The 57671-nt window shown below is 35.0% G+C and carries 46 protein-coding genes and 1 tRNA gene (2 of these 47 running past the window's edge); 20 read left to right on the top strand and 27 right to left on the bottom strand.

What is annotated here, in order from left to right; translation table 11 throughout:
- The 11 genes in view from ACKX2A_RS15425 to ACKX2A_RS15375 are tightly spaced (at most 25 nt apart) and all read right to left on the bottom strand, a layout consistent with a single transcriptional unit that may run on beyond the window.
- Positions 1-405, bottom strand: the 5' portion of a protein-coding gene (locus tag ACKX2A_RS15425) for a hypothetical protein (protein ID WP_415325652.1). The gene continues 1875 nt to the left of window position 1, outside the view; 405 of the gene's 2280 nt are visible here — the first part of the coding sequence; the start codon lies at positions 403-405; the stop codon falls past the left edge of the window.
- A 10-nt stretch (positions 406-415) separates the two neighbouring features.
- A complete protein-coding gene (locus tag ACKX2A_RS15420; RefSeq protein ID WP_415325650.1) occupies positions 416-892 on the bottom strand; it encodes a DUF4280 domain-containing protein in 477 nt (158 codons plus the stop codon).
- A 1-nt stretch (position 893) separates the two neighbouring features.
- Positions 894-1868 carry a LysM peptidoglycan-binding domain-containing protein gene (locus ACKX2A_RS15415; protein WP_415325648.1) on the bottom strand — a complete coding sequence of 325 codons (975 nt, stop codon included), beginning with the start codon at positions 1866-1868 and terminating at the stop codon, positions 894-896.
- Positions 1869-1877: 9 nt separating this feature from the next.
- Positions 1878-2306, bottom strand: coding sequence for a GPW/gp25 family protein (locus tag ACKX2A_RS15410; protein WP_415325647.1), 429 nt, complete (start codon positions 2304-2306; stop codon positions 1878-1880).
- Between the two features lie 25 nt (positions 2307-2331).
- Complete coding sequence (locus ACKX2A_RS15405; RefSeq protein WP_415325645.1) at positions 2332-3030, bottom strand: hypothetical protein; 699 nt, start codon at positions 3028-3030, stop codon at positions 2332-2334.
- A 5-nt stretch (positions 3031-3035) separates the two neighbouring features.
- Positions 3036-3593, bottom strand: a complete 558-nt coding sequence (locus ACKX2A_RS15400; RefSeq protein WP_415325644.1) for a hypothetical protein — start codon at positions 3591-3593, stop codon at positions 3036-3038.
- A 9-nt stretch (positions 3594-3602) separates the two neighbouring features.
- Positions 3603-4115 (bottom strand): type VI secretion system TssO, encoded by a 513-nt coding sequence (gene tssO, locus ACKX2A_RS15395; protein WP_415325642.1) that lies wholly within the window; start codon positions 4113-4115, stop codon positions 3603-3605.
- 19 nt (positions 4116-4134) lie between these two features.
- The gene (locus tag ACKX2A_RS15390) at positions 4135-5295 is read right to left on the bottom strand and encodes a hypothetical protein (protein WP_415325640.1); all 1161 of its coding nucleotides are present in this window, start codon (positions 5293-5295) and stop codon (positions 4135-4137) included.
- A gap of 14 nt (positions 5296-5309) precedes the next feature.
- Entirely contained in the window at positions 5310-6266 is a 957-nt protein-coding gene (locus ACKX2A_RS15385) for a TssN family type VI secretion system protein (protein WP_415325638.1), read from the bottom strand.
- Positions 6267-6287: 21 nt separating this feature from the next.
- Complete coding sequence (locus ACKX2A_RS15380; protein ID WP_415325636.1) at positions 6288-7223, bottom strand: hypothetical protein; 936 nt, start codon at positions 7221-7223, stop codon at positions 6288-6290.
- Between the two features lie 2 nt (positions 7224-7225).
- Positions 7226-7861 carry an NlpC/P60 family protein gene (locus ACKX2A_RS15375; RefSeq protein WP_415325635.1) on the bottom strand — a complete coding sequence of 212 codons (636 nt, stop codon included), beginning with the start codon at positions 7859-7861 and terminating at the stop codon, positions 7226-7228.
- Positions 7862-7981: 120 nt separating this feature from the next.
- Between ACKX2A_RS15375 and ACKX2A_RS15370 the strand changes: the two genes are divergently transcribed.
- A complete protein-coding gene (locus tag ACKX2A_RS15370) occupies positions 7982-9046 on the top strand; it encodes a PKD domain-containing protein (RefSeq protein WP_415325633.1) in 1065 nt (354 codons plus the stop codon).
- Between the two features lie 503 nt (positions 9047-9549).
- Positions 9550-10578, top strand: coding sequence for a LacI family DNA-binding transcriptional regulator (locus tag ACKX2A_RS15365; protein ID WP_415325632.1), 1029 nt, complete (start codon positions 9550-9552; stop codon positions 10576-10578).
- Positions 10579-10918: 340 nt separating this feature from the next.
- Here ACKX2A_RS15365 and ACKX2A_RS15360 read toward each other — a convergent pair whose 3' ends face one another.
- The 9 genes from ACKX2A_RS15360 to kduI all read right to left on the bottom strand — a co-directional run bounded on the left by ACKX2A_RS15360 (position 10919) and on the right by kduI (position 21955).
- A complete protein-coding gene (locus ACKX2A_RS15360) occupies positions 10919-11509 on the bottom strand; it encodes a dual specificity protein phosphatase family protein (RefSeq protein WP_415325630.1) in 591 nt (196 codons plus the stop codon).
- A 171-nt stretch (positions 11510-11680) separates the two neighbouring features.
- A complete protein-coding gene (locus tag ACKX2A_RS15355; RefSeq protein WP_415325629.1) occupies positions 11681-13297 on the bottom strand; it encodes a UxaA family hydrolase in 1617 nt (538 codons plus the stop codon).
- 5 nt (positions 13298-13302) lie between these two features.
- Positions 13303-14766: a tagaturonate reductase gene (locus ACKX2A_RS15350; protein ID WP_415325627.1), complete on the bottom strand. Its 1464-nt coding sequence runs from the start codon at positions 14764-14766 to the stop codon at positions 13303-13305.
- A gap of 283 nt (positions 14767-15049) precedes the next feature.
- Positions 15050-16582 carry an MFS transporter gene (locus ACKX2A_RS15345; protein WP_415325626.1) on the bottom strand — a complete coding sequence of 511 codons (1533 nt, stop codon included), beginning with the start codon at positions 16580-16582 and terminating at the stop codon, positions 15050-15052.
- A 161-nt stretch (positions 16583-16743) separates the two neighbouring features.
- The gene (locus ACKX2A_RS15340) at positions 16744-17403 is read right to left on the bottom strand and encodes a bifunctional 4-hydroxy-2-oxoglutarate aldolase/2-dehydro-3-deoxy-phosphogluconate aldolase (protein WP_415325624.1); all 660 of its coding nucleotides are present in this window, start codon (positions 17401-17403) and stop codon (positions 16744-16746) included.
- A gap of 251 nt (positions 17404-17654) precedes the next feature.
- Positions 17655-18662 carry a sugar kinase gene (locus ACKX2A_RS15335; RefSeq protein WP_415325623.1) on the bottom strand — a complete coding sequence of 336 codons (1008 nt, stop codon included), beginning with the start codon at positions 18660-18662 and terminating at the stop codon, positions 17655-17657.
- A gap of 249 nt (positions 18663-18911) precedes the next feature.
- Positions 18912-20309: a glucuronate isomerase gene (gene uxaC, locus ACKX2A_RS15330; RefSeq protein ID WP_415325621.1), complete on the bottom strand. Its 1398-nt coding sequence runs from the start codon at positions 20307-20309 to the stop codon at positions 18912-18914.
- An 18-nt stretch (positions 20310-20327) separates the two neighbouring features.
- Entirely contained in the window at positions 20328-21110 is a 783-nt protein-coding gene (locus ACKX2A_RS15325; RefSeq protein WP_039370758.1) for a gluconate 5-dehydrogenase, read from the bottom strand.
- 8 nt (positions 21111-21118) lie between these two features.
- A complete protein-coding gene (gene kduI / locus ACKX2A_RS15320) occupies positions 21119-21955 on the bottom strand; it encodes a 5-dehydro-4-deoxy-D-glucuronate isomerase (protein ID WP_415325619.1) in 837 nt (278 codons plus the stop codon).
- 879 nt (positions 21956-22834) lie between these two features.
- On the opposite strand from kduI, the gene ACKX2A_RS15315 reads away from it, so the two are divergent.
- The 14 genes from ACKX2A_RS15315 (at position 22835) to ACKX2A_RS15250 (ending at position 44006) form a co-directional block, all read left to right on the top strand.
- The gene (locus ACKX2A_RS15315) at positions 22835-25849 is read left to right on the top strand and encodes a SusC/RagA family TonB-linked outer membrane protein (RefSeq protein ID WP_415325618.1); all 3015 of its coding nucleotides are present in this window, start codon (positions 22835-22837) and stop codon (positions 25847-25849) included.
- A gap of 11 nt (positions 25850-25860) precedes the next feature.
- On the top strand, positions 25861-27684 hold the full coding sequence (locus ACKX2A_RS15310) for a RagB/SusD family nutrient uptake outer membrane protein (protein WP_415325616.1): 1824 nt from the start codon (positions 25861-25863) through the stop codon (positions 27682-27684).
- Between the two features lie 83 nt (positions 27685-27767).
- The gene (locus ACKX2A_RS15305; RefSeq protein ID WP_415325614.1) at positions 27768-28790 is read left to right on the top strand and encodes a pectinesterase family protein; all 1023 of its coding nucleotides are present in this window, start codon (positions 27768-27770) and stop codon (positions 28788-28790) included.
- Between the two features lie 40 nt (positions 28791-28830).
- A complete protein-coding gene (locus ACKX2A_RS15300) occupies positions 28831-30243 on the top strand; it encodes a pectate lyase family protein (protein WP_415325612.1) in 1413 nt (470 codons plus the stop codon).
- Between the two features lie 30 nt (positions 30244-30273).
- Positions 30274-31533 carry a glycoside hydrolase family 88/105 protein gene (locus ACKX2A_RS15295; protein ID WP_415325611.1) on the top strand — a complete coding sequence of 420 codons (1260 nt, stop codon included), beginning with the start codon at positions 30274-30276 and terminating at the stop codon, positions 31531-31533.
- 271 nt (positions 31534-31804) lie between these two features.
- Positions 31805-33445 carry a glycoside hydrolase 43 family protein gene (locus tag ACKX2A_RS15290; protein WP_415325610.1) on the top strand — a complete coding sequence of 547 codons (1641 nt, stop codon included), beginning with the start codon at positions 31805-31807 and terminating at the stop codon, positions 33443-33445.
- A gap of 157 nt (positions 33446-33602) precedes the next feature.
- Positions 33603-35270, top strand: a complete 1668-nt coding sequence (locus ACKX2A_RS15285; RefSeq protein WP_415325608.1) for a glycoside hydrolase family 28 protein — start codon at positions 33603-33605, stop codon at positions 35268-35270.
- Between the two features lie 282 nt (positions 35271-35552).
- Entirely contained in the window at positions 35553-36461 is a 909-nt protein-coding gene (locus tag ACKX2A_RS15280; RefSeq protein ID WP_415325606.1) for an alpha/beta hydrolase, read from the top strand.
- Between the two features lie 38 nt (positions 36462-36499).
- Complete coding sequence (locus ACKX2A_RS15275; protein ID WP_415325605.1) at positions 36500-37468, top strand: pectinesterase family protein; 969 nt, start codon at positions 36500-36502, stop codon at positions 37466-37468.
- A gap of 140 nt (positions 37469-37608) precedes the next feature.
- Entirely contained in the window at positions 37609-38346 is a 738-nt protein-coding gene (locus ACKX2A_RS15270; RefSeq protein WP_415325603.1) for a rhamnogalacturonan acetylesterase, read from the top strand.
- 218 nt (positions 38347-38564) lie between these two features.
- Positions 38565-38906: a cupin domain-containing protein gene (locus ACKX2A_RS15265; protein ID WP_415325602.1), complete on the top strand. Its 342-nt coding sequence runs from the start codon at positions 38565-38567 to the stop codon at positions 38904-38906.
- A gap of 64 nt (positions 38907-38970) precedes the next feature.
- On the top strand, positions 38971-39873 hold the full coding sequence (locus tag ACKX2A_RS15260) for an alpha/beta hydrolase (protein ID WP_415325601.1): 903 nt from the start codon (positions 38971-38973) through the stop codon (positions 39871-39873).
- A 257-nt stretch (positions 39874-40130) separates the two neighbouring features.
- Positions 40131-42623 carry a glycosyl hydrolase family 95 catalytic domain-containing protein gene (locus ACKX2A_RS15255; protein WP_415325600.1) on the top strand — a complete coding sequence of 831 codons (2493 nt, stop codon included), beginning with the start codon at positions 40131-40133 and terminating at the stop codon, positions 42621-42623.
- Between the two features lie 264 nt (positions 42624-42887).
- Entirely contained in the window at positions 42888-44006 is a 1119-nt protein-coding gene (locus tag ACKX2A_RS15250; RefSeq protein WP_415325599.1) for a pectate lyase family protein, read from the top strand.
- Positions 44007-44408: 402 nt separating this feature from the next.
- Here the strand turns inward: ACKX2A_RS15250 and pelA are convergent, their stop codons facing one another.
- The 4 genes from pelA to ACKX2A_RS15230 form a co-directional block, all read right to left on the bottom strand.
- Positions 44409-45431 (bottom strand): pectate lyase, encoded by a 1023-nt coding sequence (pelA, locus tag ACKX2A_RS15245; RefSeq protein ID WP_415325597.1) that lies wholly within the window; start codon positions 45429-45431, stop codon positions 44409-44411.
- Positions 45428-46624, bottom strand: coding sequence for a DUF4861 family protein (locus tag ACKX2A_RS15240; protein ID WP_415325596.1), 1197 nt, complete (start codon positions 46622-46624; stop codon positions 45428-45430). The genes pelA and ACKX2A_RS15240 overlap by 4 nt, the downstream gene beginning before the upstream one ends.
- 454 nt (positions 46625-47078) lie before the next feature.
- On the bottom strand, positions 47079-48494 hold the full coding sequence (locus ACKX2A_RS15235; protein ID WP_415325595.1) for a tetratricopeptide repeat protein: 1416 nt from the start codon (positions 48492-48494) through the stop codon (positions 47079-47081).
- 238 nt (positions 48495-48732) lie between these two features.
- Entirely contained in the window at positions 48733-49434 is a 702-nt protein-coding gene (locus ACKX2A_RS15230; protein ID WP_415325594.1) for a hypothetical protein, read from the bottom strand.
- A 317-nt stretch (positions 49435-49751) separates the two neighbouring features.
- Between ACKX2A_RS15230 and ACKX2A_RS15225 the strand changes: the two genes are divergently transcribed.
- Complete coding sequence (locus ACKX2A_RS15225; protein WP_415325592.1) at positions 49752-50378, top strand: response regulator; 627 nt, start codon at positions 49752-49754, stop codon at positions 50376-50378.
- 476 nt (positions 50379-50854) lie between these two features.
- Here the strand turns inward: ACKX2A_RS15225 and ACKX2A_RS15220 are convergent, their stop codons facing one another.
- The 3 genes from ACKX2A_RS15220 to mce form a co-directional block, all read right to left on the bottom strand.
- Positions 50855-53956, bottom strand: coding sequence for a VIT domain-containing protein (locus ACKX2A_RS15220; protein WP_415325590.1), 3102 nt, complete (start codon positions 53954-53956; stop codon positions 50855-50857).
- Positions 53957-54532: 576 nt separating this feature from the next.
- Positions 54533-54606, bottom strand: a tRNA-Ile gene (locus tag ACKX2A_RS15215).
- A gap of 62 nt (positions 54607-54668) precedes the next feature.
- On the bottom strand, positions 54669-55067 hold the full coding sequence (gene mce, locus ACKX2A_RS15210; RefSeq protein ID WP_415325588.1) for a methylmalonyl-CoA epimerase: 399 nt from the start codon (positions 55065-55067) through the stop codon (positions 54669-54671).
- Positions 55068-55157: 90 nt separating this feature from the next.
- Here mce and rbfA point away from each other — a divergent pair, with 90 nt between their 5' ends.
- The 3 genes from rbfA to ACKX2A_RS15195 all read left to right on the top strand — a co-directional run.
- Positions 55158-55517, top strand: a complete 360-nt coding sequence (gene rbfA, locus ACKX2A_RS15205; RefSeq protein WP_415325586.1) for a 30S ribosome-binding factor RbfA — start codon at positions 55158-55160, stop codon at positions 55515-55517.
- Positions 55518-55523: 6 nt separating this feature from the next.
- Positions 55524-56729: an ABC transporter permease gene (locus ACKX2A_RS15200; protein WP_415325585.1), complete on the top strand. Its 1206-nt coding sequence runs from the start codon at positions 55524-55526 to the stop codon at positions 56727-56729.
- 75 nt (positions 56730-56804) lie between these two features.
- Positions 56805-57671, top strand: the beginning of a protein-coding gene (locus ACKX2A_RS15195; RefSeq protein WP_415325583.1) for an endonuclease. Its footprint extends 885 nt past the window's final position; only the first 867 of its 1752 coding nucleotides appear in the window; the start codon lies at positions 56805-56807; its stop codon lies off the right edge, out of view.

Raw genomic sequence — 57671 nt, 5'->3', positions numbered from 1 at the left:
ATGTGCCTTTGCAACAAGCTTTTCAAAGAAACTAAATGTATTTCCCTTTGCATCATCCACATAATAAAGTTCAACTTTATTGATCTTCGGAACTTTACTTTGCTGAGGATTAATAATCAACGCCATCGGTTCCTTGCCTTCCGGCGTATGGAGGTAAGCCTCTAATTTATAAGTATATCTCCAAGCTTTTTCACCAAATGTAAAACTGCTGATTCCTACCTTTTTAATACCTGTAGAAGTAAATTTCCCATCATTCCTTTTTCGGAACAATTCCCATGTCACTTTTGCAGGATTTCTCTCCAAAATTGGCGTATCCGGATACCATTCTGCAATCGCGTACAACGTTTCTGCACCCACTTTGGGTGATGTATTTCCTGCTATTCTGTAGACTCCTTTTTTCAACATATTTTATATTTTAAAAAGCATCTATTTCATGTTCTTGCAAATCATCCAAAACCTCATCAACATTCATTAAAGGACTCATTAAATGAATTTTCAACGAACTTACATTTTTGAGATTCTGCTTTCCCAACTCCACAGTTTGTCCGTGTTTTATAATGGTAATACAGTCTTTGCTTCCAACCGGACAAGTCGCTTTGCTATCTTCCAGCAATACTTTTCCGCCGTTGTCTTCGATCAGTATTTTTTCATAAAAACCACTCCATTCGGTTACTGTGACCTGACAAAGATTGTTATTCATTTTAGAACAAGTCCCGAAAGTATTGTTCTGAAAAGTCTTTCCAATGTCTTTGTGAGTAGCCGTAAGCTTATAGCTCCCGTCTTTGTCATTAATATATCTTTTCGTTTGGGTCTTTACCTTCAATTTATCCGGTACAGTCCCAAATTTGCAAGAGCAGGTCGCTCCCTGACAGACTAAATATTTTTCACCCATATTATTGTGTTTGTGTAATGATGATATTTAAATTTTCAAACCAGTCTTTCAATTTTATTTTTGCACATTGTAGAATATTTGTTTTCAAATTAAATCGATATTCTGCTTCAGCCACCATTTCATTTTCTTCATTTTGTCTCGATATTTCCTGTGAAATTGTATATATCTGATCTTGCAATTCGCTTTGTAAAACTTTATGAATTACATTAAAATCACAATTCAACAATTTGATTTTCTTTTCGCTAATTCCATTTTCATAAAATCCTAAGTAAGAATTTAGCACCAAGATCCAAAGTAGATTTTCATTCAAAAATTGCCTTAGTTTCTCTTTATCCGAAAGCCTACACTGAATTTCATCTAAAAACATTTTTCCAATCTCACCTTCATAAAACTCATACAAATCTGAGGCATTATTTTTCCAGTTTTTCTGAAGATTTGGTAACTCATTAATTTTTTCAATTTCCCCTTTTTTATTCATCATCAATTCTACAGGAAAGAAATTTTTATTAATATCAGAAGCCATTTCTTCGACAGAATTATCAAGATCTTCATCATTAAATTTTAATCCTTTTTGATTGATTTTAATGAAAAACATTTCGTCTACTTCCTTCAAATGTTCAATTTCAAAAATGAAAATATGAACACCTTTTTCATCTATAATTTCAATTTTATAAACGTGTCTTCCTTTCCAAAAAGGGAAAATAAAATTTCGGTTTAAAAGTATTTTTTGTTGATTTTCAAAATGTTCATGAACTCTGTTTTTTCTTGCATTCAAAACTTTTAAAATATCCTCTTTTTGCGGCACAAACAACTCAAACCCAGAATCGATTTCCCATCCAATACAGTTTCTATGATCAGGAACCATTTTATTATGAAAATCACGAAGAATCGTCACTTCGGGAATCTCGTACATCGTCGCGATTTCCTCAAGCGTTTCTCCTTTTTTCACGATATGTGTTTTTATAAAAATGTCCATCACAATATTTTAATATGACAACGGTCCTACAAAAAATGAATTCTGAAATAAAAACGGACGGTTCGTTTCCAAAACCATGCCTTTTACAGCAATATTTACCCGTTTTTTCATTCGCTTTTTTCCTAATCTACCAATATTTTCATCATGGATATAAACATCAACATCAGATAATTGAAGACGTTTTTCATGCGCTACAATTGCTTTTTTTAAAGAATTTGTAATAAATTCTCTCAACTGATTATCGCTTTTCAAAAGATCAAAATCCATCTCCCAAATCTCTGATCCGAAAGATTCATCGAACTTGCACTCGTCCAAAGAAGTTGTTGCAATCAAGAAAATTTGTTGTGCAATAGAATTATCAATGGAAATTTTTTCTGCGTCTTTTCTTTCTGTAATTGCTCCGAAATCAATCGGTATTTTATAATAAATTCCTTTCATGATTATACTTTTTGATGTTGTGTTTTTATAAATAAATTACTCTACGTGCTTTTCCTTTTTCATCAAATTCAAAATTCTTTGGAATATTTTTCCTTTTAATGATTTGCAGTTCAATTTTTGGAGTCAGTTTCAACAATTTTTCTCGGTACAAAATGTCTCCGATGAAGCTCATTCCGTTATTCTGATCGACAATCATGAAATATTTTGAGATATCTTCAGGCTTTTTAAAATCATTAATTTCACCTGCAAACAACATTACATTTTCTCCGTTTCCGGATAATTTATAACTTAAACTCTTCTCGGATAAACTTCTGTATTTTGATAAATTAAAATTTTCAACCGTTTCCAGTTCAGGTTCAAAAGAAATATTTTCATAGAGATATGAAGTTTTATCAAATTTTTTAAACCCTAAAAAAGACAGCCAACTTTTCTTTGTTTTAGATTTTACAAATTGTAAAGTATCTCGAGTTACCTGATAAACCGTTGTTTCTTCTGTTTTATCATCTGTTACCACCATTTTATAGGTTGGAATTTCCACTTTGTGATCTCCGAATTTCAATTGAATTTTCCCAACTTCCTGATCAGAAATAATCATAGAAATGGTATATTTCCTCAAACCGGAATCTGACCTAACAATAATCTCTCCGTCTTCCTTCGCATGGAAAACAGAGTGTTTATCTTTTGATATTCCAAGATTTAAATTCAATTCAGGAAGCGGACTCATGGTTATTATTTTTCTTTTTTAATTTTAACCTCATCCGATTTTTTCACTTGATAAGCGGAAAGACAATCAATCTGATTATCAATATTATAATTATCAAAATCAGTCACATACAATTCGTAATTCTTCTTGTATGTATAAATCTTGACCATTGTAATTTCGTTTCCTTTCAAATTCTCTAATTCCTTCTTTTTCAATTGTCTGGCAAAAAAACCTTCACAGTTTAAAGGATAGTCATTTTGAAGCGTAATAATCTCCCCTGATTTAAAATAGACATCTACATTTTTATCTTTTTTAATACAAACATTATCCGCTAAAATCTGTAAATAGATGAATATTTTATTCTTTCTTTTTCCCAACTGCAATGTCCCGTAAGTATGCTTTTCATTATTAATTTTTAAATGTAAAGGCATCGTGCTGGCGAAAAACTTTTTATCTAGCTTTTGTTTCGTTTGCTCAATTCCGCAATCGAAACGCACAAATGTAGAATCCGAGGAAACTTTCTGCGCTTTCAGAAAAAACACAAAAAAAATCAGGAAAAAGAAAATGATTTTAAACCTTTTCATACCAATATTTTATTGTGCCTGATAAAGCTGTCTGCAAACTTCGAGATCGGTCTTCATTTTATCATATTCTGCTTTCAAAGTTTTATTGATTGAGCTTAAACTATCCATCGTCATCTGATTTCCGGAAAGTTGTTTAATTTGTTTTTTAGCATCAATAAGATCTTTATATCCAATGATAGCGTTGTTGTACAAAACTTTATTTTTCAGAGTATCTTTGGGCAATTGTTTATACATATCCGCAAGAATTGACAACGCCAATTTTTCATTAAAAAAATCATTCTGATTCGGTGTTCCGATAGAGTCTGTCGCTGCCTTTACTTTTTCCAACTGAAAGGAAAATTTGTCCTGAGTTTCCATTTCTTTTTTCATTTTAGCGTTTTCAGATTTTAATAAACTATTTTCTTTAAAGGGAAAATATGCATTAAATAAAATCGCTGTTATCAAAATAATAATGGTTATCATGAAGAATAATATGAACATAGAAAATGCTTTCGATCGTTCTCTTTTATTAAGTACTTCCATAATATTTGTGTTTTAATTTTTAATCTGCTAAGAAAGTTCGGCTGCGTTTTGAATGGATCACAGCATCTCGGTCATCCGTATTTTCGGAAACAAAAATACTTCCGTCTTTTTTCTTCCCGATGTAATCTAATCTGCTGAGAACAGAAAATAATTCCTCCAAAGTTTTCATGAATTTTACAATTTTTGCAATCACAAGATCCATCTGATTATGATTGTATTCTGCATTGATAACTTCTGAAAAAATTACCTCAAAATTTCCTTGACTGACGTTGCACCATTCTGCAAAATAATTCAGTAGTTCTTCTTTGCCTGCACCCGATCTTGCATCGATAAAATTCTTGATTGTTCTTGCCATCGCAACCACCGACAAAAGCATATGGGCAGGTTCTATATGGGGTGACATCCACCGGAATTTATTGATCTCTTTTCCTAAATAATTCAATGTTTTGTCTGTCAAAAGCTCCATCATTTGCGCCAAAGCATTGGTTTGTTTTTTACCGTAAATTTTTTGTGCAATCTGTACAGAATACAATTCAATCTGCCCGTAAAAACGATCAATTTCGACAAATAATTCCTGTAATCTTTTATGACTTGATACAGAAACCGATGGTGGAATATAGTTATCATCAATTCGTGATTCATTAGCATTAACGAAAATTTTTCCGATCGTTAAATAATTCGAACCAAAACCTAATACATTTTTTAGTTCAGTTTCAGGAATTAAATTCAGTGAATATTCTGGCTGAGTAAAAGGATATCTTGGAGGGTTTTCCTCCGGATCCGGCTCTCCAAAGGGAGTTCTTTTAAAATGATTGACCGAAAGACAGGCAAAAAGCACAAAGCTTTCGTTCTCTTTTATCTCATAAACAGCTTCGGGATAAGGTAGCGACAAAGACATCGCATCTGCAGTTCCTTCTCCGATATCTATTCTAGATCCGTTTGGCGTAATCGCATAACATTGATCGACTTTTACTCTTAATAATTTATGATTATCAATAATCAGATTCATTTTTATTGAATCATTTACAGGCAACAATCCGTAGTTAATCATAGAAGTATGAATCCCTACAGAATCGCGAATAAAATCATTCATAAAATCCTGAACTGCATTAAAGTGCGTTTTATTGATTTTCATTCCATCAATCCAGTTTACCGGAAAATGGTTTAGTTTTTCTATCATTTGGGTGTATTTTTTTAATTGGCGTTTTCTTCTGTTTGTTTTTTCTGTGTGTACTCAAAATCCGTTTTCAATTCTTTTTTTTCATTCATCACGTCTTTTGTTCTCATGCAAAAAATAACACTGTTTTCTTCAATTCCATTCATGTAAAGAGTGAGTTCCGGATCGATATATTTTGTGCTTTCATACCATTTTGGCTGAAGGAAAAACACCCAATTGTACAATCCATTTTCATCTTCCGTTTCAATTGGATTTTCAGAATGCTTTTCATTATAATCGACCACAAAAGTGTAGAATAGTTTTCCAAAGTCGATTCTTGTAGGACCTTTTGCTCGGTAAGTGCTGTATTTTGTTGCTTCTTTATCTTTATCCATCAAAAAACTGAAAACTACAAGATCTCTCATTTCTTCATCTTCAAGATTGGCTAATTCAATATAGTTTTCTGGAAATTGCCATGTTTTATAAATTTTTGGAGGAATTAGCATTGCTCGATTGAAAGTATCATTCAAAAATGTCGGAATAAAGAAAATAATAAAATGTCCCAACATCAGATAAACGAAATCTGAACCATTTAAAAATGTATAAATCAGCGAAAAAGGGATCAAGGCAAAACAAACTGCTACTAAAGCAAAAAGATATTCCGTTCCTGTTTTTTTTGAATTAAATTTCTGAAGAACGCTTCTGTAAAGGCAACAGTGAATAATCCCCAGAACCAGCGAACTTATTTGATAAAAAATAAATTCATACATATTCTCATCAGAGAAAAGTTTATTATAGCCAAGTAAGGCAATTACTGCATAAACAAAGGCAAAAGAAAATACATAAGTGTAATATTTTCCTTTAAATTTTTGCTTAAAATCAGGAACTTTTTGGCTAAAAAGCATCGTAAGAATCACACAAAGCGCCAAAACGATGAAAATCATCACCAAAAGTTTGGGGTCTAAAAGATTAATAAAATATTTTTTAATGTTCATTAGTGCTTGTATTTGTGTTTTTTAAATTCGTGTATTATAGCCTAAAATTGGTATTTCTGTCGTTTTAAATTCAAAATCCTGTTTTTCTTTGGGAAGAAGAATTATTGTATTGATTTCAACTTCAAGTGGAAAAAAATGATCATAAAATATTTCAATGAATTTTTTCATTTTTCCATCATGGATATAATCTATAAAAGATTGATTTCTCAATGGACCAATACTGATATCCAGATGATTAGAATAATCATCATAAGTTGTTCCCGCAATTAAATCCAATCCTAAACGACTCATCCCCAATTCTATATTTTGGTCTTCATCCGAATATTTATGATGTCCTTTGTATGAAATATTTACATCTTCTTCTATCAAAACCGAAAGAATATGACAGGTATAATCGATGTCACCTACAATTTTATAAGCAAAAGGAAGCAATCTGATAAATTTAGAAACCAAAAGCGGTGGAAGATTCTTATCAATTCCCCAGAAATCATAAAACATCTCAGGAGCGAGATAGCTATTTAATTCAAATAAAAAATTGTTTTCAAAATTTTTCACTTCCACTCCATACCTGAACATTTCATTTTCAAAAGGTTGAAAAAAATTTCGGGTAGTTCTCTGTTGTTTTTTCTGTGTCTGATATTCTCTAATCATCACATCAACATCTTTTTCAGGAGCATCATTTTTTGCATCGTGGGAAATATTTTCCGGAAGCATGTCATAAATACTGTCGCGGGAAAGATTCAACTGCAAAATCTGTTTGCTATCGTAGTCAAAATCCACAAGTTCAGATCCCAAAATATCAAAACGATAGGTACGGGAAAACTGTCCTTCATTTTGAACGATATATTGATTTTCTCCGATTTCATTATTTTTGAGTAAATCATTTACCACAACCTCTGCTCTTATATCATATTTTAAAGCATTGATTTCGGAAATGAGAGTCTGCAAGTTTTCCATGGTTATTTTTGCTTTAAACGTCCTGCCGCTACATATCTCAGTTGAAAATAAGGATCATTAAAATTGTAAATATTAAGACCACTTTCAGTACACGCTACAATTCGGTCATTGTGCAGATAAATTCCAACATCCGAAATAGGATGCGCCTTGTCATATCTGAAAAATATAATATCACCCTCCTGTAAAAAAGCTCTTCCCGTAAAAAGTTGAATATCTTTTGAGCGGAAAATTCCGTCTGGAGTTTTAGAAAAGGTTTGATCATAAATATCACTGTACAAGGATTGTACAAAATAAGAAGCATCTACACCCACATTTTTCTCAAGCATTTGCTTTTTGTAGGGAGTTTCAAGCCATTGATCGATATAAGTATACAATTTATAATCCTGAATATCTTTAGGCATTACGCCCATGATAATAGAATATTTTTCTTTAATTTTTAAAATATCATCGCTTAAACCTTCGGAATTATCGTTTACAACAGAATATATGGAATCTATTTTATTCTCTTGCTCTTGTTTAGATTTAAAATATTCATCAGAAGAATATTTATAAGGAATTTCTTTAATGTATTTCTTAGTTCCGCATGAATAAAATATTACATACACAACAAATACATATAAATACGTGTTATTTTTCATTTTTTCATTTGTGTTTGTGCAAATATATAAATTTTTCTATATGATAATTAAAAATTTAATAAATTATTTTTGTCAATAAAAAAATCCTGAATATCTTTGCGAAAACACAAATTAATTACGATGAAAAAAAACAGTCGCACATTTTTTTTGAATGTAGATTATAAGATCTATATCTGTTTTGGCATAATGCTCATTGCAAGTCTTTTACTCCTTATCTATCAATTTACACGTCATGTCGATTGTGAGAATGCTAAGTTTTTGGTACATGCAGATGAGTATGTTATCAACCGTGTTGTTGAATTTCAGGATAATACAGAAGGTGCGAAAAGTTGGGAGTGGGATTTCGGTGATAGTACCGCTGTTGATAAAAGACAAATTACTTTTCATAAATATAAAAAGCCTGGAGATTATATCATTAAATTAAAAATTAATGGAAATTGTGTACACGAAAAACCAATTACCATTACAAGTATTAGTCAGGAAACAGGCTATTTGCCAATGATTATTTCACCAACGGTTGTTACTGTAGGAGAAAATGTGCAGTTTGATGCAGTAAAAGAAGGTGGTGAATCTTGGGAATGGAGTTTTGGAGAGACTTCCAATACCGATGCTTTAGGAAAAACACCGAATTATAAATTTAAATCCGTTGGAGATAAAAAAATCACCTTGATTGTAAACGGAGATATTGAACATACTGCTGTAAAAACCATTTATGTCGCTCCGAAAACCATCACTGCCAAGCAAAAAATAGACATCAAATCGTATGAATTTGAGAAGCCTCATGTCGCATTTTCTTTACCAAGAGGCGAAGCGCAGAAAGATCCGATGGTAGATATGTTGCAATACATTCCTGTTTCTCCGCGAACAAAGTCGAAAAAAGATTCTGTGATTGCGGAGAAAAAAGCACCTGAGATTTCTAATGAACAATTTCAGCTATTGCTTAACCAAGTGGCTGCACAAGCCAAAACTAAGGATGATTTTAAGGATTATCTATGTGGAAATTTTGAAATTCCGGTTGTCATTAATGATCAGAAACTGATGCCTTTCGATCAGTTTTGTCAAAACTTAATGGGTAAAAAGATTAAAATTTCTGCTTTACGATTAAATAAAAACTCAAAAAACTGCATTCAAAACATCAGCATTCAATATAAAGTGAAGAAAATGATGATTTGGATGAAAGAGTAAATCGCACACTCAATTTATTTCTTGTATTTAAATTGATTATTTTTTATTGTTAGGCTTTCCTTTTTGGAAGGCCTTTTTCATTTTTCAAATAAATCTTTAAGCATCAGTTTTGGTTTAATTATATATTGTTAAAATCTTGGAGGAGATCGAAAAACTTTGGAAAAAGTAAATATTTTTTACATCAATACTTATAATTAATGGGCATCGATTTTCGGTGTCTTTTTTTGGTTAGATTAAGCTTCCGTTTTGTATGACAAGCTTTCATTTTTAAGACAAAAATCCATTTGATATTCGATAAATATCATGTTTTTAATTTAAGTATTATCTAATATAAATAAAAGATAATTAAGCATTTATCTACAATTTTGGTTTAATATAATTTTAATCTTCTACAATGTTGTATAAAATACATAAAATTTCCTTTTTTGTAGATATAATTTGATTAAATTTACGTCAACAATCAGCCAAAATTTTTGGTAAAAAACAGCTTCAAAAAAACTTGTATGAATAAAAAAAGTGCCACGATATACGATATTTCGAAAAAACTAAATGTAAGTGTGGCTACTGTTTCGAGAGCACTTAACGATCACCCAAGAATAAGCCAGGCAACGAAAGATCTGGTAAAGAAAACTGCGAAAGAAATGAACTATAAGCAGAACAATCTTGCCAAAGCCCTCAAAAGTGGTGAAACCAAAAACGTAGGAATCATCGTTCCTTTCGTAAATACCAACTTTTTCTCGTCCGTCATTCGTGGAATTGAAGAAGAGCTTTCTCCGTTTGGTTATCATGTGATTATCTGCCAAAGTCATGAAGATGTAAATATTGAAAAAAGACACTTAAACACCTTGCTTAACGCGCAGGTTGACGGGATTTTTATGTCGGTATCCAAGACGACTGTGGATACGGAACATATTCAAAGTATTTTGGATACTACCAACACTCCGATTATATTTTTTGACAGAAAAAAAGATATTGCGGGAATCAGCACAGTTGTAATTGATGACTACAAAGGCGGTTACATTGCGACTGAACATTTGATTAACGAAGGTTATAAAAATATTTGTCATTTTTCAGGAGATTTAAATCTTGAAATCTACCAAAACCGTCTTAACGGCTATAAACAGGCTTTAATTGATCATAATTTAAGTGTAAAAGAAGAAAACATCATTACCACCGGAAGTTCGATCGATGCAGGAATTGAAGCCATCAAAAAACTTTGGGTAAAGAAATCCACTCCGGATGCGATTTTCTCTTCGAGTGATTTTGCTGCATTGGGCGCTTGTCAGGAACTGAAAAAACGGAAGATTAAAATTCCTGAAGAAGTCGCTGTTATCGGCTTTTCCAACGAACCTTTCACCCAATTTATGGAGCTTCCGATGAGTTCGGTAGATCAAACTCCCGTGACGATGGGTAAAATGGCGGGACAGGTCTTTCTTGAAAGCGTAAAAGAAAATGGGTCGGGAGTTTCTACGGAGAAAAAGGTGGTTTTAGCACCACAAATTTTTATTAGGAAGTCTTCGAAAAGAAAGTAATTTCTTTTGTCTTACAATAAAAGTTCAAGACTTAGAATCTGAATGATAAAAATTATTTCTGTCTACTAAAAATTTTAAAATTTGTACGATAACTAAATTTGTTCTTCGATTTAACATCTGTGTTATGCTTCGAGCAGTAAAATTTTCTTAATGTTTTCAGAATTAATTTTCTTAACGCTTCAGTTTACTATGTCGTTATCTATCATTTCAGATGAATTTGTTACTCTAATAAAGAATATTAATCAATTTCATAGAATTTTTGGCTAAAGCCAATCATTGTTCGTTTTAGTTAAAACGGGCTAAAAACCATTCCTATTGATGAAAATTACTAATAAAATAGTTACTTTTTTTCTCTTTTCTTATAATTTGTAAGATAAATTCCTTTCTGTGAATCTTTTGAAAAATTAGTACCAAATTCCCAAAACTCACGGGCATTGGCTCTGGCTTTTTCGTTGCTGAAATTTTCATACTCAATCCTATAAATTGAACTGAACAGGCGCGAACGACCAACACCGTGATGACAATGGATAAGGACTGGATAGTTTTTGGGATCATCCATTATTTTCAAAAATTTCTGAACTGTACTGTCTTGAGGAATCTGATCGGTAGGCAGATTAAAATAATGAAGACCTGCAATTTTATCTGCTGCGAATTCTTCATCGTTCACCTGCTCTTTTGTCTCTGGATTTAGTTTGGTCTGCACCAAGCCATCACGAAGATCTACAATGGTTTTTATTTTGTGATCACTAACAAAACCCGCCAATTTTTCAGGAGGAACAGCTCCAGAGTTGTAGACTTTATTTTCCGAAATCGTTACCAGATTATAACGAACTTTTTTCTGATAAAAAACAAATGCCAGAATCAGGGCGGCAATAATGACAAGTGAAATCAACATTCTTTTTACTATATTATTTTTGAAACTTAAATTCATAATTTTTGAAATAGAATTTTCAATACTACGAATCTACAATCTAATTTTTTATAATTGCCTAATATCATTAAAAATTTTAAGTTATATCCCAAAGAAAATGCTCCTTACAAAAGTAAGAAGCATTTTCAACCCTAATATTTATATAATTAAAACAATAATTATTAAATTAATTTACAAACTCACACCCCTTCTCCAAGGAATGAAGTCGTTTTGATTAAGAAGGTCGGCTTTGGTTTTTACTTCGCCGCTTGCGACCTTAATAATGTATTCCAAAAGTTCATCTGCTGCTTCTGGTATTGTTTTATCTCCGCTGATGACCGTACCTGCATTAAAATCAATAATATCCGGCATTTTTTCTGCTAAAACTGTATTGGATGAAATCTTTACGACCGGAGAAATTGGATTTCCCATTGGCGTTCCAAGACCCGTTGTGAAAAGAACCACTGTCGCCCCTGAACCCACTAAAGCGGTGGTACATTCGGCATCATTTCCGGGTGTGCACAAAAGATTGAGTCCTGGTTTTGTGGCATATTCTGTAAAATCAAGAACTTCTACAATTGGAGCTGCACCGCCTTTTTTGGCTGCTCCAGCGGATTTCATCGCATCGGTAATTAAACCGTCTTTGATGTTTCCGGGAGACGGATTCATATCAAAACCTGAACCTGCAGCAACGACTGATTTTTCAAAATCCTGCATCAGTTTAAGGAATTTTACACCGTCTTCATCATTGATGCAACGATTGACCAACTCCTGCTCTACTCCACACAATTCAGGGAATTCGGCAAGCATGGTTGTTCCGCCAACTGCCGCCATAATATCAGAAACTTCACCCAAAACAGGGTTTGCAGAAATTCCGGAGAAACCATCTGATCCGCCACATTCCAAACCAATATTCAGTTTGGTGATGGGTGCAGGTTTTCTTTCTATATTGTTAGCTTGTTTAATGCCTTCATAAGAATCTTTGATCACGCCGGTCAACATTTCATCGATCGTTCCTGATTTTTGCTGTTCGTAAACAACAATCGGTTTTTTGTTATTCGGAGCCAAAGCATGAAGTGCGTCCATAAAAATCTGCACCTGAAGATTCTGACAGCCCAGACTAAGAACCGTTGCTCCCGCAACATTAGGATTGTTCACATATCCTGCAAATAGCCTTCCCAATGCTTCGGCATCCTGACGAATTCCACCACAACCACCCTGGTGTGTGATGAATCTTACGTCGATATTTTTAAATACTCTAGTATCTTCTTCTTTTTCTTCCTCAACAACATCAGTTGCCCCGCCATTTAATAATGATCGTAATAAAAGCTGATGTTTGCTGGCTTTATCGTGAAGTAATTCTTTTTCAAAAATATCTTTTAATGTTTCGATATTCTTGTTTTCGCAGAATACCAGAGGAAAGAACAGCCAAACGTTTTCAGTTCCCACTTGTCCGTCTTCACGGTGATAGCCCATGAAAGTGCGGTCTTTCCATTTATCAACATTCGGTTGAGTCCAGCCTAAAGTAGCGGTTTTGCCTTCTACTTTTGCACTTTGGTGTTTTACATTTTCAGTCGTAATGACTTCACCTTTTTTGATGGACTGATTCGCTTTTCCAACGATTACGCCATACATAATAACATGGTCGCCATCTTCAAAATCTACAGCAGCAAACTTATGTTTAGCCTTAATATCTTTTACAACCGTATAATCTGTACCGTCAAGATGTACCGATTCTCCGGCGGGCAAATCCAACAGCGCTACAATAACGTTGTCTTTAGGATTTACTTTCAGTACTTTCTTTTGCATTTTTTCTAAGAATAAAATTGTATAAAGTTGTGATATGCAGTTTCCACGCCGTTGTGATCTATTTCCCACAAAGCTTTTGCCACTGCATCTTTCAAGCCTTCCACCTGAGTAAGGTCTGTGTCCCAGAAAGTTGTTTCACTTAATGACAGTTCTGCAACTTTTCCGTAATCTTCGTTTGTCCAGATTTCTTTGAATTTAGCAACGATAGCTTCTTCATCATTAATTGGCAACGATTTTTCACCGAAATTTCCCTGATAGAATCTGATTAAACTTGCTAAAGAAAAGACCAAATTCAACGGTAACTTTTTGTTGATCTCAACGTATCCTAACAAGCTTGGAAGAATTCTTACTTTAAATTTAGAAACAAAATACAAAGCGATACTTGCCTGATAATGTTTAATAAAAGGATTTCTGAATCTGTCGAAAACTTCTTCCGCAAAATCTTTTAATTCCGTTTTATCTAAACCTAAGGTAGTATTGACCTCATTAAAGATCGTTTCACTTAAAAATTTACCGACAAATGCATCATCGATAGATTCTTTTACCGTTTCCTTTCCTGATAAAATTGCAGGAGCCAGCATCAAAGTATGACCGCCATTTAGGATTCTTACTTTTCTCAAGCGATACGGCTGAATATCATCAACTACCAAAATCTGTTCGTTGATTTGATCGAAAGGAATTCTTTCCTTCAAATTTCCGGCTTCCTGGATGACAAAGAGTAAGAAACATTCCGAAACAACCATCATTTGGTCTTCATATTCCAGCTGATCTTCGTAAGATTCTACATCGTCTTTCGGATAACCCGGAATGATCCTGTCTACTAAGGTGTTATGAAAATAATTATTTTGTTCAATCCATTGCACAAATGATTCTTCTAAATTCCAAAGCTGCGCGTATTTAATGATAATATCTCTTAATGCAAAAGCATTGTCTTCAATTAATTCACAAGGAATAATTCTTAAACCTTTATCTTCTGCCCCATTGAAATGCTTGAATCTTTCGTGAAGCAAAACAGCTACTTTCGCAGGGAAATTCTTATGCGGACCTTGGTAGGAAACTTCTGTTTCATCATAAGCAATTCCTGTTTCAGTCGTATTTGAAAATACAAATTCTAATTCTTCTTCTTTCGCCAAAGCTAAGAATTCATCGTAATTTGCATAAGGATTAATTGACTTTTGAATCGCAGAAATCACCTGTTTTTCATCGTGGATTTCTCCTTTTTTAATTCCTCTGGTGAACAGCGTATACAAATTGTCCTGCTCTTCCATCTTCTGAATAGAGCCGTTTGGTGTTGCCTGTAAATTGACAACTCCACCTTTCCAATTGGTTTCTTTATTTAATTTATCAATTACATAATCTGTGAATCCTCTCATGAAATTTCCTCCACCAAACTGTACAATTTTAATAGGAAGTTTTTCCTGAGAATTGTTTAATTCACGATTTAATTTTTGTTTTATCTGATTTTCCATCTTTTCTAATATTGTTGCTTGCCTTGATTTAAATCTGTTTTTAAACACAAAGGGCGCAAAGATTTTCTTTTAAAACTTGATGTATATTTTTAAGTTCGCAAAGGCGTTTCACTTAAATAAGCACACAAAGTTTTTATTTACTTTCCATATATTTTAACCATTAATATTTATTAAGGGTTCAAGATTAATTAAGAGAAATAAATTTCTTGAGTCCGCACTTAAATTTGCCTGCAAATTCTTAATCATTCTTAACTTCTTAAATGTCCTTAATGGTTCAGTTATCTTATTTAATCACTTTATATTTTGGAACCAATGTTTTCATTACTGTCCATGCAATTAGATAGGCAACGGCGCAAACTGAAAAAATAATCATGTATCCTTTATCAATTCCGTCTACCACTACTGACCCTGATTTTTCTAGTTGCTCGAAGAATCCATCAGGTAATCTTTCGTTTATATATTGAGGATATTTTTCCAGCAACGGAGTTCCATCAACTGTTGACCAAGCTTTGTGAGCGTGATCGAACAAAACTCCTGAAGATTTATTAATGATGAATGAACCAATTCCTCCTGCCATTCCACCAATTCCGGTGATGGTTGCGATTGCTTTTTTCGGGAACATATCGCCCACGGTTGAAAAAATATTTGCCGACCAAGCCTGATGCGCAGCTCCTGCAATTCCGATAATCAAAACAGGAATCCAATAAGTAACTGAGCCTAGAGGTTGCGCCAATAAAGCCAGTAAGGGGAAAAATGCGAAAATCAACATTGCTTTCATTCTTCCGCTGTAGGCGTTCATTCCTTTCTTTTCGACAAAATATTTTGGAAGCCATCCTCCGATGATTGACAATAAAGTAATCATGTAAAGAACGAATAACGGGAATGCACTTTGTGTTGAATCCATTTTATAAACCGAGCTTAAATATGCCGGAGTCCAGAATAAAAAGAACCACCAAACGCCGTCTGTCATGAATTTTCCAAAAGCAAAAGCCCAAGTTTGTCTGTGACTGAAACATTCTTTGAAAGAGAATTTTCTTTCTTCTGTCTCTGTTGTATTTTCTTCAATCGGAAAATCTTCTACATCCTGCTGAATATACGTCAGTTCATGTTCATTAACTTTATGGTGCTCGTGAGGTTTTTTATAATAAAATACCCACAGTCCCATCCAGATAAATCCTAACGCACCGATGATGATAAACGCCCATTCCCACCCCATTGATTTTGCAATAAAAGGTATCGTAATCGGTGCTGCCAACGCTCCCACCGTTGCTCCTGCATTCCAAATACTTGTGGATAAAGCTCTGTCTTTTTTAGGAAAATATTCCGCCGTTGTTTTAATCGCTGCCGGGAAATTTCCTGCTTCACCAATGGCCAACACAAAACGTGCAAAGACAAACAACGAAACACTCGTGCTGATAATCGCCGAAGTATTGGAAACTGTTCCGATCAATTCTTTAGAACCGTGAAAACCAGCTAACCAGTTTCCAGTAAGAATACCCGATGTTGCAACTCCACAAAAAGCATGTAAAACAGCACCAATAGACCAAATTCCAATTGCCCAAAGGAAACCTTTTTTGGTATCCATCCAGTCTACAAATTTTCCTGCAAAAAGCATCCCGATCGCATAAAAAATAGAGAATAAAGCGGTGATATTCCCGTAATCGTTGTTATTCCAATGAAATTCGGGAGCGATAAAATCTTTCCAAGTTAATGATAAAACCTGACGATCCAGATAATTAATCGTTGTTGCAATGAACAGCAAAACGCAGATCGTCCATCTGAAATTCGTAGGTTTTGAAGATTTAACTGAACTCATATTAATTTTAGAATTAGTTAGTTTTTGTTGTGTTTGTTTTAATAATGATTTTTTAAACGCAAAGGGTGCAAAGATTTTTTTGACTACTAATCGTTTTTAATTTCGCAAAGGCGTTTTACTTAACTAAGATCACAAAGTTTTTTTCTCTGCGTTTGTCATTATTATTTTAAAGTCTGAATAATTTCAATAACTTTTTTAGTTTCATTTTCAATGGTTGCATAGTCTTTTGCCGCCATCAATTCTTTGCTTACCAATTTGCTTCCCATTCCAACTGCAGCTACTCCGGCTTTGAACCAGCTTTCAATACTTTCTTTTGTTGTATCAACACCTCCAGTCGGCATAAATTTCAGATTTGGGAAAACGTCTTTGATAGCACTCATAAATCCTGTTCCTAAAGCGTTTCCGGGGAATAATTTAATGAAAGTTACTCCTGCCGCTTCTGCGGTAATAATTTCTGTTGGAGTCATACAACCCGGACTGTACAATATATCTTTTGGAATTAAAAAATCTGCAACTTCCGCGACAAACCCCGGACTGATGAAGAAATCTGCGCCAACTTTATAATATTCTTCAGCCTGTTGTAAATTTTTAATCGTTCCGATTCCCAAAAGCATTTCCGGCATTTCCGCATTACGAATTTCTACCATTTTGGTGAAATTGCTCAACGCAGATTCACCACGGCTTGTATATTCTACCGCACGAATTCCTGCTTTGTAAAGTGATTTTAATATGTCTATGGTTACCGTTTCATCAGCATTGTAATACAAAGGCAAAATCCCCTGATTGATGATGGCGTTGGTAACGGTTTGAATTTTTGTCATTTTTGTTTTAATTATCTTGTTTAAAAAATAATTTTTGATGGAATTAAATCCATCCTTTAGTGTGATGTATTTATTAAGCTTTTGTCTTTTAATCTTTTTTGAACACAGAGTTCTCGAAGATTTATTTGCTACTAACTGCTTTTAGTTTCACAAAGCCGCTTCGCTTATAAAAGACCACAACCATGATGAAATTTTGATATCCTTTAGAATTGTGAGAATCTATCAACCAGCAACTAACAACCAGCAACAATTTATCTCTTAATTCTTCCACCAGAATTTCCAGCCATTACTTCCAAAATATCTTCTGCACTGCTGTAATTGATATCTCCTAAAATAGTATGTTTGATGGCGCAGGCTGCGTTGGCAAAATTCAATGCTTTTTCGTTGTCGAAATTGATTAAACCGTAAATTAAACCTGCAGCAAAAGCATCTCCCGTTCCGATTCTGTCGATTACATTGTCGATTTCTAAAAATTTAGTTTCAAAATAATTTCCGTTGATCAAAGCTCTTCCCTGCGTTTGCTGAGAACTTGCCGTAACTCCGACTCTTACCTTATCGAAAATTTTATGAATAGATGGGCATTGCTTTTTCAATTCTTCACAAGCCTGTAAAAAGCCTTCTTTATCTGATGAAAACTGAGTTTCTAAGATTTCGTTGATTTCATTGACTCCACCAATGAAAATGGTTGATAATGAAACCAGTTCTTTCAACACTTTGTTACCGTTTTTACCATATTTCCAAAGATTGGAACGGTAAGCCGGATCTGTTGTTACTTCAACTCCCAGTTCACGGGCTGTTTCTAAACCTTCTTTTAAAGCTTCATAGGCAGCTTTTGAAATTCCGGGACTGATTCCTGTCCAATGAAAATATTGGCAACCCTCCAACGCTTTTTTCCAGTCAATTTTTTCAGGTTGAATATTGGCAAAAGAACCGTTCAATCTGTTGTAAGCAATTCTGCTCGCACGAACCGACGATCCTACTTCTAAAAAGTACAACCCTAAAGGATGTTCATTTTTAGAAATAAAATGAGTATCAATTCCGAAGCTTTTTACAAAAGAAAGCGCCGATTCTCCTACAAAATCATCCGAAACACTGCTGATATGTCTTACACCACAACCCATTGTTGCCAATGAAGCGGCTACATTAAGCTCTGTTCCGCCGAAAAAGAATTCCATTTCGTGGCTTTGCTTCATTGTTCTGTTTCCGGGTGGCGACAGTCGCATGATGATTTCTCCGAAGGTGACTATTTTGTTGCTCATTTTTTTTAAGCTTTCTTAATTTGTTGAATATCTGCTTTTTTTAAACGCAAAGGGCGCAAAGATTTTCTTTTAAAACTTGATGTATATTTTTAAGTTCGCAAAGGCGTTTCACTTAACTAAGATCGCAAAGTTTTTTTACAGATATTTATTTTTTATCTCTCGCAGATTTAGCAGATTACGCAGATCTTTTTTAAACGCAATCATCTGCGTAATCGGCCAAATCCGCGAGAGACTTTATTTTAATTAAATTTAAAAATCAAAATAATTTTTAGCATTATGATAACAGATATCAGAAATTATTTTCCCAACATGTTCAATATCATCTGGTAACTCACCGTTTTTCATTTCTTCACCGAATAAGTTACACAATACTCTTCTGAAATATTCGTGTCTTGGGAAAGAAAGGAAACTTCTTGAATCCGTCAACATTCCAACGAAACAGCTGATTAATCCCATATTTGAAAGGGCATTCATCTGCTTGATCATTCCGTCTTTCTGGTCTAAAAACCACCATCCTGAACCGAACTGTACTTTTCCTTTGATGCTTCCATCGTTGAAATTCCCGATCATTGTTGCGAAAATTTCGTTGTCGGCAGGATTTAAATTATATAAGATTGTCTTTGTTAATTTATCTTTTCCGTCTAAAGCGTTTAACAATTTAGACAAAGTTTCAGCCTGAACAAAATCACCGATAGAATCCCAACCCGTATCCGGACCTAAAATTCTGTGCATTCTTTCGTTGTTATTTCTCAAAGCTCCTAAGTGGAACTGCTGAACCCAACCGAATTTATGGTAAGCTTCTCCCAAGAATAATAAAATAGCCGTTTTGAACTGATTTACCTGCTTTTCAGCAATAACTTTTCCGGCTAATTTATCAGCAAAGATTGTTGAAACTTCTGCTTCGGCAGCTTCTTCGAAAGAAATATTGTTCAATCCGTGGTCGCAAAGCCTGCATCCGTTTTCATGGAAATACTCAATTCTTTTTAACAAAGCATCGCACAAAGCCTGGTAAGAATTGATTTCAATTCCTGCCGATTTACCTAATTTAGCAATATAATCTGCGAAGTTGTGGTTTTCAATTAAAATCGCCTTATCAGGACGGAATGCCGTGCTCACTTTTACTTTCCAGTCGCTTTTTGCCAAATCCTGGTGGTAATTTAAAATATCAGTCGGATCTTCTGTTGTACACAGAGATTCAACATTCATCATTTCCAATAGACCTCTTGTCGATTTTTCCGGAGTCTGAAGCTGAGCGCTGATGTTGTCGTAAATTTCTGAAGCGTTGTTTTCGTTCAGCAATTCATCAATTCCAAAATATCTTTTCAATTCTAAGTGCGTCCAGTGATACAAAGGATTTCTCAAAGTATAAGGAACCGTTTTAGCCCAAGCTTCGAATTTTTCTTTGTCTGAAGCATCTCCCGTGATGAATTTTTCGTTCACGCCCATGGTACGCATCGCTCTCCATTTGTAATGGTCGCCGGCAATCCAAACCTTTGAGATATTTTCGAAAACGGTATCTTCTGCAATATCTTTAGGAATCAAATGATTATGATAATCAATGATCGGTTGTTTTTCCGCGTAATTGAAGTATAATTCTTCAGCGTACTTATTTTGTAATAAAAAATTATCTGTAATAAAAGGTTTCATTCTAGTCTAATTCTGTTGTTATTCATTAGCAGGCTTCCCGATGGTTGCCAGAATTCCTCCATCAACGTAAATAATCTGTCCGTTGATGAATTTACTTGCATCCGAAGCCAAGAAAATAGCCGTTCCTGCAAGGTCTTCCGGATTTCCCCATCTTCCTTCCGGAGTTCTGCTGATGATAAAATCGTTAAAAGGATTTCCATCCACTCTTATGGGTTCTGTTTGCGAGGTTGCAAAATATCCGGGACCGATTCCGTTCACCTGAATATTGTGTTTTGCCCACTCTGTTGCTAAATTTTTCGTCAGCATTTTAAGACCACCTTTTGCAGAAGCATACGCCACTACATTGTCGCGACCCAGCTCACTCATCATTGAGCAGATATTGATGATCTTTCCGGATTTTCTTTTGATCATGTATTTTCCAACCAATTTGGACATGATGAAAGGTCCCGTAAGATCTACATCGATTACTTTTCTAAAGTCTTCAACTTCCATCTCAATCGCCGGAATACGTTTGATGATTCCTGCATTGTTGACAAGGATGTCTATTTTTCCATGAGTAGCTTCCATTAAAGCAACCTTCTGAGCGGCTTCCAGCTCATCCGTCACATCAAAAAGATATCCGGTTGCTTTGTACCCTTTGGAATGATAATAGTTTAAAGCTTCCTCTAATTTTGACGGCGTTGTGCTTGTGATTGCCAATTCAGCACCTGCAGCGGCAAGACCTTCTGCCATTGCCATTCCTAATCCATGAGTGCCGCCTGTAACGACTGCTACTTTGCCGGATAAATCAAATAAATTCATTAGAAAAATTACTTTAGTTCGTTAGTTTTAACAGCATCCATATCACCGTAGTCCATATTTTCTCCTGCCATCCCCCAGATAAATGTGTAGTTGGAAGTTCCAACGCCTGAGTGAATCGACCATTCCGGAGACAATACTGCTTCATTGTTTTTCATAAAAATATGACGGGTTTCATTGGGCTGACCTAAGAAATGGCTTACTGCCTGGCCTTCTTCCAAATCGAAATAGAAATAAGCTTCCATTCTTCTGGTGTGCGTGTGAGAAGGCATTGTGTTCCAAACGCTTCCTTCGTGCAATTCGGTCATTCCCATTTGTAGCTGGCAGGTTTCTAATACACTGTTGACAATCAGTTTGTTGATCGTTCTTCTGTTTGCGTATTTTGTTTCGCCTAATTCTACAATTTCAGCTTCGTTTTTCGTGATTTTCTTTGTAGGATAAGCATGATGAGCCGGTGCAGAATTGAAATAAAATAAAGTCTGACCTTCATTTCCGTTTTCAAAAACAACATCTTTTGCTCCTTTTCCGATGTATAAAGCTTCTTTATTTCCCAGTTCGAAAACTTCACCATCAACAGTGACCTTTCCGGTTGCACCTACATTGATGATTCCTAATTCTCTTCTATCAAGGAAATTCTCTGCTTTAAGATCGTCAGTCGGCTCCAGTTTCAAAGCATTTTTTACAGGCATTACCCCACCCACAATCATCCTGTCATACATAGAATACACTACATTGATCTGATCTTCATTAAATAAATCATTCATCAAAAACTCCCTTCTCAAGTCTTCAGTTGTATATTTTTTTACATCTTCCGGATGATGGGCGTAACGAAATTCTGATTTTGTCATACTACTTTATACTTTTCTTTTTGCGGTTTTCTCAAAACCTGTTAAACATTGCGTAATCGATTGCATAAAATTACACTAAAAAATTATAGGAATACTTGTGTGTTAAATATATAATTATTCTTCAATTAGTTAACAAAAAATTAATTTAAATTTTTAATTAAATGATTTACAACAAATTAAAATATAAATAAACAAGAAAAAAAGAATTATTTTAAAGAAATATCGCGAATTAAATTAACCAAAATTAATACTCAGCCTATAATTAAATATAAAATCATGCCAAAAGAAAGTAGCGAAATCTTCAATATTGAATTGTTAAAAATAAGCAAAAAACACTCTTTTATATAATAGATAATGAGATTAAACATTATTAACTGTCAAATTTGGCTAAAAATATTAAGCCAAAAAGATGATAAAAATCAGTAAAAGAGATAAAAATTTCATTCTCACCATCAATTTTGGGAATTTTTAAGACAACAAAATGGTCAAATTTTAATTAAATTTTAAGTTTTTTAATCTTAAACAACAAAAAAATAAAGAAAAATTTAATATTATTTAAATATAATTAAAAATCAAATAATACGTTAATTAACAACAACTTATATCACACTAACGAACGCATGTTTTGTAAAAATAATTCTGCCAAACATTCAAATTAATGAAAAAATAACATTTTTTTCTTTGCGTATTGGAAAATAATATTAGTTTAGAAGCCGAGATATTTTATTACGAAAAATTACGCAATCGATTGCACACTGAAATGCGTAAAAATTCCTAAAATATTTGCCACTAAAAACGGGAAAAATACTTGCAAAATCCACCAAAAGACAAAGATTGAAAAAAAACTTTCAACCAAAATTAAAACTATAAGGATACAAAATGGATAAAAAAGTACAGTCAATAAAGTGGTTATATTTAACTGTTTTTCTACTTCCTGTCCTTGCAATGGCTCAAGAAAAAGAGACCAAAAAGGAAAAAGAAACCAAGATCGACGAAGTGGTTTTGGTGGGATATACTAAAGTTTCCAAAAAAGATGTTACCAATTCCGTCGCTTCCGTAAAAGCAGACGCTATCAAAGATATGCCTTCCACAAACGCCGCTGAAGCTATCCAGGGAAGAATGGCCGGAGTACAGGTTTCGTTGAGTGAAGGTTCGCCGGGAGCTGATGTGGATATCGTCATCCGGGGAGGTAACTCGATCACGGGGAGTAATGCACCGCTCTATATCGTGGACGGAGTACAGATGGATAATGCCCTTTCTATTTTATCACCCAAAGAAATTGAGTCTATTGAGGTTCTGAAGGATGCCTCCTCTACCAACATTTACGGAGCGAGAGGAGCAAACGGGGTGGTTCTGATCACTACAAAAGGAGGTCGTAAAAGAGCCAAAACATCCATCAACTACAATGGATTTTTAGGTGTAAGAAAAATACAGAACACGATTGATGTATTAGACCCTTATCAATATGTTCTTTACCAGTATGAGGTGTACAACAAAGGCGGCGTACAGACAGATATAGACGCTTTTGTAGCACGGTATGGTACGTATGACAAGCTTTCGGATTACAAAAACGTCAAAAAAAGAGATTGGCAGGACGAAGTATTTGGCAGAGAAGCGTTCAACTTTACACATAATCTTGCTGTAACTGGAGGATCTGATAATTCATCTTTTTCATTATCATTGAATAATGTACAGGAAGACGGAATTATGATCGGTTCCGGATTTAAAAGAAATATGGCAAATTTCAAGTATGATTACGACCTTTCGAAGAAAGTAAGCATGAGCCTTAATGCCAGATACAGCAGACAAACCATTTTCGGAGCCGGAACTTCTTCCACGGGTTCACAGGGAACGAACAGATTGAGAAATGCTGTGAGATACCAGCCATTCGAAGGAGGATCTAATGTAAACGTAGATGATTTCGATCCTTTATTCGCCAATGAAACCAATCTTGTAAATCCTGTTCTTTTAGCAAATAACGAAATTAAAGAAAATGGAAGAAATGACTTATTATTAAACGGAACTTTAGAATATAAAATCAGCAAAGATTTTACTTTCAGAAGTGTGATTGGATATGTGCAGAGAGATGAATTTATCAATCAATTCTCAGGAACGGTGACGTCTGTTGCAAGACAGAACAACGACCAGCCTGTGGTAGTTTTAAACAAATCTCAAACAAGAAGAATTACCAACACCAATACTTTAAACTACAGAAAAACATTTGGAAATCACAAATTGGATCTATTAGTAGGTCAGGAAATTGTAAAAACTGATGGCGAATCAACGGCAATGACTATCAAATGGTTTCCAAAATCTATAACCGCGGAAGAAGCATTTGCTAACATTCAGTCGGCGTCTCCGCCTGCCGGATTGGTACAGGACGCACCAAGAGCAGGAAGAAACCCTGATCGTTTAGCTTCATTTTTTGGTAGAGCCAACTATATTTTCAAGAATAAATACATCCTTACCGCTTCCATGAGAGCGGATGGATCCAGTGTTTTCGGACCTGGAAACAGATGGGGATATTTCCCGGCAGCGTCCGCAGCGTGGAAAATTACTGAGGAAAATTTCTTAAAAGACAGCCAGACAATCAGCGAATTAAAACTTCGTTTAGGATACGGTCTTTCTGGAAATAACAGAATCGGATCTTTCTTGTACGATACATTCTTCACCACATCTTCTGATTACGGATATGCGTTCGGAACCAATGTAACACCGGGTGCTACTACAGGAAATATTTTGGCTAATAAAAATGTAACCTGGGAGAAAGCTACATCAAAAAATATTGGTTTGGATTTCGGATTGTTTAAAGGAAGAGTTTATGGTGCAATCGATTTATATCAGACAGATACTAAAGATCTTTTGCTATTAGCGCAAATTCCTAAAGACAGAGGTTACGAGTATCAGTATCAAAACTCTGGAAGTACAACAAATAAAGGGATTGAATTCTCAATTGGGACTACAATTATTAATAAAGATAATTTCACATGGAAAATGGATGCCAATATCTCATCCAACAAAAACACCATCAAAAGCTTAGGAAATAGCGCTTCTCCAAGTGCTTTCTCTTACCTATATCCTTCCGGATGGCAAAACAGTTTGAATGATTTCCTGGTACAGGTTGGAAAACCAGTAGGAACTTTCTGGGGGTATGTAACTGCAGGAAGATATGAAGTAAGCGATTTCGATTATAACCCTACAACACAGGTTTATACGTTGAAAGCAGGTATTCCAAGTTCTGCATCTGCGGCAAACGGAGCAAAAGCAATACAACCGGGAGATCTTAAACTTACAGATCTGAATGGTGACGGAATCATTGATAATAAGGATATGACAGATTTAGGAAATGCTCAGCCTAAATTCTATGGTGGTTTCAGCCAGACTTTCCGTTACAGAAACTGGGATATGAGTATGATGTTCAATTTCTCGGTTGGAAATAAGGTGTATAATGCCAATAAAATCGAATATTCAACACAATATTTATACAGAGACAATAACATGTTGGCGGAAGTTGCCGACAGATGGAGATGGTTTGATGACGCCGGACAAAAAGTAAACGATCCGACTGCCCTTGCAGCCTTGAATGCCAATACAACAGGATGGACTCCGCCTGCAGGTGCCTATTTCTTACATTCGTATGCTATTGAAGATGGTTCTTTTTTAAGATTAAATAACGTAACCATCGGTTATTCTTTAGGAAAAGATTTTACTAAGCAATTAGGTCTTTCAAACTTCAGATTGTATTTTACAATGAACAATGTATTTACAATTACCGGATACTCTGGATATGATCCGGAAGCCAATACAAGACGAAATCCTTTAACACCTGGAGTAGATTACGCTGCATATCCTCGCAGCAGATTTATCTTATCCGGAGTTGATATCACTTTTTAAACCCTAATATTATGAAGAAAAATAAATTTTTAGCTATTCTATTTTCCATTGCAGGATTAATATCTTTAAATTCATGCGAACAATATCTGGATGTAGAAAGTTTATCAAATACTGCTGAAGCACAGCAATTCGACTCTGCTTCCGATACTTTTTCGGCTTTGGTGGGAGTTTACAATGCCAGTATGGGTGACAATACTTACGGACAAAGAATGAATCTTATCCTAACACAATCTGGAGACGATTTAAGAACTTCGGGAGACTATAATGCCAATGACAGAAGAGGAATCAGCTGTTTTGGGGCTATTCCGACAAATACAGAACTTCTAAGACCTTTCCTTGATACTTATGCAGGTATTGAAAGAGCGAATCTTGTGATTAAAAACATTCCGCTTTCACCTGTTTACAAAACTGGTTCTGAAGCAGATAAAAAGCTAATGGACAGATATTTGGGTGAAGCTTTAACGCTGAGAGCACAATTCTATTCTGATCTTATTAAAAACTGGGGAGATGTTCCTTTTCAGATCGTTCCTTCGGCAGACCTTCCTGATTTATATCTACCAAAAACAGACAGAGATATAATTTATGAACAAATTCTTGATGATTTATTAAAAGCTGAAAGTCTTGTTCCATGGAGATCTGAAGGAGGTACAACCGCTCAGAGAATTTCGAAAGGAGCTGTAAAAGGTTTAAGAGCTAGAATCGCTTTGGCAAGAGCAGGATATTCACTGAGAAGAGCTCCACAGCAAATGTTGCAGGGTTCAAATCCTCAGAAATATTATCAGATCGCATATGATGAGTGTAAAGATATTATTAATTCTGGTCAGCATCAGCTAAATCCGAACTACGAAGGATTGTTCAGATCATTGCATACAAATTCCCAGGATGCAACAAATGAGGTGATTTATGCCATTGGAGCATTCGGAGGAAACTCAAGAACGGACAGCAAAATCGGTTACTACAATGGTTTGAGACACGATGATACAGACTGGAAATCTTCAGGAGGAATCAACGCAATTCCTGTATATTTCTATGAGTTTACGAAATATGATTTAAGAAGAGACGTAAACATTGCTATCTTCAGAGTCAATACTTCAAAACAGGAAGAGCTTCAAACTTCCATCAACTGGAATGATGGTAAATTCAGAAAATCCTGGTCAAATATTACAGGAACTTCTCAGAACCTTGGTATCGACTGGCCTTTGCTGAGATATTCTGACATTCTTCTTATGTTTGCAGAAGCAGACAACGAACTTCACAACGGACCTTCCGCAGATGCCATCAACGCGGTGATGTCGGTAAGACAGAGAGCTTACGCAGGCAACTTAGGACAAGTGGGAACGATTCCTACAGATAAAACAGGATTCTTTAATTACATCGTTAAAGAAAGACAGTTGGAGTTTGGTGGTGAAGGACTTAGAAAATATGATCTTATCCGTTGGAATTTACTGGAAACTAAAATCAATGAAACAAGAACAAAGCTTACCCAGTTCATGAACGGTACAGGAGCTTATGCCAACGTTCCTGAATATATTTTCTACAAAAAAGTAGCATACGACAAGACAAAAACGGCTCAACAAAACGTTTCGGACATCGATTTCTACACAACAACAGGAGTTGCAAAGGCAGACGTATTCTACAGCCCAAATCAAAGTGTGGCGACACCTTCTGGTTATACAAAGGTCAACTGGAGATTGGCCATGACTCAACCGTACATCAGTGGTGATCCGGTAAAGAGCTATGCCTATTATTTCCAGCCTAATAAAAAGGAATTGCTTCCATTAGCATTAGATGTTGTAAATTCTAACTACAATCTTACTCAGGATTATGGTTATTAGATAAAAAATTTCACATTCATATCAAAGGAATACAGGCTTCTTCCGTAAAAAGAGGAGTCTGTATTTTAACTAAAAATTTTTCAATGAAAACTTCCGCTTTTCTTAAAAATTTCACATCACTTTCAATCTTTTCAATCATTTTGTTAAGTCTTCTTTCTTTTAAAACTGCTGATAAAACTATCGTGGTTTCAAAAGACGGAAAAGGCAACTTCACAACAGTACAACAAGCCATTGACGCGGTTGAAAACAGTTCTTCAACAAGAACAAAAATTTTAATTAAATCTGGAACTTACAAAGAAAAAATTACCATTCCCGAAACTAAAGGTGCAATTTTACTGGAAGGAGAAAATCCTCAAAATACAATCATTACTTTTGATGATTTTGCTTCAAAAAAGAATTCTGAGGGAAAAGATATCGGAACAACAGGTTCTTCAACGATTTTTATTTACTCTAATGATTTTACAGCTAAAAATATTTCGTTTGAAAACAGTTCAGGAAGAGTGGGACAAGCTGTTGCTGTTTTAACGACAGGTGACAGAATTGCGTTTGAAAACTGCAGATTCTTAGGAAATCAGGATACACTGTATTTAAAAGGCGTTCAGGATTCTCCGGATAAAACAAGATCTTCAAGGAACTATTTTAAAAACTGCTACATCGAAGGTACAACAGATTATATTTTCGGAGCCGGAACTGCCGTTTTCGACAACTGTACCATTTACTCAAAAGAAACGGCAAGTTACGTTACAGCCGCTTCTACTCCACAGGAAAACGAATTCGGATTTGTTTTTATTAATTCTAAAATCATCGGAAATGCAAAAGAAAATTCAGTCTATTTGGGAAGACCTTGGCGACCTTTTGCAAAGACCGTTTACATCGACTGTGAAATCAATTCAACCATAAAACCGGAAGGTTGGCACAACTGGAGCAAACCCGATGCAGAAAAAACTACTCTTTACGCAGAATTTAATTCAAAAGGTTTAGGAGCAAATGCAGCCAAAAGAGTTTCATGGTCGCATCAATTAACAAAAAAAGGAAGAAAAAAATATACCATTAATAATATTCTCAAAGGAAAAGACAACTGGAACATCAAAAAAAGTTTGAAATAAATTTAATCTAAACCTCAACAACACCAAAAAATTTTCAATCATGAAAAAACACTTCACAAAGCTCCTTACGATAGGAATTTTATGTGGTATTTCCACAATTATTAACGCTCAAAATGTGTTAAGTTTTCCTGGTGCAGAAGGTTTTGGAAGATATACCACCGGCGGTCGTGGCGGAAAAATTTATTTTGTAACTAGATTGACAGATGATGGTTCGGAAGGAACGTTGAGATACGCTTTAAATCAAAAAGGACCGAGATATATTGTCTTTAAAACTGGTGGAACTATTTATTTAGAATCTCCTTTAAAAATAAAAGAAGGCAACGTTACCATTGCTGGTCAAACTGCTCCCGGAGGCGGAATTACGGTTGCCAATTACGAAACTTTTGTAGGTGCAGACAATGTGATTATCCGTTATATGCGTTTTCGAATGGGCGATCAGAAAAACTATGAAGGTGATGCTTTGGGCACAAGATTCATTAAGAATTTGATGGTCGATCATTGTTCGATGAGCTGGTCAACAGATGAAACAGTTTCCATTTATGCCAACGAAAACACAACTCTTCAATGGTGTGTCATTGCAGAAAGTTTAAGAAATTCTGTCCATCAGAAAGGAGCTCACGGATATGGCGGAATCGCAGGGGGAAAATTCGCTTCTTTTCATCATAATATTTATGCGCATCATGACAGCAGAAATCCAAGATTAGGAGAATATGCAGGGAGTAAATTTGCTTTGACAGATCTTACCGATTTCAGAAATAATGTGATTTACAACTGGGGACACAACAATGTTTACGGTGGTGAAGGAATGAATGTAAATATCGTCAACAACTACTACAAACCCGGACCTGCAACGGTGAATAAACAAAGAATTGCTGCCATCGATAAAAATGAAAAACCTGAAACCGAAGTTTATAATATTTGGGGAAAATATTATATCAATGGAAATGTAATCGAAGGAAATCCTGAAATATCAAAAGATAACTTGACACAGGGAGTTTTTGCACAAATGAAGCCTTCCTATAATATAACGGAAAAAGACAAAAATTTAATAAAAATCAATCAGCCTCATGATATTCAGAATAATGTAAAAACAGATGCTCCAAAAGAAGCTTATAATAAAATTTTACAAATCGGAGGCGCAAGTCTAGTAAGAGATGCCGTAGATTTACATGTATTGAAAGATGTAAAAAACGGAAGTTTCACTTACAACGGCTCAAAAGGAAGTTCCAAGGGAATCATTGACTCTCAGAAAGACGTTGGTGGTTTTCCGGATATGAAACAAGGAACACCTCTACCCGACTCAGACAACGACGGAATGCCGGATGAATGGGAAATTAAACATCAATTAAATCCAAAATTTGCTAATGCAAATGGACGAGATTTAGATAAAAACTATGATAATATTGAAATCTATTTTAATGATATTATCAAAACAATAACAGAGAAACAATAAAGATAAAAATCAACTTTAAAGTTTAAAACAATGAATTTCATTAATCATAAAATAAAAGCATACGCTGTTGCAATCTTAGGTTCAGGAATGTTCTTGGCTTGTGCCCAGACAAAAACAGCAGCCGTTTCAAAACCGACCACAGAAACTTCCAAGTCAGGAAAAATCGTTCCAACCCATCTTAAATGGTCTGAAAGAATGATGCTTTCTGAAATGCACCGTTTTCCGCAAGCCTGGATGCTGGATTTCAGTAAAAGTCCAAAATGGACCTATCCATCCGCAATTGTTTTGGATGGCGCAGAAAAATTATATGCTAAAACGGGCAAAAAAGAATATTACAACTATATCAGCGATTTCGGTAAAGATTTGATTAAAGAAGACGGAACAATTCTTACCTACGACCTTGATAAGTACAACATCGATATGCTGAACAGCGGAAATGTTTTACTTTATCTTTATGAAAAAGAGAAAAAAGAGAAATATTTAAAAGCACTTCAAACGTTACGTTTACAAATCGACGGGCAGCCGAGAACCAACGAGGGATCTTTCTGGCATAAAAAAATCTATCCTTATCAGGTTTGGCTGGACGGCTTGTACATGGGAATGCCTTTCTACACGCATTACACAAAAGATTTTGTAAAAGGGGCAGACGCTCAAAAAGCGTATGATGATATTGTTTTCCAGTTTGAGTCTGTTCAGAAAAATATGTTAGATAAAAAAACCGGACTTCTTTATCATGGCTGGGACGAAAGTAAAGAGCAGGCTTGGGCCAATAAAGAAACCGGACTTTCACCTAATTTCTGGGGAAGAGCAATGGGCTGGTACGGAATGGCAATGGTAGACGTTCTTGATTATTTGCCAAAAGACCATCCGGGAAGAGCAAAATTAATTTCTTATATAAAATCTTATGCCGATGCAGTAATTAAAGTTCAGGATAAAAAATCGGGGCTTTGGTATCAGATTCTGGACAAGCCTTTGGAAAAAGGAAATTATGAAGAAGCAACCGCATCCGCAATGTTTGTTTATACCATCATTAAGTCTGTTAACGAAGGTTACCTTCCAAAATCGTACAAAGCTGCTGCTAAAAAAGGGTATGACGGAATTATCAAAAATTTAATTACAGTAGATGAAAACGGAGTGGTAAACTTAAATAAATGCTGCGCCGTTGCCGGATTAGGCGGAAAACCTTACAGAGACGGTTCTTATGAATATTATGTAAATGAAGAAATCCGTTCCAACGACGGAAAAGGAACAGGACCATTCATTTTGGCAAGTTTAGAATTTGAAAAGTAATATTCTAAACCATTAAGAACATTTAAGAAGTTAAGATTCATTTAGTTCAAAATCTATGATTTTATTCAGTTAATTACTTAAAGCGAAGCTCACCTTAATTTTTCTAAACTCCTTAAATCAAATCTTAATGGTTAAAAAATAAATATCTGTAATAAAGAAAATTTGAGATCTTATTTAAGTGAAACGCCTTCGCGATCTTAAAAATATGCATCAAGTTTTAAAAAGAAAATCTTTGCGCTCCTTGTGTTAAAAAACAAATGAATTTGGATTTATGAAGAGACAAATTTTAAGCTTAGTAACAATCTCCATTTTTTCTGTTGCATCAAATTATTTGAATGCTCAGGAAAAAAACTACGTTTCCGAAGTTTGGACTGCCGATCAGGGAAAGACTTACAAAAACCCGATCCTTTACGCAGATTATTCTGATCCGGATGCCATTCGTGTGGGTGAAGATTATTATATGACCGCTTCAAGTTTCAATGAAGCTCCGGGATTACCGATTCTTCATTCAAAAGACATGGTGAACTGGAAATTGGTGAATTATGCCATTCAGGATGTTTTGCCTAAAGAACATTTCTCAGTTCCAAGACGCGGAGATGCAGTTTGGGCGCCGTCAATTCGTTTTCATAAAGGAGAATTTTACATTTATTGGGGCGATCCCGATTATGGAATTTATATGGTGAAAGCTAAAGATCCACTCGGAAAATGGGAAGAACCGGTTTTGGTCATGGAAGGAAAAGGCTTGATCGATTCCTGTCCGTTTTGGGATGAAGACGGAAATGCTTATTTAGTTCACGGTTGGGCAGGAAGCCGTGCCGGAGTGAAAAGTATTTTATCATTAAATAAAATGAATCCCGAAGGAACAAAAGTTCTCGATAAAGGTGTTCATGTTTTCGACGGTCACGATGCCCATCCAACTGTTGAAGGTCCGAAAATGTATAAAAGAAATGGCTATTACTACATTTTTGCTCCGGCAGGAGGTGTAGCAACAGGCTGGCAATTGGTATTAAGATCAAAAAATATCTACGGTCCTTACGAAGAGAAAGTTGTGTTGGAACAAGGCTCAACAAAAATCAACGGGCCTCATCAGGGCGCTTGGGTAGACACGCCTTCCGGAGAAGATTGGTTCTATCATTTTCAGGATGTTGATGCAGGAGGAAGAATCGTTCATTTACAGCCGATGAAATGGGAAAAAGATTGGCCTGTTATCGGCATTGACAATAATAAAAACGGAATCGGCGAACCGGTTTTAACATACAAAAAACCAAATGTAGGAAAAGCTTATTCTATCGTCACTCCTCCTGAAACAGATGAATTCGATGGTGAAAAATTAGGGTTACAATGGCAATGGAGTGCGAACGAAAATATCGTTTGGTCATCTAAACTTCCAGGACAGAAGTTTTTAAGATTATTTTCAATAAAAGTTCCTGAAGGTGAAAAAAATCTTTGGAACGTACCGAATTTATTAACCCAAAAATTTCCAGCTCCGAATTTTGCAGCTTCAACGAAAGTTAAATTGACTCCCGAAGATGCTAAAGAAGGAAAGACCGCAGGACTGCTGGTGATGGGATTAGATCATGAATCAATCGTGATCACCAATAAACCCGACGGCTTTTATCTTCAATTAAGAAGAGCCGAAAAAGCAGATAAAGGCGGCGAAGAAAAGGTTTTATTTGAAACTAAATTAAAAGGAAACGAAGCCTATTTAAAAGTGAATGTAAACGAACCCAACGGTTTATGCCAGTTCAGCTACAGTGAAAATGGAAAAAATTTCACAAAAGTAGGCGATGTTTTCCAAGCAAAACCAGGAAAATGGATCGGCGCTAAAGTCGGCTTATACAGTGTAAGCACAGAAAAAGCACCTCGCGGAGGATATGCCGATTTTGATTGGTTTAGAATTACTAAAAATTAAGATTTAAAGCTCTCGCAGATTTAGCAGATAACTCAAATGATTACAGATAACTTTTTTCATCTAAATTAAAAATCTGCATAATTCGCCCAATCTGCGAGAGAAAAAATAAGCATTCGATTTCGAATAAATTAAGAATAATTAAAACTCAAAAAATAAAATGAAGAAGTCTCTTAAAGTAATCGGTTTAGCAGCAGCAATGATGTTTTCAGGGCAAATCTATGCTCAGAACCTTGATATTTATAAAAACATTGAGTTTAAAATGCCTCAGGTTGCAGAAACTTCATTTGCAGCCAATACCGTTTCCATCACACAATACGGCGGTGTTGCAGGCGGAAATGTAAAAAATACAGAAGCTTTTAAAAAAGCTATTGAAGATTTAAGTAAAAAAGGTGGCGGAAAACTGGTTGTTCCTCGTGGAATGTGGTTAACAGGTCCTATTGAATTAAAAAGTAACATCAATCTTCATGTGGAAGAAGGAGCATTTATCGTTTTCAGTAAAGATAAAAATGACTATCCTTTGGTGGATGTAAGTTTTGAAGGATTAAATACCATCCGTTGCCAATCTCCTATTTCAGCTAAAAATGCAACCAATATTGCCATCACAGGAAAAGGCGTGATCGACGGAAGCGGTGATGCTTGGAGAGCCATCAAAAAAAGCAAAGTTTCAGAATCTGAATGGAAAAACATCGTAAAATCGGGCGGAATTTTGTCTTCCGATGGTAAAAACTGGTACCCTTCAGAAAGCTATAAAAAAGGATTTGAAAGCAGTTCGAATTTTAATGTACCAGATAAAATTTCTAAGGATGAATTAACGACTGTTAAAGATTTTCTTCGTCCGGTTATGGTAAGTTTGGTAGGTTGTGACAAAGTATTGTTAGACGGTCCGACTTTCCAGAATTCCCCGGCTTGGAATCTTCACCCTTTGATGTGTTCCAACGTGATTTTAAGAAATCTTACGGTTAGAAATCCGTGGTTTTCTCAAAACGGTGACGGTGTAGATTTGGAATCTTGTAAAAATGTTCTGATTTACGACAATACGTTTGATGTTGGTGACGATGCGATTTGTATTAAATCAGGAAAAGATCAGGACGGAAGAAAAAGAGGAATGCCTACTGAAAATGTGATCATTAAAAATAATGTTGTATACCACGGTCACGGAGGTTTTGTCATCGGAAGTGAAATGTCTGGTGGAGCGAGAAACATTCACGTTTCCGACTGTACTTTTATCGGAACGGATATCGGTCTTCGTTTCAAAACGACTCGCGGAAGAGGTGGAATTGTTGAAAATATTTACATCAAAAATATTGATATGATTAATATTCCGACTCAGGTTATCGGCTTCAATATGTTCTATGAAGGTGCATCTCCTGTTTTGGAAGACGGACAAAAACAGGAAGGAAACAAAACACCGGAAAAAGTTTATCCGGTTACAGAAGAAACTCCGATTTTCAGAAATATTTTCTTTAAAAACATCAATGCTGTGAATTCAGATGAAGCGATTACATTGTTCGGTTTAGCTGAAATGAACCTAAAAAATATCGTAATCGAAGATTCTCAGTTTGATACAAGAAAAGCTTTAACGATTGTTGATGCAGACGGAATTCAATTGAAAAACGTAAAACTGAAATATGCTGAAGGAACGGGAGCAACCGTTTACAACAGCAAAAATATCAACCTTTCTACTGTGAAATTTCAATCACCCAATAAACCTGTTGTAAAAGTATTAGGAAACAAAACGGGAGCAGTATTGTTGCCGAAAGAAGTAACATCCGATAAAAATTCACTTTCTATCGGAACGGATGTAGCGAAAAATGCAGTTAAATAGTTGGATTTCACAAAGACACAAAGGTTATTTTTATACTTTATGTTAAGACACAAGGATTTTATCTTCGATAAAATTTAGTACTGAAAATCTTTTGTCAGATTGATGCTTCGACAAGCTCAGCATGACAGCTTATTAACAGTTAGTATTAGGGATGTCACACTGAGCTTGTCGAAGTGTCTTTGAGTCCTAAAATACATTCTAAAAACAAAAAAACTTTGTGTCTTTGCGAAAATCCAACAAACAGAAAAATAAAAACCAGTATTAAAAAACTTCCATAAGCGAATGATTTTTAACAGAAAACATACTTATATTTCTATTTTTTTTGTGGGGACAATGGCATTCGGGCAGGTAAATCGACCGAATGCCACTCCTTACACGAACGAAGGTACGTTTGAAAAATTCAAGAAAAAATATCCTTTTATTACTCCGATTGACCGACCTGTTCCACAAAATATCAAAATCGATAAAGATGTGGAATATGCCAATATCGACGGGCTTTCTTTAAAAGCAGATGTTTTTTATCCTTTGAATCAATCGAAAAAATATCCGGGAATTGCGATGGTTCATGGCGGTGGATGGATTTCAGGAAGCAAGGAAAATGAAAAATTCATGGCAATGGAACTGGCTTCCAAAGGGTATGTGGTGATCGCAATCGGTTATCGATTAGCCGATGTCGCAAAATATCCGGCGGGAGTTGAAGATATTGAAACCGGCATTCAATGGCTGAAGAAAAACCATAAAAAGTATTCTTTAAACAAAAAGAAAATAGTCGTTTTGGGTGAGTCTGCAGGAGCACAAATTGCGACTTTGGTTGGTGTAAAGAAAAAGAATAAAATTCAGGCTATCGTCAATGTAGACGGAATCGTTTCATTTATTCATCCTGAAGCCGAGGAAAGTACCTACGCTGCGTATTGGCTTGACGGCGACAAAGAGAGTAATTTAAAAAACTGGACTAAGGCTTCACCTTTGGAATATGTGGATAAAAATACCCCTTCAACCCTTTTTATCAACAGTTCACAACCTCGCTTTCATGCAGGTCGAGATGATATGATGAAGAAATTGAAGGGTTATAATATTCACACAGAGTTTCATGAAATCAAAGATACGCCGCATTCATTCTGGTCGGCAGAACCTTGGTTTACAGAAACTTTAAATTTGACCGTCAGTTTTTTAGATAAAGTTTTAAAATAAATTTAGGTTGAGATTAAGGCTAATTTAAAGCAAGTTTTATGAAAAAATTATTTTTAATTCTTCTCATTTCAATGGCGAATTTTCTCTTTGCAGGAAATGATCCGTATCTTAAAATTACCGTTGCTAAAGACGGAAGCGGTGATTTTACATCAATTCAGAAAGCGATTAATTCCATCAGAGATCTGGGGCCGGCTGAAGCTTTGGTTTTTATTAAATCAGGAATCTATAATGAAAAAGTGGTAATTCCTTCTTCAAAACATAAAATCACATTAGAAGGTGAAAATAAAGACAACACGATCATTACCAACAATGATTTTTCAGGGAAATTGGATTCATTTAATGAAAAAATGACAACGTTCAATTCTTACACTTTCTTGGTGATGGGTGATGATATTAAAGTTAGTAATCTAACGATTCAAAACTCTTCCTGCAACGAAGGACAGGCGGTTTCTATCCATGTAGAAGGTGACCGTTTTGTGATTAAAAATTCAAATATATTAGGTTGTCAGGATACAATTTATTCCGCAACCAATCACAGCAGACAATATTTTGAAAACTGCTATATCGAAGGAACAACCGATTTTATTTTCGGACAGGCAACGGTTGTTTTTAAAAATTGCACCATTAAAAGTTTAGCTGATTCTTACATCACCGCAGCGGCAACAGAAGCCGACAGACAATATGGTTTTGTATTTTTTGATTGTAAATTAATTGCCAAAGAAGGCATTACAAAAGTATATTTAGGAAGACCGTGGCGACCTTATGCAAAAACAGTTTTCATCAACACAGAAATGGGAAAACACATTGTTCCCGAAGGCTGGAATCCGTGGAAAGGTGACAAAATGTTCCCTGATAAAGAAAAAACAGCTTATTACGCAGAATTTGGAAGTAAAGGCGATGGCGGAAATATTTCAAAACGTGTGAGCTGGTCACATCAACTGACGAAGAAAGATTTGAAAGATTATACTTTAGAAAAGATTTTTAATAACTGGAATCCAAATAAATGATAAAATAATCTATTGAGATGCTTCGACAAGCTCAGCATGACAATTCTAATACTAACTGTTTTAATTTAACAAGAAATTTGTCGCAATGTCATTCTGAGTCTTTCGAAGCATCTCTCAAGTTTAAATAAAAAAATTTAAAAATGAAAAAAATACTTTTGCTATTCAGCATAGCCTTTTCAACTTTAATTTTGGCTCAAAAAAAGCCTACTCTGTTTCTCATCGGCGACTCTACAATGGCAAACAAAGAAAATCCCGATAAAAACCCTGAACATGGTTGGGGACAGGTATTACCGCAATTTTTTACCACAGGAATCGAAATCCAAAATCATGCGATGAACGGAAGAAGCTCTAAAAGTTTCAGAACGGAAGGAAGATGGGATAAAGTGGAAAAGCAACTGAAAAAAGGTGATTTTGTTATTATTCAGTTCGGACATAACGATCAGAAATTCAAAGATTCTACAAAATTTACCAATCCTTATACACAATACAGAGCCAATCTGGAAAGGTATGTAAATGAAGCAAGAGCAAAAGGTGCAACTCCAATTTTAATGACATCAATTGTAAGAAGAAATTTCAACGAAAACGGAGTTTTAATCGATACGCATAAGGAATATCCTTTGGTCGTAAGAATGGTTGCCAATGATCTGAAAGTTCCGTTTGTGGATATGCAGTTACTGACTGAACAGTTGGAAATTGCTTATGGTCCGGAAAATTCGAAAAAGCTACATTTGCACTACAAAGAAGGGGAAGAACCATTTTATCCGAAAGGAAAAGACGATGATACGCATTTATCAAGATTAGGTGCCGAAACCGTTGCAAAATTGGCTGTTAAAGATTTGAAAACTTTGAAAACAGGTTTGGAGAAATATATTAAATAAAATTGTTTCCCACAGATTGCACAGATTTTCACAGATGATAACTTTAAAAATTCGAATCTTCGTAATCTGCAAAATTTGCGAGAGGAAAACAGTCAGTTAGTCATTCTGACAAAGGAAGAATCTCAACGTTATTTTTAGAGATTCTTCACTGTACTTCGTTTCTTTCAGAATAACAGTGCGTATAAAAAATTCAGTTTAAAATTAAAAAACATAAAAAAATGAATTTCAAAAAAGAACCGTTCTTCGACGGAAATTCCGAATGGGAAGATTTAGGAGACGGTGTTTCCAGACAATTTGTGGGATATAATTCTCAAGTTATGATGGTCATTGTAAAATTTCAAAAAGATGCTATTGGAGCACTTCATCAACATTTTCATTCACAAATAACTTATGTTGCGGAGGGAAAATTTGAAGTAACTGTTGATGGCGAAATTAGAATTTTACAAAAAGGGGACGGATTTTTTGCTCAACCCAATATTTTTCATGGAGTAAAATGTTTAGAAGCAGGTCAATTGATTGATGCTTTTACTCCTTTTAGAGAGGATTTTCTTAAAGATTAATTAAAAATAATCAAACCTTCAGGGTTTTTAAAACCTTGAAGGTTTAGTAATAAATTACCGGGTTATGAAAAAATTTACTTTTCTGTTATTAATTTCTTTTTTCATTCAATTATCTGCACAGGAAAAAATTATGGTCTGGCCAAAAGGTCAGATGCCGAATTCCAAAGGAATGCCTTTAAAAACGGAAGAAAAAGACGGAAGAATTATCCAGATAAAAGAGACGGAAATGTTCGCTTTTCTACCTCCAAAAGAAGAAAGAAAACAGATGGCAGTTATTGTTATTCCGGGTGGTGGATATTACAAGCTGACTTATGATTTGGGCGGCTACCAAATTGCAAAATGGTTCAATACACAAGGAATTTCTGCTTTTGTTTTGAATTACAGATTACCGACTTCCCCAGATTTAAAGCAAAAAGAAATCGCACCATTACAAGACGTTCAGGCTGCCATAAAATATCTTAGAAAAAATGCCGAACAATACGGAATTTCACCAGAACAAATCGGTATTATCGGAACTTCCGCAGGTGGACATTTAGCTGCTTCGGTGAGTAATATTCTAACCGATTATACTGAATTAAAAGGTGATTGGACATCCATTCCGACAGTTCCTAATTTTGCGATTTTGGTTTCTCCGGTCATCGATTTGGGTGAATTTGCCCATATTGGAAGCCGAAACAGCTTGCTTGGTGAAAATGCTTCATCAGAAAAAATTAAAGAATATTCGATGCAGAATCGTGTGACATCGGCAACTCCGCCCACAATTTTATTTCATGCTCAAAATGACAAAACCGTTCCTGTGATGAACAGCATTTTGTACTACCAGGAAATGATAAAAAATAAAGTGAAAGGAGCCATGTTTATCTTCCCAGAAGGTGAACATAAAATCGGAATTACCAATAAATCTGAATTGACCGACAATTGGAAAAAATTATGTTCTGATTGGTTGAAGACTATTAATAATAAGTAATATTTTTTATAATTTATTAGAAAACGCAAAGTAAATTTATAAATAAAATTATTTAAACTTTTTCCATCTAAATTTTCCACTCAGTTTGTCATCCCGTAGGGATCTAAGCTTAGTATTAGAAAAATAATGGAAAGATTCGAGCTTAGATCCCTACGGGATGACAAACCGAGTGAAGATTTTTAAATATATGATTACGAAAAATCTTTATGCCTTTGTGTTTTTCCAACAAAAAAATCCATCTTAACAAAATAAAAAAAATGCTGAAAACCATTCATCAAAAAATATTTTTACTGGCTTGTGGAACGATGATATCAGTTTCAGTTCAGGCACAGCAAAGTTTAAAATTAATTTATAATAAACCTGCCGAAAACTGGAATGAGGCATTACCAATAGGAAACGGAAAATTGGGTGCGATGATTTTTGGTGGGGCTTTGCAAGAACATCTTCAGTTGAATGAAGAGACAATCTGGGCAGGCGAACCGGGAAATAATGTTCCGAAAAATACCTTCGACAGCATCCAGAAAATCAGAAAATTGTTAAATGATGGTCAGTACGAACAAGCTCAAAAACTTTCAAATGCAACTTATCCGAGACAGGCTCCGAAAAATCTGAATTACGGCATGCCTTACCAGACGATGGGCGATTTGTTTTTAGATTTTAAAGGTCATGAAAATTTTAAAAACTACAATCGAACTTTAGATATAGAAAAGGCAATTAGCACAGTTTCTTATGAAGTGAATGGTGTAACTTTTAAGCGTGAAATTTTCTCGTCTCTTGCCGATAATGTGATTATGATTAAATTATCTTCCAACCAAAAAGGAAGTTTGAATTTTTCCATCAATGCTTCTACGCCCCATTTGCAGAAATCTATTTTTACAGAGAAGAATCAATTAATCATTAATGGAACAAGCGGTTCGGTTGATAATAAAATTGGGAAAATTAATTTTAAAACCATTGCTTTTCCTGTTTTAAAAGGTGGAAAATTAACCTCAACAAAAGATAAATTAGACATTTCCGGAGCAGATGAAGTGATTATTTATGTTTCTATTGCAACGAATTTCAAAAAATATAACGACATTTCGGGAAATCCAGATGCAAGAGTTTCGGAATATCTAAAATCGGCTTTAAATAAAAAATATGATGACGAATTAAAAGCTCATATTGCAAAATATCAGAAATATTTCAAGCGTGTAAGTTTAGATTTAGGAACAACAGAACAGACGAAAAAGACCACAGATATTAGAATTAAAGAATTCGGAACTTCAAGCGATCCGGATTTGGTGGCTTTATATTTCCAGTTTGGACGCTACCTTTTGATTTCATCTTCGCAACAGGGAACTCAGCCTGCAAATCTTCAGGGAATCTGGAATGATAAGCTAAATCCGGCCTGGGACAGCAAATACACAGTGAACATCAATACCGAAATGAATTACTGGCCTGCGGAAAATACAAATTTGAGCGAAATGCACGAACCTCTCTTTGATATGATTCAGGATTTATCGGTAACAGGACAGGAATCCGCGAAGGAAATGTATCACGCAAGAGGCTGGAACACGCATCACAATACCGATTTGTGGAGAATTACAGGAATAGTAGACGGTGGCTTTTACGGAATGTGGCCGATGGGCGGAGCTTGGCTTACGCAACATATCTGGAATCATTATTTATACACCGGAGATAAAGAATTTTTGAAGAAAAATTATAATCCCTTGAGAGAGTGCGCCTTATTCTTTCTGGATGTTCTGCAAAAAGATCCATCAGGAAAATATGTGGTTGTCTCTCCTTCCATGTCTCCGGAAAATACGTATTTGAATAATGTCGGAATCACGGCTGGAACAACGATGGACAATCAGTTGGTTTTTGATGTTTTTAATAATTTTATTCATGCTTCAAAAATTTTAAATGAAGATAAAGATCTTTCGGATGAAGTAAAATTGGCTTTAAGCAAATTACCTCCAATGCAGATCGGGCAACACGCGCAGTTGCAGGAATGGCTGAAAGATATGGACAGAACAGATGATAAGCACAGACATATTTCGCATCTGTACGGTTTATTTCCATCAGGACAAATTTCACCATTCAGAAATTCTGATTTAACAGAAGCTGCAAAAAATTCGATGACTTACAGAGGCGATAAATCCACAGGCTGGTCGATGGGCTGGAAAGTGAATTGGTGGGCAAGATTACTGGACGGAAACCGTGCTTTTAAATTGATTTCAGATCAGTTAACCCCTGCTCCAATGGAATCTCAAGGGCAATCCGGAGGAACATATCCGAATCTTTTGGATGCGCATCCGCCTTTCCAGATTGATGGAAATTTTGGTTGTACCTCGGGAATTGCAGAGATGCTGTTGCAAAGTTATGACGGCTATCTCTATATTTTACCGGCACTTCCCGATGCTTTACCAAACGGTTCTGTAAAGGGTTTGAAAGCAAGAGGCGGTTTTGAAATTGATATTGACTGGAAAAATTCAAAATTGACAAAACTGGTTGTAAAATCTACATTGGGTGGAAATGCGAGAATCAGAATTGCGAAGGGGATTGAATTGTTGGCTTCGAAAACCTCAGCCAGCAAAGCTCAGCTAAGATTAGCAAATGGGGAAAATTCAAACGAATATTATCAGGTAAATCCGATTAAGGCTCCTATAATTTCCGAAAAAGCTCAGTTAAAAGGTTACCCTATTCCTGAAACACAGCTTTTAGACTTTAGCACAGAGACAGGAAAAACCTACATTTTTGAAGTAAAATAGTATTCAATAAATAATAAAACATAAATCTCCCACGGATTTCAAAGTTGCACAGATTATTTACTGTGAATTCTGAGATTCGTGGGAATTTTATTTATAAAAAGACATTAAATCAAATATTTTAAACAAATAACAAAATGCAACCGATTTAACATATTAATTTAACAACATTATAATTATATAAATATTAATATATTAAAATATAAAACATTTAAATATCAAATACATAATTTTACACCCGAATCAAATAACAACAAAATTACAACTATGAAAACAACATTGAAAGCAGCCTTTCTTATAGCTGCCTTAAGCTCGGCTTTTGCTTTTGTCGGCTGTGGACAGGAAGACATCAAAACAGATTTAACAGAAAATCCGGATAACCTTACCGCTAAAAGTATTTTGACGGCCAATGCTGTCGTTCCTTTGGCAGACTGTGTTGCTCCGGGATGGGCTTCTCAAAACGGCGGAACAACCGGTGGCGGAACGGCTGCTGAGACGACCGTTACGACGTATGCCCAATTAAAAGCAGCAATCGAAAATGCAGCAGTGAAAGTGATTAAAATTACTGGAACCATCACCATTACGACCCGTTTATCGCTTCAAGATCAAACCGGAAAAACACTATACGGAATGAGTGGTGCAAAACTGGTTTCTACAGACCAGACAGCAAGCGGATCGGGAATTATCAACATCAAAAGATGCAACAATATCGTCATCCGAAACCTTATTTTTGAAGGACCGGGAGCTTATGATACAGACGGTTGGGACAATGCGATTTTAGATGACTGCAGAAACGTATGGATCGACCATTGTGAATTCAGAGACGGTGTTGATGGAAATTTTGATATTAAAAACAAATCAGATTTTGTGACGGTTTCTTACACCAAATTTCATTATCTAAAAGCTCCGAAACCGGGTGGTTCAGGTGGAACAGACGATCACAGATTTTCCAACCTTATCGGTTCGAGCGACACCTCAACAGCAGATGCCGGAAAACTGAATGTTACCTTCGTTCGTTGCTGGTGGGCTCCAGGTTGTAGAGAACGTATGCCGAGAGTGAGATTCGGGAAAATCCATATTGTGAATAGCTATTTCAACAGTTCGGTGAGCAACAAATGTATCGCAGCCGGTGTTCAAGCGAATATTCGAGTTGATGGAAACGTGTTTGAAAATGTAAAAGAGCCCATCAATTTGATGAGCGGATATACAGCCGTAACAGTAACTTCCAACAACACCTTCACAAATGTGACCGGAAATACAGCAGGAAGCGGAACAGCGTTTACACCGCCTTATACCATTCCAATGTTGTCTTTATCTTCGGTAAAATCGGACGTTACAGCCAATGCAGGAGCTACATTAACCGGAAATATCTGCAACTCTTTATAAGAAATTTAAATACTAATTGCTGAAAAAAAGACTGAGAAATTCTCAGTCTTTTTTCTGTCATTGCGAGGAGCAAAGCGACGAAGCAATCTCTAAAAATATCAACCACAAAGTTTGTCTTTCCGTAGGAATCTAGACGCAGTATTCGAAAAATGTTTGGAAATATTCGTGCTTAGATTCTTAAGGAAAGACAAACTTTATGGTTATTTCAAATATTTTAAGGGATGACTAACACTTTAGCCCCGATTGCCGCGGCTTCCTTTTTTGCAAAGGAAAAAGTGTTGGCAAAAAAGATATAGCAGAAAGCGGGAAATAGCTCCTGAAAAAGGTGGAAGTTGGAATATAGAAGCTGGAAGTTTATCTGATTGAAAACAAGAGATTGCTTCGTCACTTCCTCGCAATGACCTAAAGCGTTACTTTATTCTTCTCCGCCCATTTCGGGAATTCTTTATTAATCAATTTATCTGCAAAATCGCCGAACCAGCTGTATCCGTTTCGTCTTTCTTCCGAAACTTCGTTATAGTTATATTTTACGCTTCCGTCTCGATCGCCGAAAAGAGGCTTGTTGTTATTAATGTCATAAAATCTCGCCCAGATTACAGAACCCTTTTCTTCTGCTAAAGTTCGGACAGCCTTTCCGTTGACCTTTGAAACGTTGTAGCTGTATCCTTCAATTTTATTTTGTTGAAACCAATTGACAGCAGATTTTATGGACTTTTCAATTTCAGGAGTTACAGGCTGGAGCATCAAAAAACGTACAATTCCTACAGATTCTGCAGTTGCCAGAGAAATAGGTTCAAAAGCTCTCGCCTTGTCGGGCTGAAGAGTGACTTCGTTATATTGATCTCCCCAAATTGCAGGAATTCCCTTTTGTAAGACCTGAGTTTTTAAGATACAATCAATTCCTCTTTTTACCGCGTCTTTTGATTTTTCTTTCAATTTAGCATCAACAACATCAAAATCGTTTTTTCCTTCTGCGACATTGTATAAAACCGTCAAAGCGTTGATCATGGCATTGTCGTTGTACGTCACTTGCTTTCTGTACAAACCTGTATTTGGATAATATTGTGGAAAACCTCCGTTTTTATATTGCATCAACAAAAGATAGCTAATTCCTTTCTCTGCAGACTTAAGATATTCTGGATTTTTTGTGGTGGAATATGCTTTTATTAAAGCATTAATTTCCCTTGAAGTTGCATTGTTATCGATTGTTGCGTGATCGTCGCCTGTTGCTTTTACCTTTTTTAAAAGATCTTTAGTGAGTGGTAAATTGTAATTCACGACAGATTTATCTTCCAACTGTTTTCCCCAACCTCCATTCGGAAGCTGATAGAGAAGAATTTTTTCCGCCAAAGTATCTTTCACCTGTGCAGAAAATAACGCAGATGCGAAAGACATTACAACCACCGAGGTTTTGAATTTTATCATTTTGTTTGCTTAATAAACTTTATAACTATAGGATTCGCGACGATTTGAGATTGTTTTTCCAACATTTTTTCCCAGTCGTCCTGATTTTGGATCTGTCCGCTTTTTTGCCATGCAAATCCTGCATAATACGTCAGTTTTTTCTGAGGTGTTGTGACAATCAACAAATTACTTTGATCCGGAGTTTCTGTACGATAAGAAACAGATTTCTTCACAATATTTGGGTTTACAACTACACCTTCACCTACGTAAGCATCATCAATTTTTTCCCAATGAAGGTAATATCCTTTTCTATCATTGAGTTTTGCCAATCCTTCATTTTTATGAAGACTGATTCCGATGGTGTAATTCGGAGCCGGAAGCTGCGATGTGAATGTAGATTCAAACTTGGAAAAATTTGAGCCGACATCGAGAGAAATTCTTTTAACTTCCTGAACTTTATATTTTCCCCAGGTGAAATACGTTAATTCAAAAACAGTTCTTAAAGGACCTTCAGAGATTGTTCTTGCACTGATGAAGTTTTTCGAAACCTCCAGCTTATCGTTTTCCCATATTCCGATTCCGCCCACTCCACGGCTGTCTCCGACGTGATAAGGATCGTACCCCTCTCCTCTTGTGTCTTTATGATAATACATCGGGTCTGTAAGATAACCTTTATACCATTTATTAATCACTAACTGATCTGTCCTTTTCAGCCAGATATCTACTCCGCTGGAAAGTGTACTTCCTTTGATTCCCTGTTCTGCTTCTTTCTGCCCTTTAGGACCGTACATTCGGAAAGCTACTTTATCATTTTCCCAGGCGTAATCATCCACTCTTTCAGGAACCAATCTGGAATAGGTTGATAATTTCGGAACGGGAACAGGATTTTTTGCGTCTCCAATCATCGTGTAGTTCACCGTTTTCTTTGCATCGATAACTGCCTGAAAAATTAATTCATCATTTTTGCCATCTCCATCGTAATCAATCCACTGAATTGGAATAAATTTATTATTTTCGTCTTTTATTCTGAGATCTGCTTCTTTGGTTTTCTTCAAATACGGTCTTAATTCCGTCATAGAAATAGAAACTATTTCATTTCTTGGAAAATCTAATGTATTTGTAAGCTCAATTAGTTGTTGTGCCTGTATAAAATTTCCGTTAGCGCAACCGATTGCACACATTAAACCTAACAAAGAATTTTTTGTTTTAAACATAATAATATTTCAATTAGTTAGTTTTCCAAAAGTAAAGATAATTTTCTTTCGACAAATAAAAAATCCTATCAATGATATGGTTTTTAACAATACTTTTAGAAAAAATGTTTGAGAATCAAAATTTCCAGAAGCATATTTAGTCCTTTCGTGTGGTTTAAATTTTTTATTTCTTTTTTGAAATAATTAAACTTGGTATTTATTATAATTCATGTTCAATATTTTCAGCATAACAAATTTAGTGGTAATCTTTTAAATTGAAATGAATGACTGCAACCCTAGCCCCTATTGTAACGGCATTCTTTTGGGTTGCGGGCGGAGCATAAACTGCAGGTCTACGAACGAAATTCTGGAGCCCGTAGTCCAAAAGATATAGTGGAAAGCGGGAAATGGCTCCTAAAAAACAATAAAATATATTTCGACGGAATTAAAAATATTGGTGCAAATTGTATCTAAATTACAATTCTAAAATCCATTTTGTAAGATCCACTTCAGACGGAAGGTTGAGTTTCTTTTTGAGTCTGTATTTTTTGGATTCTACGGTTCTAATAGCGATGTTTTCGAACTGTGCCATTTCTTTGGTATTTAAATTCAATCTCATATAGGCGCAAAAACGGATGTCGTGTTCTGTAAGATCGGGTGTATGGGTAATTAATTTTTCATAGAAATCGGGATAAACTTCTTTGAATCTCGTTAAGAAAAAAGGATCTGCGGATTTTGCCAGCTGCATCACCTCATCGAACGAAACATTAATCTGTTTTTCCAGCTTTTCGGTTTCCTGAGATTTTTGTTCGATAAGTTCTTCCTGCTTCGCCTGTTTTTTTACAAATCTTCTTCGCAAGAAATAAATGAGAATCATAGCAGCAATTAAAATTGCTCCAATAAGGACGTAAAGTTTATTTTCTTCTTTTTTCTTTTCTTCTTCTTTTTCCTGAATAAAACTTTTTACAGCAATATTTATAGTTTTTAGTTCACTTTCACTTATGCTATCTCTCAGTGTGGTATACTTTTGTAGATACTCTTTAGATTTTTCCTTATCATCAAGAGAATCATATACCATTGAAATACGATTATAAGTATTGCTTACCTCTTTAGGATTTTTAAGCTTTTTAAAATAATCAAGGATTTGAAAATAATATTTTAGAGCCTCTTGGTTTTCTCCCTTCGTCATATAAAGATCTCCCAAAGCAGTAATTGCAATAGAGTGGTGAAGAGGATTAGCTTTACTCAATGGCACCCCTTTTTTAAGATAATACTCTGCTGAATCGAGATGTTTTTTCTCCCGGATGTACCTGCCTGCAATCTGCACATACATGAGGCTTTCGTTAGGATATAACTTTAATGTTTTATATTTAATGGCATATAAAGAATCTACTTCATCCAAATAATCAAAATTGTATGTTTTCCAGGAATTGGCATATATCACTGCATCTTCTTTCTTTTTGGGATCTGTAATTTTGGCGGAATATTGAAGAGATTTATTAAAATTTACATTAGACTGATCATAAAGTCCCAACAAAGCATAGTTTCTTCCATATTCATTATAAAGTCTCGCAAACAGAACAGGATCTTTAATTTTGGACATTCTGGCTTTAGCCTTATCGAGATACTCAATACTTTCTTTATGTTTATTTAAAGTACAAAGCGCATTGCCAATATTAATTTTAGAGCTAACAATTCCTTCAATATTATCTGCTTTTTTGTATTCATCCAGTTCTTTTAAATTAAATTTCAGAACTCCTTCGATATCTCCTTTGTTTCTATAATCTGTTGTAACCCGATCAAGATCAGAAAGCTTTTGTGTTTGAGAATAATAATTTACTACTAATAAAAGCAGTGTAGTAAGTAGTGTTTTTTTAATGCTGGGGAACATATTAATTCTGATTAGTAAAACAAAATTAAAAAAATATTAAAGAGAATAAATTTTTATATCCCAAAAATGTGGTATTTTTCATAAAAAAGAAAAGTCTGCTCCATAAAGCAGACTTTAACCTAACTAAAATTAAAGCAAGTAATTAGTACTTAAGAATCTCAGTGGATTCTTTAATAATTTTATATAAACATTTGCGCTTTTAATCGTAATGAAAATGAAGGGAAATTTCATTACGCTGTTAAGAACCTAAATTCATGATCGAGAACGATGCGTTTGCACCAATTGTATAGGTAACGGGAGTAGGACCGACACATCCGTTACAATGGTGAGAACCTACCTTTACAACCTGTCCCGCCTCCATGTAAAGAACAATAGAACCACCTCGGTATGTTGTGTTATTGGGTGCAAGATTGCTTATAGAATACATGACAGATCGTTCTTCTGTCGCGCCTGTATACACAAAGACATCCCAGTTTTGTGCATTTGAAGTTGCATTTGCGCCAATCGCACCTCCCAAAGAAACCTGATAAAGTCCTGAAACAGGAACTTTATAAGCGTTGTTTACGATATCCCAATTTCCATCGTTTACTGTAATGTTTTGGAAGTCCCAGACACGAGTGTCATTTTCTGCTGTACTAAATGTTTGCGGAGTCGTTTTTTTTCCTGCAGCAACTACTTTGGGAACAAAACCGTTGGGTGAACTTGCGACAGTTCGCACCCAGGTTACACCATTACTGTAAAAAAGTCCGTCGCTGTATTTTACGGCTCCCGGACCTGCATCGGCAGCCGTTTGATTGGTATCACCAAATGCGATGGCAGAATTTCCTGTCGTAGATCTTACATCTAGCATTACTTTTGGATCTGCATTCCCTATTCCCACTTGAGCAAAAGAATTTCCGAAAATGGAAAGTACAAACAGGAAAATAAATTTGTTTTTCATTGTTTTAAAGTTTTGTTTTCAGTCTAATTTATTTTATTAAAGAAAAATTGTGTTTAAATGAAAAAATTTAACTCATCACATGTTGAATTATGTAAAAATACTTTGAATAAAGAATCTGGAGAAATTTTTTTTGTGGATAAAATTCTACAAAATGTAGAAAAATTTCGACAAAATTAAATTTTATGTTAAATGTTCATTGTAAATTTGTGGTATCAAATAAATCACCATTATATGAGGAAAACTTTATTCCGCACTTCTTTTACCCGTTGAGTTCAACCTCGAAATAACCACATTGCACTACTAAAAACTGATACTTAATGAATAAAAAAATACTTATTGCCGACGATCATTACGTTGTGAGAATGGGCGCTTCCCTCCTGCTGCATTCCGCTCATCAAGATTTCGAAATAGATTTTACTGAAACCTATGATAATGTAAAACAAAAAGTTTCTGAGAAAAACTACGACCTTCTGATGCTCGACATCGACATGCCCGGAAGCACTTACCAGAGAATGGTAAAAGAATTAAAGAAAATCGATCCTCACATAAAAATCCTAATGTTTTCTGAGTACGACGAAAAAACTGCCGTACAATACATCAAAGAAGGTGCAGACGGATACCTCAACAAGCAACATAGTGAAAACGTTGTAGATGCGGTGATTTCAATTTTCAAGCAAGGATATTATTATCCACAGGAAATTACGCATCATCTTTTTAGCTCAACTAAAGAAATAACTCCTTTATTCAATCTCTCGAAGAGGGAATTTCAGATTTTTAAATTACTTGCCGAAGGTCATGGAAATCTTGAAATTTCTAATAATCTTGATATTAAAATGTCAACAGTAAGTACTTTCAAGAAAAGAATTTTTGAAAAACTGAATGTAAAAACAATCGTAGAAATCATTAAACTTTATGATAAATATAATTCGGGAGTTTTGAAATAAAAAAGTCTGTTTAAATTTTTTATTTTTGAACCAAGAAGATTAAATATTTACTTGATAAGTTTAAAAATAAAACTGGTGGCTTTGAGAACCTCAGCCACCAGTTTCAATTAGAATGTTTAAGCTGAAAAAATTCAGTTTTAATACATCAAATATTTTTTATCTTTTTTACCCAACCCGCCTGACTTTTATAGTCTACAAAATAAATTCTCTGACCTTTTAAATGGATTCCGAGAAAGATTAAAGCAACATAAATAATTGTTTTATTGTGTTTTATATTAAAAATTGAAAATAAAAGATAATTAACTTTGAAACTTGCACCAACTACAACTTTGTTACGAAAAAAACTCGAACAGATGTAAGTTCTTATTTCAATTTTAGTAAAACAAAAGCGCTCACATTTCTGCAAGCGCCAAACTCTGTCTTCTTCATAATATCGACCACCACAATTTACACATTCATATCAAATTATATTTACTTTAAAATTCAAATTCACCAATTAAAATTCCGTCGTCTTCCCCTCTTGTATGATTTTTTTCGTTTTGGAAAACCACCACTTTTCTTTCCTGTTTTCCTGAAGCATAATTGATGAAAACTTCCGCCATAATTGCTGTCGGCCCCGCAATACTCACCTGATTTTCTCCAAAGAAATTGGTCTCAATTTTATACTTTCCTTTAATCGCTTTTTTCAGTAAAAATTGTTCCGGTCCAAAACCTGCCGTAAAATCATTGCTCAATCTTCCGCCAATTTCTGTTTGGTTATGAGAATACATACAACGTTCATTGTTCGGATCTGTCACCCAAAGATCGATGTCGGTATCGTCTTTATTCCAGTTGATAACCACTCGAATATTAACCGGAAGATCTGCGATGATTTTTGGATTTATATTTTTCAGATCCAGTTTATTTCCGTGATTGCTTATCAACTGATTGATTTCCATAATGATAATTTCTTCGATTCCATCGTCGCGATCCGCCAATTCGTTGGTATAAGATTGGGTCAGAACTTTATACAAATTATCCAAAGCCGACTGGTACTGCCCGTTATCTTCCAAAGCCAAAGCATAATCTCTGTAGCTCTGAGGATCGAAAGGTCGCCATTCCAACACTTTCTGAGCTGCCAACAATTCTTTATTGTACACTCCTGCTTGCTTTAATTTGTAAGCCAATAATTTGTACAATTCTTCATTTTCAAGATCAAGATCTGCGATAGAACTCAAAACTTTTAATCCTGATTTTTTGTCGTTATTTTTAAACAATAACTGCGAAATATCAAAATAATATTGAGGAAGGTTTTCATGGTTACTTCTGTTTTTAAGATAAATTTGATAAATCGCTTCAGGATTTTTGGCAGCTTTAAAAAGTGTCATATATTCCGCGTTGGATTCCACGTCTACAACAAGCATCCTTCCGCTGTTCATTACTTCTCTAATGTCTTGTGTTTTTATAGAATCCGAACTAGCTCTAGGTTTTATTCCAACTGCAACGCCGGCTACCTGTCCCTGCAAAGATGCTAATTCTCTAACACTAACTTCTCGCGTTTCTCTTACAGCATTTGTAGATGCAATCTGTGGAGTTTTGCTTGAATAGCCCATCATTACAACTTCTTCTATCTTTTTTTCGGAGTTTGCAGGTTCTGAAGCATCGGATTTTAGGATTTCAATAGCTTCATCACTTTGCGCCCGTCTTCTTGTATCTGCTGAGGCTCGACCTGTCACCACAACTTCTTCAATTCGCATATTTCTGGGAACTCCATTAATGGTGTCATAATATCCGTAATCTTCTGAAGGTTTTGGATAAAGTTTTTCTTTTTTTGTATAATCTTTTTTCCACCATTCTTTTAAGTTTTTTGTCATTTCTATGGCATCATCCATCAAGTCTTTTACTCTTTCATCTTTTTCCGTTCTGTTATTTTTAACGATTTCATTAAACTGAGAGCGCAATTCTACAGGGGGTGCAATGTCGTAGCGAACATAATCTGCCACATTTTCCAGAACCATTAAGCTCATATTGTTGCTCACCAAACCAAATTGTTTACTCAGATTTTTGATCTCATTTTTATTCTGTTTTTCAAAAATTTCAAGTTCATTCAGTTTCTTTTGAGCCCAGAATTTGGAGATTTCCCAATCTTTTATTGCTTGTTCATTTGTGTTTAAAACTATGGTTTTGATTTCCGTCACATCGTTTCCGTAACCGAATTTAGCTTTTACAGCTGTTTGATTTCCTTTTAAAATTCCTGTCAAAACAAAATCATCCGAAATTGTTTGTGTTAAAGAAGGAAATACTTCCGTGAGTGAAGAATTATTTTCAATTCCTAAAAATTTTAACGGTTGAAATAATAACTTTTGAACTTCTTTTTTAGGATCATTTTCATTTAAATTTAAGAATTCGCCACCCGTTTTATTGCTAATGAATTTCAATTGATTAAAATTCACATTATTGGAAGAAGAGATTGTATAAGTCGGTTTATTCCAAGCCATTTTCAACTCTCCGAAAGACGATAATCCGTCTGTGAAAAAGAGAATTTCGTCATCTCGAAGCGATTTTAATTGTCCGAAATCAGTTCCGCCATCGTATGTAATTTGAGATAAATAAGATTTTAAATCATTCCAATTTCCATCATTAATTTTAAAACTTTTTCCTTCATCAAAGGTGTTGTTAATGAAATAAGTGTTGATCATAAGATTTTTATTGGTCTTAAAATATTCATCCAACAAAGCAAATTCTTTAGTATGATCGCGTTTTTGTCCACTCAACGAGTTGTCCCAAACAATAGCTAATTTATTCGGTAACTTTTTCGCTCTCTGATTGGCATTGATATTAATTCCAGCCAAAAAATAAGATGAATTATCCGAAGCTTTTTGCATTAAAATGCTTTGACTTTCATTATTTTGCGGAAAATTAATTTTTAAATTCTGCGAAGGTTTGTAATTCGTTTTCTGAGTTTGAGCTGTCCACACATTTCCCTTTTTAATAAAATCAAAACTTCCATCCGGTTTTTCTTCCAATTGTGGCGAAAATGCATTTTGGAAAACACTAGTTTTAATAGAAAACTCCGGAATTGCTGAACTTAAATTTAATGGTAAAAAATATTGATAATTGTTACCCGATTTTTTTAATTCATAATTGTAAGTAATCTGAACCGTTCTCACTCCACCATTCGCATTAATCGGATAAATCACTGTGCGAAAATTGTTTCCCTCAACTTTTTCTAAAATTCCTGGATCTACATTTCTTTTTTTGATTGTTTCATAGACTTCTTTCGCCTTTTCTTTCTCAACAGGAACGGCATTTCGAAGTTTTCCATTGATATCTAAAGCGTATCCGTTCGCATTCACACCTTCCGGAAGCGGAAAAGTAAGGCGACCCTGCATCAAACGGCTCGAATTGTTTTTGAAAACCATTGTCACAACATTAGTGGAAATTCTTCCTGTAATTTTGGTTTCGATATCGAGTTTCTGAAGAATGACCTGACTGTCTTTATTATAACCTCCCTTCCCATCCGGAACTTCGATCGTCGGAATCTGCGCCAGATAAATCACAGGAAAAAACAACAATAATTTTATATATAGACTTCTCATAACATTGCATTTGAGGTTGAACAACTGTTTCTATATATAAAGATGCAGGAGTTGGAAAAAAGGTTGGAAAAAATTTACTATTAAAAATAAAAAAACACTTACATTTTCGTAAGTGACTGATTTATTGACAATAATATATTAATAAATTTAATTCTTTTGAATCGCTTATTATTGAAATACATTTAAATTAATATAGTTGCTTATTTATTCTATAATTCTCTAAAATTTCAAATCCAGTAGTTGTTAAATGCAATGGTACTTTAAAATACTTTGGTATTTTCATCATAGATCACTGATCTATTATTTTCTTTGAATATTGTTGATAATTCAATCATTCTTATATTTTGTTCTTCAGAACCAGACACAATAATAGCATCATTTATATCGCCTTTGTTATTATTAAAATTACTCGAAAAAGTTACGGTACAGCAAGATTCTCAGATAATTTCGGAAATCATGGAAAACCAAAGTATTCCTTAAAGAAATAAAAAGTCTTGTTAATCTTTTTCTTAATCAGAAATTTATAAAACTAAAGTATAGAAATAAAAAAAACACCCCATTGATGGAGTGCTTTCGTGGTCCCACCTGGGCTCGAACCAGGGACCACCTGATTATGAGTCAGGTGCTCTAACCAACTGAGCTATAGGACCTCAAAACTTGGTTAAATTTTGTGATTGCAAAAATAGTAAAATTTATTTCACTACAAAATTTTTTATGCCTTTTCTTGACAAAGTTCTACCAATACCCCGTTTGTGGATTTCGGGTGAAGGAATACAACTAATTTATTATCAGCACCTTCTTTCGGTTCTTCGGAGATAAACTGAAATCCTTCTTTTTTCAGTCTTTGCACTTCCTCAACAATATTTTCTACACCAAAAGCCAGATGATGGATGCCTTCTCCCTTTTTATCGATAAATTTTGAGATTGGGCTTTCCTCTTTATTCGCTTCCAAAAGTTCGATTTTACTGTCTCCCACTCCGTAAAAAGAAGTCACAACTCCTTCCCTTTCCACAGTTTCTTTTTTATAAGATTCTTTTCCTAGAAGTTTTGCAAAAAGCTCATCAGAAACTCCCAGAGATTTCACAGCAATACCGATATGTTCTAATTTCATAAGATAATTAAATAAATTAAGTCGTAAATTTGATACAGCGCCAAATTTCAAAGTATCAATTCAAACAAAAGTACTAAATTTGCAGAAATTATGGAAAGTAACAGACAAAGAAAAGTAGCACAGATTATACAGGAAGATTTCGCTGAACTTTTCCGCAAGCAGGCATCAGAAAGCAAACAAAGCATTTTGGTGAGTGTTTCGGATGTAAAGGTAACTGCAGATCTTGGTATTGCGAAAATTTATTTAAGCATATTTCCTCAGGAACATCGTAAAGCGGTGATGAAAGAAATTGAGGAAAACAAAGCTCAATACAGAAATTTTATCGGCCAGAAAATGGCAAAACAGGTTCGTATCATTCCAAATCTTAATTTTTATTTAGATACAGCTCTCGATGATGTTGAAAAACTGGAAAGAGAACTTAGAGGAGAAGGAGACAATCCGATTTTATAGAAAATTTTGAAGAATATTGCATTTTATATAGCATCCAGATACCTTTTGGCTAAGAAAGGTAGTACTGCTGTTACGTTCATTACGTGGCTGGCTGTAGGAGCGATGACGGTTGCCGTTACTGCAATGTTTGTCATTATTTCAGTTTTTTCCGGGCTTGAAGACCTTAATAAGGAATTGATTTCTAATCTTCATGCCGATCTTACTATTCAAAATACGTCAGGAAAGGTATTGAAAGATTTTGACAAAATTAATGCTATTTTAAAAAGCAATAAAGAAATCAGTCATTTTTCAAGAGTCATAGAAGAAAAAGTTTACGTAAACTATAATGGAAAAGGCGACATCGCTTACTTAAGAGGTGTTGATTCGGCTTATATAAAGGTAAATCCAATTGATAAAGATGTTTTTTATGGTTCTTATCCAGGCTTCAAATATTCAAATGAAGTTTTGATGGAGAATTCTTTAAACAACAGATTATCCATTCCTGTTTCTTCTAATTCCGATTATGCAACCCTTTTTATGCCTAAACCGGGAACAGGAATCATCAATAAAGAAGAAGATATTTACAACAAAAAAGACATTTTGGTAACCGGAGTTTTTCCGGGAAAAGATCAATTGGATAATTATATTATTTCTCCAATTGAACTGACAGAAGAATTATTAAACTTACCAAAACATTCAGCCTATCAAATTGTTGTTAAACTTAAAAATCCTGAAAACACAGATTCTGTAAAGCAACAACTTCTTTCTTCGTTGGGAAAAAATATTACAATTAAAACTAAAGAAGAAGAAAATGCAGCGTTCTGGAAGATGATTAATACCGAAAAATTATTTATTTATTTAATTTTCGCCTTAGTTATCTTCATTACAACATTCAATCTTGCTGGAGCCATTATTATTTTACAATTAGATAAAAAGGAACAGGCAAAATCGTTGATTTCATTAGGTTTTGCTTTAAGTCATTTAAGACGAATTTATTTCTACACGGGAATTCTTATCGTAATCTTAGGAATTATTTCCGGATTAATTCTTGGAACGGCACTGTGCTACTTCCAACAGTACACGGAATTCTTTAAAGCCAACGAAACTTTACCTTTCCCTGTGAAAATTGTTGGGAAAAATTATTTCATAGTTGCGCTTACTGCCTCCCTGTTTGGGTTTATCATTTCTTGGGTATTTTCAAAAATCAGTAAAGAGTATATTACTAAAAGTTAATACGTTTAGCGTTCATTTTTTCGTATCTTTACGCCCCAATTTTTAATAATGAAACGCACTTTACTCTCTTTTTTTATGTCATTTGCATTTATTAGTGCATTTGCGCAGATTCCTACGGGATATTACGACGGAACTGCAGGTCTTACCGGAGCTGCTTTAAAAACAAAATTAAGCCAGATTATCACAAACGGTCATCAAGCTGGAAGTTACAATGGTTTATGGACAGCCTATCAAACTACAGACCGTGATTATTACTATGAAAACGACGGAACAATTTTAGATATTTATTCTGAAAATCCAAACGGAGCCGATCCTTACAATTACAACGTAGGTGTAAACCAATGTGGAAACTATTCTGCTGAAGGCGCTTGCTACAACAGAGAGCATATTGTGCCTCAAAGTTTGTTTAATGAAGCATCTCCGATGGTTTCCGATGCACATTTCATCAGAGCTACAGACGGAAAAGTAAACGGAATGAGATCTAATTATCCTTTTGGAAAAGTAGGTTCTTCATCTTTTACCTCTTTAAATGGATCTAAATTAGGGTCTTCTGTTTCTCCGGGATATTCAGGAACAGTTTTTGAGCCGATTGATGCTTTTAAAGGGGATGTTGCAAGAATGATTTTATATTTCGTAACAAGATATGAAACCAAACTTTCAACTTTCACAAGTGGAGATATGCTTGGAGGTTCTGCTTTCCCTGGACTTCAGACTTGGGAACTCAACCAGTTATTAGCCTGGAGTGCTGCAGATCCAGTTTCTCCGGCGGAAATAGGAAGAAATAATGCAACTTATACTTACCAAGGAAATAGAAACCCATATATCGATCATCCAGAATACATCAACCAAATTTGGGGAACTCCGGTTGCTGACACACAGGCTCCGACTGCTCCTACAAACCTGGCTACAAATAATCCAAGTTCAAATTCAATTTCATTAAGC

The organism is Chryseobacterium sp. MMS23-Vi53 (assembly GCF_047651245.1).
Taxonomy (GTDB): Bacteria; Bacteroidota; Bacteroidia; order Flavobacteriales; family Weeksellaceae; genus Chryseobacterium.
This window is presented reverse-complemented; position numbering and strand designations above follow the sequence as displayed.

Coding starts and splice junctions, on each gene's coding strand:
- ACKX2A_RS15235 (WP_415325595.1), bottom strand. CDS start 48,494: ATGTTCCCCAGCATTAAAAAAACACTACTTACTACACTGCTTTTATTA.
- ACKX2A_RS15295 (WP_415325611.1), top strand. CDS start 30,274: ATGAATTTCATTAATCATAAAATAAAAGCATACGCTGTTGCAATCTTA.
- ACKX2A_RS15410 (WP_415325647.1), bottom strand. CDS start 2,306: ATGAAAGGAATTTATTATAAAATACCGATTGATTTCGGAGCAATTACA.
- ACKX2A_RS15290 (WP_415325610.1), top strand. CDS start 31,805: ATGAAGAGACAAATTTTAAGCTTAGTAACAATCTCCATTTTTTCTGTT.
- tssO (WP_415325642.1), bottom strand. CDS start 4,115: ATGGAAGTACTTAATAAAAGAGAACGATCGAAAGCATTTTCTATGTTC.
- ACKX2A_RS15415 (WP_415325648.1), bottom strand. CDS start 1,868: ATGGACATTTTTATAAAAACACATATCGTGAAAAAAGGAGAAACGCTT.
- ACKX2A_RS15315 (WP_415325618.1), top strand. CDS start 22,835: ATGGATAAAAAAGTACAGTCAATAAAGTGGTTATATTTAACTGTTTTT.
- ACKX2A_RS15300 (WP_415325612.1), top strand. CDS start 28,831: ATGAAAAAACACTTCACAAAGCTCCTTACGATAGGAATTTTATGTGGT.
- ACKX2A_RS15340 (WP_415325624.1), bottom strand. CDS start 17,403: ATGACAAAAATTCAAACCGTTACCAACGCCATCATCAATCAGGGGATT.
- ACKX2A_RS15285 (WP_415325608.1), top strand. CDS start 33,603: ATGAAGAAGTCTCTTAAAGTAATCGGTTTAGCAGCAGCAATGATGTTT.
- ACKX2A_RS15305 (WP_415325614.1), top strand. CDS start 27,768: ATGAAAACTTCCGCTTTTCTTAAAAATTTCACATCACTTTCAATCTTT.
- ACKX2A_RS15225 (WP_415325592.1), top strand. CDS start 49,752: ATGAATAAAAAAATACTTATTGCCGACGATCATTACGTTGTGAGAATG.
- uxaC (WP_415325621.1), bottom strand. CDS start 20,309: ATGAAACCTTTTATTACAGATAATTTTTTATTACAAAATAAGTACGCT.
- ACKX2A_RS15420 (WP_415325650.1), bottom strand. CDS start 892: ATGGGTGAAAAATATTTAGTCTGTCAGGGAGCGACCTGCTCTTGCAAA.
- ACKX2A_RS15260 (WP_415325601.1), top strand. CDS start 38,971: ATGAAAAAATTTACTTTTCTGTTATTAATTTCTTTTTTCATTCAATTA.
- ACKX2A_RS15405 (WP_415325645.1), bottom strand. CDS start 3,030: ATGAGTCCGCTTCCTGAATTGAATTTAAATCTTGGAATATCAAAAGAT.
- ACKX2A_RS15220 (WP_415325590.1), bottom strand. CDS start 53,956: ATGAGAAGTCTATATATAAAATTATTGTTGTTTTTTCCTGTGATTTAT.
- rbfA (WP_415325586.1), top strand. CDS start 55,158: ATGGAAAGTAACAGACAAAGAAAAGTAGCACAGATTATACAGGAAGAT.
- ACKX2A_RS15265 (WP_415325602.1), top strand. CDS start 38,565: ATGAATTTCAAAAAAGAACCGTTCTTCGACGGAAATTCCGAATGGGAA.
- ACKX2A_RS15375 (WP_415325635.1), bottom strand. CDS start 7,861: ATGAAAAATAACACGTATTTATATGTATTTGTTGTGTATGTAATATTT.
- ACKX2A_RS15380 (WP_415325636.1), bottom strand. CDS start 7,223: ATGGAAAACTTGCAGACTCTCATTTCCGAAATCAATGCTTTAAAATAT.
- ACKX2A_RS15280 (WP_415325606.1), top strand. CDS start 35,553: ATGATTTTTAACAGAAAACATACTTATATTTCTATTTTTTTTGTGGGG.
- ACKX2A_RS15370 (WP_415325633.1), top strand. CDS start 7,982: ATGAAAAAAAACAGTCGCACATTTTTTTTGAATGTAGATTATAAGATC.
- pelA (WP_415325597.1), bottom strand. CDS start 45,431: ATGATAAAATTCAAAACCTCGGTGGTTGTAATGTCTTTCGCATCTGCG.
- mce (WP_415325588.1), bottom strand. CDS start 55,067: ATGAAATTAGAACATATCGGTATTGCTGTGAAATCTCTGGGAGTTTCT.
- ACKX2A_RS15275 (WP_415325605.1), top strand. CDS start 36,500: ATGAAAAAATTATTTTTAATTCTTCTCATTTCAATGGCGAATTTTCTC.
- ACKX2A_RS15350 (WP_415325627.1), bottom strand. CDS start 14,766: ATGGAAAATCAGATAAAACAAAAATTAAATCGTGAATTAAACAATTCT.
- ACKX2A_RS15240 (WP_415325596.1), bottom strand. CDS start 46,624: ATGTTTAAAACAAAAAATTCTTTGTTAGGTTTAATGTGTGCAATCGGT.
- kduI (WP_415325619.1), bottom strand. CDS start 21,955: ATGACAAAATCAGAATTTCGTTACGCCCATCATCCGGAAGATGTAAAA.
- ACKX2A_RS15230 (WP_415325594.1), bottom strand. CDS start 49,434: ATGAAAAACAAATTTATTTTCCTGTTTGTACTTTCCATTTTCGGAAAT.
- ACKX2A_RS15335 (WP_415325623.1), bottom strand. CDS start 18,662: ATGAGCAACAAAATAGTCACCTTCGGAGAAATCATCATGCGACTGTCG.
- ACKX2A_RS15365 (WP_415325632.1), top strand. CDS start 9,550: ATGAATAAAAAAAGTGCCACGATATACGATATTTCGAAAAAACTAAAT.
- ACKX2A_RS15400 (WP_415325644.1), bottom strand. CDS start 3,593: ATGAAAAGGTTTAAAATCATTTTCTTTTTCCTGATTTTTTTTGTGTTT.
- ACKX2A_RS15355 (WP_415325629.1), bottom strand. CDS start 13,297: ATGCAAAAGAAAGTACTGAAAGTAAATCCTAAAGACAACGTTATTGTA.
- ACKX2A_RS15255 (WP_415325600.1), top strand. CDS start 40,131: ATGCTGAAAACCATTCATCAAAAAATATTTTTACTGGCTTGTGGAACG.
- ACKX2A_RS15325 (WP_039370758.1), bottom strand. CDS start 21,110: ATGAATTTATTTGATTTATCCGGCAAAGTAGCAGTCGTTACAGGCGGC.
- ACKX2A_RS15385 (WP_415325638.1), bottom strand. CDS start 6,266: ATGAACATTAAAAAATATTTTATTAATCTTTTAGACCCCAAACTTTTG.
- ACKX2A_RS15390 (WP_415325640.1), bottom strand. CDS start 5,295: ATGATAGAAAAACTAAACCATTTTCCGGTAAACTGGATTGATGGAATG.
- ACKX2A_RS15345 (WP_415325626.1), bottom strand. CDS start 16,582: ATGAGTTCAGTTAAATCTTCAAAACCTACGAATTTCAGATGGACGATC.
- ACKX2A_RS15310 (WP_415325616.1), top strand. CDS start 25,861: ATGAAGAAAAATAAATTTTTAGCTATTCTATTTTCCATTGCAGGATTA.
- ACKX2A_RS15270 (WP_415325603.1), top strand. CDS start 37,609: ATGAAAAAAATACTTTTGCTATTCAGCATAGCCTTTTCAACTTTAATT.
- ACKX2A_RS15360 (WP_415325630.1), bottom strand. CDS start 11,509: ATGAATTTAAGTTTCAAAAATAATATAGTAAAAAGAATGTTGATTTCA.
- ACKX2A_RS15250 (WP_415325599.1), top strand. CDS start 42,888: ATGAAAACAACATTGAAAGCAGCCTTTCTTATAGCTGCCTTAAGCTCG.